This window comes from Streptosporangium sp. NPDC049078, from assembly GCF_040648855.1.
In the GTDB taxonomy this organism is placed as follows: domain Bacteria; phylum Actinomycetota; class Actinomycetes; order Streptosporangiales; family Streptosporangiaceae; genus Streptosporangium.
In genome coordinates, this window is the sequence record NZ_JBEZEL010000018.1 from 172072 (window position 1) to 216242 (window position 44171).

The 44171-nt window shown below is 70.0% G+C and carries 42 protein-coding genes and 1 riboswitch (1 of these 43 running past the window's edge); of the genes, 27 read left to right on the plus strand and 15 right to left on the minus strand.

Annotated features, from left to right (window positions below; genetic code table 11):
• Positions 1 to 519, plus strand: the 3' portion of a protein-coding gene (locus tag AB0B90_RS29360) for a maleylpyruvate isomerase family mycothiol-dependent enzyme (protein ID WP_350947462.1). It extends 234 nt beyond the left edge of the window; the window shows 519 of its 753 coding nt (coding positions 235-753); its start codon lies beyond the left edge, outside the window; its stop codon occupies positions 517 to 519.
• Between the two features lie 134 nt (positions 520 to 653).
• Positions 654 to 1379: an SIMPL domain-containing protein gene (locus AB0B90_RS29365; RefSeq protein WP_350947463.1), complete on the plus strand. Its 726-nt coding sequence runs from the start codon at positions 654 to 656 to the stop codon at positions 1377 to 1379.
• A gap of 210 nt (positions 1380 to 1589) precedes the next feature.
• On the opposite strand, the gene nadA is transcribed toward AB0B90_RS29365, so the two are convergent.
• The gene (nadA, locus tag AB0B90_RS29370; protein WP_350947464.1) at positions 1590 to 2753 is read right to left on the minus strand and encodes a quinolinate synthase NadA; all 1164 of its coding nucleotides are present in this window, start codon (positions 2751 to 2753) and stop codon (positions 1590 to 1592) included.
• A 211-nt stretch (positions 2754 to 2964) separates the two neighbouring features.
• Between nadA and AB0B90_RS29375 the strand changes: the two genes are divergently transcribed.
• Entirely contained in the window at positions 2965 to 3318 is a 354-nt protein-coding gene (locus AB0B90_RS29375) for an iron-sulfur cluster assembly accessory protein (protein WP_030910261.1), read from the plus strand.
• Between the two features lie 210 nt (positions 3319 to 3528).
• The gene (locus AB0B90_RS29380; protein ID WP_350947465.1) at positions 3529 to 4515 is read left to right on the plus strand and encodes a carbohydrate kinase family protein; all 987 of its coding nucleotides are present in this window, start codon (positions 3529 to 3531) and stop codon (positions 4513 to 4515) included.
• Positions 4516 to 4826: 311 nt separating this feature from the next.
• On the opposite strand, the gene AB0B90_RS29385 is transcribed toward AB0B90_RS29380, so the two are convergent.
• From AB0B90_RS29385 to AB0B90_RS29395, 3 genes are all read right to left on the minus strand, one after another.
• Positions 4827 to 5249, minus strand: a complete 423-nt coding sequence (locus AB0B90_RS29385) for a CBS domain-containing protein (protein ID WP_350947466.1) — start codon at positions 5247 to 5249, stop codon at positions 4827 to 4829.
• Between the two features lie 61 nt (positions 5250 to 5310).
• Positions 5311 to 5580: a sulfurtransferase TusA family protein gene (locus AB0B90_RS29390; RefSeq protein ID WP_362925826.1), complete on the minus strand. Its 270-nt coding sequence runs from the start codon at positions 5578 to 5580 to the stop codon at positions 5311 to 5313.
• A 25-nt stretch (positions 5581 to 5605) separates the two neighbouring features.
• Complete coding sequence (locus AB0B90_RS29395) at positions 5606 to 6742, minus strand: aminotransferase class V-fold PLP-dependent enzyme (RefSeq protein ID WP_350947468.1); 1137 nt, start codon at positions 6740 to 6742, stop codon at positions 5606 to 5608.
• A 295-nt stretch (positions 6743 to 7037) separates the two neighbouring features.
• On the opposite strand from AB0B90_RS29395, the gene coxB reads away from it, so the two are divergent.
• From coxB to AB0B90_RS29415, 4 genes are all read left to right on the plus strand, one after another.
• A complete protein-coding gene (coxB, locus tag AB0B90_RS29400) occupies positions 7038 to 7709 on the plus strand; it encodes a cytochrome c oxidase subunit II (RefSeq protein WP_362925827.1) in 672 nt (223 codons plus the stop codon).
• Positions 7706 to 9367 carry a cytochrome c oxidase subunit I gene (gene ctaD / locus AB0B90_RS29405; protein ID WP_362925828.1) on the plus strand — a complete coding sequence of 554 codons (1662 nt, stop codon included), beginning with the start codon at positions 7706 to 7708 and terminating at the stop codon, positions 9365 to 9367. Before coxB ends, ctaD begins: the two co-directional genes overlap by 4 nt.
• On the plus strand, positions 9364 to 9759 hold the full coding sequence (locus AB0B90_RS29410) for a cytochrome c oxidase subunit 4 (protein WP_350947470.1): 396 nt from the start codon (positions 9364 to 9366) through the stop codon (positions 9757 to 9759). The genes ctaD and AB0B90_RS29410 overlap by 4 nt, the downstream gene beginning before the upstream one ends.
• A 159-nt stretch (positions 9760 to 9918) precedes the next feature.
• Positions 9919 to 11148 (plus strand): Ig-like domain-containing protein, encoded by a 1230-nt coding sequence (locus AB0B90_RS29415; RefSeq protein WP_350947471.1) that lies wholly within the window; start codon positions 9919 to 9921, stop codon positions 11146 to 11148.
• Between the two features lie 453 nt (positions 11149 to 11601).
• On the opposite strand, the gene AB0B90_RS29420 is transcribed toward AB0B90_RS29415, so the two are convergent.
• Genes AB0B90_RS29420 through AB0B90_RS29435 form a run of 4 tightly spaced genes read right to left on the minus strand, consistent with a single transcriptional unit; the run spans position 11602 to position 15848 of the window.
• A complete protein-coding gene (locus AB0B90_RS29420; protein WP_350947472.1) occupies positions 11602 to 13290 on the minus strand; it encodes a ubiquinol-cytochrome c reductase cytochrome b subunit in 1689 nt (562 codons plus the stop codon).
• Positions 13290 to 14402, minus strand: a complete 1113-nt coding sequence (locus tag AB0B90_RS29425; RefSeq protein WP_362925829.1) for a Rieske 2Fe-2S domain-containing protein — start codon at positions 14400 to 14402, stop codon at positions 13290 to 13292. Before AB0B90_RS29425 ends, AB0B90_RS29420 begins: the two co-directional genes overlap by 1 nt.
• Complete coding sequence (locus AB0B90_RS29430; RefSeq protein ID WP_350947474.1) at positions 14399 to 15214, minus strand: c-type cytochrome; 816 nt, start codon at positions 15212 to 15214, stop codon at positions 14399 to 14401. Before AB0B90_RS29430 ends, AB0B90_RS29425 begins: the two co-directional genes overlap by 4 nt.
• A 16-nt stretch (positions 15215 to 15230) precedes the next feature.
• Complete coding sequence (locus tag AB0B90_RS29435) at positions 15231 to 15848, minus strand: heme-copper oxidase subunit III (protein ID WP_350947475.1); 618 nt, start codon at positions 15846 to 15848, stop codon at positions 15231 to 15233.
• 195 nt (positions 15849 to 16043) lie between these two features.
• On the opposite strand from AB0B90_RS29435, the gene AB0B90_RS29440 reads away from it, so the two are divergent.
• The 3 genes from AB0B90_RS29440 to AB0B90_RS29450 all read left to right on the plus strand — a co-directional run bounded on the left by AB0B90_RS29440 (position 16044) and on the right by AB0B90_RS29450 (position 18580).
• On the plus strand, positions 16044 to 16442 hold the full coding sequence (locus AB0B90_RS29440) for a hypothetical protein (protein ID WP_350947507.1): 399 nt from the start codon (positions 16044 to 16046) through the stop codon (positions 16440 to 16442).
• A 30-nt stretch (positions 16443 to 16472) separates the two neighbouring features.
• The gene (gene trpD, locus AB0B90_RS29445; RefSeq protein WP_362925830.1) at positions 16473 to 17537 is read left to right on the plus strand and encodes an anthranilate phosphoribosyltransferase; all 1065 of its coding nucleotides are present in this window, start codon (positions 16473 to 16475) and stop codon (positions 17535 to 17537) included.
• Between the two features lie 92 nt (positions 17538 to 17629).
• Positions 17630 to 18580, plus strand: a complete 951-nt coding sequence (locus tag AB0B90_RS29450) for a histidine kinase (RefSeq protein WP_350947477.1) — start codon at positions 17630 to 17632, stop codon at positions 18578 to 18580.
• Between the two features lie 75 nt (positions 18581 to 18655).
• Here AB0B90_RS29450 and AB0B90_RS29455 read toward each other — a convergent pair whose 3' ends face one another.
• The 3 genes from AB0B90_RS29455 to AB0B90_RS29465 form a co-directional block, all read right to left on the minus strand.
• Positions 18656 to 18943 carry an Lrp/AsnC ligand binding domain-containing protein gene (locus tag AB0B90_RS29455; protein ID WP_350947478.1) on the minus strand — a complete coding sequence of 96 codons (288 nt, stop codon included), beginning with the start codon at positions 18941 to 18943 and terminating at the stop codon, positions 18656 to 18658.
• Positions 18944 to 18998: 55 nt separating this feature from the next.
• A complete protein-coding gene (locus tag AB0B90_RS29460; RefSeq protein ID WP_350947479.1) occupies positions 18999 to 20723 on the minus strand; it encodes a DEDD exonuclease domain-containing protein in 1725 nt (574 codons plus the stop codon).
• A gap of 202 nt (positions 20724 to 20925) precedes the next feature.
• On the minus strand, positions 20926 to 22065 hold the full coding sequence (locus AB0B90_RS29465) for a phosphotransferase family protein (protein ID WP_362925831.1): 1140 nt from the start codon (positions 22063 to 22065) through the stop codon (positions 20926 to 20928).
• A gap of 177 nt (positions 22066 to 22242) precedes the next feature.
• On the opposite strand from AB0B90_RS29465, the gene AB0B90_RS29470 reads away from it, so the two are divergent.
• The 8 genes from AB0B90_RS29470 (at position 22243) to AB0B90_RS29505 (ending at position 31173) form a co-directional block, all read left to right on the plus strand.
• On the plus strand, positions 22243 to 23565 hold the full coding sequence (locus AB0B90_RS29470; protein ID WP_350947481.1) for an NYN domain-containing protein: 1323 nt from the start codon (positions 22243 to 22245) through the stop codon (positions 23563 to 23565).
• Between the two features lie 100 nt (positions 23566 to 23665).
• Positions 23666 to 24298 carry a hypothetical protein gene (locus tag AB0B90_RS29475; protein ID WP_362925832.1) on the plus strand — a complete coding sequence of 211 codons (633 nt, stop codon included), beginning with the start codon at positions 23666 to 23668 and terminating at the stop codon, positions 24296 to 24298.
• A gap of 310 nt (positions 24299 to 24608) precedes the next feature.
• Complete coding sequence (locus tag AB0B90_RS29480; protein WP_350947483.1) at positions 24609 to 25559, plus strand: NlpC/P60 family protein; 951 nt, start codon at positions 24609 to 24611, stop codon at positions 25557 to 25559.
• Between the two features lie 234 nt (positions 25560 to 25793).
• Positions 25794 to 26492, plus strand: a complete 699-nt coding sequence (locus AB0B90_RS29485) for a class I SAM-dependent methyltransferase (RefSeq protein ID WP_350947484.1) — start codon at positions 25794 to 25796, stop codon at positions 26490 to 26492.
• Between the two features lie 339 nt (positions 26493 to 26831).
• Positions 26832 to 26991, plus strand: a riboswitch (cyclic di-AMP (ydaO/yuaA leader).
• Between the two features lie 82 nt (positions 26992 to 27073).
• The gene (locus AB0B90_RS29490; RefSeq protein WP_362925833.1) at positions 27074 to 27646 is read left to right on the plus strand and encodes a C40 family peptidase; all 573 of its coding nucleotides are present in this window, start codon (positions 27074 to 27076) and stop codon (positions 27644 to 27646) included.
• A gap of 283 nt (positions 27647 to 27929) precedes the next feature.
• Positions 27930 to 28778 (plus strand): hypothetical protein, encoded by an 849-nt coding sequence (locus tag AB0B90_RS29495; protein ID WP_350947486.1) that lies wholly within the window; start codon positions 27930 to 27932, stop codon positions 28776 to 28778.
• Positions 28775 to 30052, plus strand: coding sequence for a M48 family metallopeptidase (locus AB0B90_RS29500; protein ID WP_362925834.1), 1278 nt, complete (start codon positions 28775 to 28777; stop codon positions 30050 to 30052). Before AB0B90_RS29495 ends, AB0B90_RS29500 begins: the two co-directional genes overlap by 4 nt.
• Entirely contained in the window at positions 30049 to 31173 is a 1125-nt protein-coding gene (locus AB0B90_RS29505; protein ID WP_350947488.1) for a glycosyltransferase family 4 protein, read from the plus strand. Before AB0B90_RS29500 ends, AB0B90_RS29505 begins: the two co-directional genes overlap by 4 nt.
• Before the next feature lie 230 nt (positions 31174 to 31403).
• Here AB0B90_RS29505 and AB0B90_RS29510 read toward each other — a convergent pair whose 3' ends face one another.
• Entirely contained in the window at positions 31404 to 33197 is a 1794-nt protein-coding gene (locus tag AB0B90_RS29510) for a long-chain fatty acid--CoA ligase (protein WP_350947489.1), read from the minus strand.
• A 220-nt stretch (positions 33198 to 33417) separates the two neighbouring features.
• Between AB0B90_RS29510 and AB0B90_RS29515 the strand changes: the two genes are divergently transcribed.
• From AB0B90_RS29515 to AB0B90_RS29545, 7 genes are all read left to right on the plus strand, one after another.
• Positions 33418 to 34185, plus strand: coding sequence for a metallophosphoesterase (locus tag AB0B90_RS29515; protein WP_350947490.1), 768 nt, complete (start codon positions 33418 to 33420; stop codon positions 34183 to 34185).
• Between the two features lie 159 nt (positions 34186 to 34344).
• Complete coding sequence (locus AB0B90_RS29520) at positions 34345 to 34782, plus strand: SRPBCC family protein (protein WP_350947491.1); 438 nt, start codon at positions 34345 to 34347, stop codon at positions 34780 to 34782.
• A gap of 61 nt (positions 34783 to 34843) precedes the next feature.
• On the plus strand, positions 34844 to 36016 hold the full coding sequence (locus AB0B90_RS29525) for an ArsA family ATPase (protein ID WP_350947492.1): 1173 nt from the start codon (positions 34844 to 34846) through the stop codon (positions 36014 to 36016).
• Complete coding sequence (locus AB0B90_RS29530; RefSeq protein WP_362925835.1) at positions 36006 to 37148, plus strand: hypothetical protein; 1143 nt, start codon at positions 36006 to 36008, stop codon at positions 37146 to 37148. Before AB0B90_RS29525 ends, AB0B90_RS29530 begins: the two co-directional genes overlap by 11 nt.
• A 26-nt stretch (positions 37149 to 37174) precedes the next feature.
• A complete protein-coding gene (locus AB0B90_RS29535) occupies positions 37175 to 38119 on the plus strand; it encodes an ROK family glucokinase (protein WP_362925836.1) in 945 nt (314 codons plus the stop codon).
• 32 nt (positions 38120 to 38151) lie between these two features.
• On the plus strand, positions 38152 to 39105 hold the full coding sequence (locus AB0B90_RS29540) for an endonuclease/exonuclease/phosphatase family protein (RefSeq protein WP_350947495.1): 954 nt from the start codon (positions 38152 to 38154) through the stop codon (positions 39103 to 39105).
• Positions 39106 to 39224: 119 nt separating this feature from the next.
• Positions 39225 to 40367 carry a hypothetical protein gene (locus tag AB0B90_RS29545; protein WP_350947496.1) on the plus strand — a complete coding sequence of 381 codons (1143 nt, stop codon included), beginning with the start codon at positions 39225 to 39227 and terminating at the stop codon, positions 40365 to 40367.
• A gap of 70 nt (positions 40368 to 40437) precedes the next feature.
• Here the strand turns inward: AB0B90_RS29545 and AB0B90_RS29550 are convergent, their stop codons facing one another.
• Together AB0B90_RS29550 and AB0B90_RS29555 are read right to left on the minus strand one after the other, a co-directional pair.
• Positions 40438 to 40914 carry a hypothetical protein gene (locus AB0B90_RS29550; protein ID WP_362925837.1) on the minus strand — a complete coding sequence of 159 codons (477 nt, stop codon included), beginning with the start codon at positions 40912 to 40914 and terminating at the stop codon, positions 40438 to 40440.
• A 66-nt stretch (positions 40915 to 40980) separates the two neighbouring features.
• On the minus strand, positions 40981 to 41745 hold the full coding sequence (locus AB0B90_RS29555; protein WP_350947498.1) for an alpha/beta fold hydrolase: 765 nt from the start codon (positions 41743 to 41745) through the stop codon (positions 40981 to 40983).
• A gap of 149 nt (positions 41746 to 41894) precedes the next feature.
• Here AB0B90_RS29555 and AB0B90_RS29560 point away from each other — a divergent pair, with 149 nt between their 5' ends.
• Complete coding sequence (locus AB0B90_RS29560) at positions 41895 to 42635, plus strand: lysophospholipid acyltransferase family protein (RefSeq protein ID WP_350947499.1); 741 nt, start codon at positions 41895 to 41897, stop codon at positions 42633 to 42635.
• Positions 42636 to 42755: 120 nt separating this feature from the next.
• Here AB0B90_RS29560 and AB0B90_RS29565 read toward each other — a convergent pair whose 3' ends face one another.
• Positions 42756 to 43763: a LacI family DNA-binding transcriptional regulator gene (locus AB0B90_RS29565; protein WP_362925838.1), complete on the minus strand. Its 1008-nt coding sequence runs from the start codon at positions 43761 to 43763 to the stop codon at positions 42756 to 42758.
• Positions 43764 to 44171: the final 408 nt, after the last annotated feature.

Below are 44171 nucleotides of genomic sequence, written 5' to 3' on the forward strand. Positions count from 1 at the left end.
GACCCGGCCGGATATGCCGCCTGGCTCGGCGAGGGCGCCTCCTTCCTGCCCGAGGCGCTGCTGTCGCGGGATCCACAGGCGCCGATGTGGTCCTGGGGAGGGGAGCGGCGGGTGCGGTTCTGGTCGAGGCGGATGCTGTACGAGACCCTGGTGCACCGGGTGGACGCCGAGCTCGCGCTGGGCGTCCCGGTCGCGATCGACGAGCACGTGGCGGCCGGCGGGGTCGAGGAGTTTCTCGACATCCTGCCGCATGTGAAGTGGAACCCGGACGTGGCCGAGATCAGGGGCGGCGGTGAGACGATCTCGCTGCAGGCCGACACCGGAGCCGGGTGGGTGATCACTCTCGACCCCGACCGCTTCCACTACCAGCGGTCCCTGCGACCGGGCACCGTGACCGTGCTCGCCGCCACGTCGGCCGACCTGCTCCAGGTCGTGTGGGGACGCCGCAGCCCCGACGACTACGCGATCGAGGGGGACGGCGGGCTGCTGGGCTGGTGGCGGGGGCTCGCCCGGATCTAGGCCCGCCCGGCTTCCCCAGCAGGTCCCCGACCCGTGGGGCGAAGGCAAAACAGCCGTCCGAGGTTCGGCCAAGACACGACAGGGAGCGCGCGGGGCTCGCCGCCGCGATCACGGTCCCGTGGTGTCATGACTCCATGATCAAGATGTCTCAGGCGATCACCTCGGCGGTGCTCGTCGCCACGGGACTGTTCTTCGCCGGTCTGTCCGGCGGCACCGCGCTCGCGGATTCCGATTCCTCCGTGGCGACCGTGGAGGGCGGCCGCCCTCACATCACGGTCGTGGGAGAGGGCAGCGTGTCCACCACCCCCGACATCATGCGACTGGACACCGGCGTCGAGGTGCGCCGTCCCACCCCCGGTGAGGCGTTCACCGCGGCCCGTGCCGCCGCCGCCGACCTGACGCAGGCACTGCTCGCGGCCGGGGTCGCGCCGAAGGACCTGCGGACCGACGAGCTCACCCTCGCCCCCGAGTACAAGGACTACCCCACGATCTCCGGATACCGGGCCACGCAGGGCATCGAGGCGATAGTGCGCGACCTTGACAAGGCGGACGACGTGGTGGACGCGGCGGCCGCCGCCGGAGAGGCGGTCCGGTTCAACGGTGTCACCTTCGAGGTGTCCGACAACCGGGTGCCGCTCAGGCTGGCGCGCGATATCGCGTTCAGGGACGCGAAGAGCCGTGCCACGCAGTACGCCAGGCTCGCGGGCCGAGGACTCGGCCGCGTCATGGAGATCACCGAGCAGAACGTCACCCCGCCGACGCCGTTCGTCGGCTTCGCCGCGGCGGTCGACAGGGCGTCGATCAGCCCCGGCACCAAGAACGTGTCCGTCAGCGTCAGGGTGGTCTACGAGCTCGAATAGGCCCCGCTCACGCGGTGCTCCCCCGACCCCGGGTACGCGACAGGTCCCCGGCACGCGACGGGCCCCGGCGGGTCACCACCCGCCGGGGCCCGTCCACTTGAGGTCCCTGAGGTCCCTGAGGTCCCTGAGGTCCGGGGTGGAGCCGCAGGGACCCCGAGCCCGGCAGGATCAGGGATCGAGACCTTCCCCGGCCGGGGCCTGGCCATGAGGTCAGGGCAGGGCGAGCATCCGGTCCAGGGCGACCCCGGCCCAGTGGGCGGTGTCGGCGTCCACGGTGATCTGGTTGACGACCTGACCGGAGGCGAGCGACTCCAGCGCCCACACCAGGTGCGGAAGGTCGATCCGGTTCATCGTCGAGCAGTAGCAGACCGTCCGGTCCAGGAACGTCACGTTCTTGTCGGGGAACATGGCGCCGAGCCGCTTGACCAGGTTCAGCTCGGTGCCCACCGCCCAGGAGGATCCGGCCGGAGCCTCCTCGATCTTCTTGATGATGTACTCGGTCGAACCGACGTGGTCGGCCTTGGTGACCACCTCGTGCCTGCACTCGGGGTGGACCAGCACGTTGACGCCGGGGATGCGGGCGCGGACGTCGTCCACGCACTCGGGGCTGAAGCGGCCGTGCACCGAGCAGTGCCCCTTCCACAGGATCATCTTGGCGTTCTCGAGCTGCTCGGCGGTGAGGCCGCCGTTCGGCCGGTGCGGGTTGTAGACGACGCAGTCCTCCAGCGACAGGCCCATCTCCAGCACCGCGGTGTTGCGGCCCAGGTGCTGGTCGGGGAGGAAGAGCACCTTCTCCCCGCGGGAGAAGGCCCACTCCAGGGCGCGCCTGGCGTTGGAGGAGGTGCACACGGCGCCGCCGTTGCGCCCGCAGAACGCCTTGATGTCGGCGCTGGAGTTCATGTAGGTGACGGGGACTGTGCCCCCGGCGACCCCGGCGATCCCCGCGTCCTCCAGGGCCTCCCAGCACTCCTCGACCTGGTCGAAGGTGGCCATGTCGGCCATCGAGCATCCCGCCGCGAGGTCGGGCAGCACGACCTTCTGGGAGTCCGAGGTGAGGATGTCGGCGGATTCGGCCATGAAGTGCACACCGCAGAAGACGATGTACTCGGCGCCGGGCCGGGCCGCGGCCTCCTTCGCGAGTTTGAACGAGTCGCCGGTCACGTCGGCGAACTGGATGACCTCGTCACGCTGGTAGTGGTGGCCCAGCACGAAGACCCTGTCGCCGAGTGCCGCCTTCGCCCTCCTGGCGCGCTCGACGAGCGCCGGATCGGAAGCGGACGGCAGCTCACCGGGACAGTCGACGCCGCGCTCGCTGTGCGGGTCGACCCCCCTGCCGAGGACGAAGAGCGGAAGCCCGGTCTCGGTGGTCGTCATGGCCACACCCCCTTATCGTCTAAGTGACGACTAATGATGACACACAGGATTGGGGCTTTATTCCGGGGGAGGGGTCTTTGTCCAAAGGTGGATGGTTCTGGCGGCTGAGGAATGTGTGCCGGGGGACGGGTGTTGGTAGCGTCTGAGAAGGACGTCAAAAACAGACAGCCGTTCCCGGGGAGCGGCCGACGCAGACGCGGGAGTCACCAATATGTCGGTTGAGAGCAGCGAGACCACGGCGCAGGGCCTGATCCTCAGTTCCGCGGCCGCGGCGAAGGTCAAGAGCCTGCTGGAGCAGCAGGGCGAGGAAGGTCTCCAGCTGCGCGTGGCCGTGCAGCCCGGCGGCTGTTCCGGCCTGCGCTACCAGCTCTTCTTCGACGACCGTTCGATGGACGGCGACGTCGTCTCCGACTTCGACGGCGTGAGCGTGGTCACCGACCGGATGAGCGCCCCCTACCTCGTGGGCGCCACCGTCGACTTCGTCGACACGATCGAGAAGCAGGGCTTCACGATCGACAACCCCAACGCCACCGGCTCGTGCGCCTGCGGCGACTCGTTCAACTAGGCGAGTTCTCCGCGAGGCGGGCGAGCGAGAACGCCCGGCCCCGCGGGGGTGACATCGGTCACCCTCGCGGGGCTTTCGCATGCGCGGCCGCGGTAGCACGCTGACACGAGCGGGACGCAAGCAAGGTCGCGTATTCTTGCGTGGCTCATCTTCCCGCGTGGACCAACCGCCCGCGTTTCCAGAGATGCTGACAACGAGGAGAAGAACCCCGTGCGCATCGCCGTCACCGGCTCAATCGCGACCGACCAACTGATGACCTTTCCCGGCCGCTTCAGTGACCAGCTCATCGCCGATCAGCTCCACCGGGTCTCCCTGTCGTTCCTCGTGGACGACCTGCAGGTCCGCCGCGGCGGCTGCGCGGCCAACATCGCGTTCGGAATGGGCTGCCTGGGCCTCAGGCCCGTCCTGGTCGGCGCGGTCGGCTCCGACTTCGCCGACTACCGCTCCTGGCTGGAGCGCCATGGCGTCGACTGCGACTCCATCCACGTCTCCGAGACGCACCACACCGCGCGCTTCCTGTGTACGACCGACGAGGATCACAACCAGATCGCCTCGTTCTACACCGGCGCGATGGCCGAGGCCCGCCTCATCGAGCTCGGTCCGGTGGCCCAGCGGATCGGTGGCCTGGACCTGGTGCTGATCAGCCCCAACGACCCCGAGGCGATGCTCAGGCACACCGCCGAGGCGCGCCAGCGCGCGATCCCGTTCGCGGCCGATCCCTCCCAGCAGCTCGCCCGTATGCCCGGGGAGCAGATCCGTGAGCTGGTCGACGGCGCCGCCTACCTGTTCGGCAACGACTACGAGAAGGGCATGATCGAGCAGAAGACCGGCTGGAGCGACGAGGAGATCCTCGGCCGGGTCGGCGTCCGCGTCACCACGCTCGGTCCCAAGGGCGTCGTCATCGACCGCGAGGGCGAGCCGTCCCTGCACGTCCCCTCGGCGCCCGAGCTCGGCAAGGTCGACCCCACCGGCGTGGGCGACGCCTTCCGTTCCGGCTTCCTCGCCGCCCTGGCCTGGGGGCTGTCCCTGGAGCGCTGCGGCCAGGTCGGCAACCTCACCGCCACCCACGTCCTGGAGCGTGTCGGCGGCCAGGAGTACGAGCTCGGCCAGAAGGTCTTCCTGGAGCGCCTCGCCGACGCCTACGGTGCCGACGCCGCGGCCGAGGTGGCCGCCTTCGTGAAGTGCCACCACGCCTGAGCCCACGCCTGAGCCAGCGAGCCTGACCACCGGGCCTGAGCCACCGCGCCTGACCACCGGGCCTGTGACGCTCCTCCCGAGTCGCCACGGCCGTGACGGTCATCCCTGAGCCATCACGGCCGCGACGCCTCAGCTGAGCCGTTGCGCCACGGCGTCTCTTCGGACCCCATGTCTTTCCCGGGCACCGTGTTCGAGCCGCCGATCAGAGCACCGGCCGGGCCGTCGCCCGGCGGTGGCCCCGGCCGGTGCCGCCGGTACGGCGGCCACCGTCAGGCACCTGTGTCGGCCGGGTGCCGGTCAGGTGGCGGGTGTCAGAGATTCGCGTAGACGCGATGCACGAACTCGGCCATCTTGTCGTCGGGCAGCTTCCTCGCCAGATCGGCCTCGGTGATCATGCCGACGATGCGGCCGTCCTCGATCACCGGCAGCCTCCGGATCTGGTTCTCCTCCATCTTGGCGAGCGCCTCCTCGACGCTCGCGTCCGACGACACCCAGACCAGGCCGGTGGCGAGGTCTCCCGCGGTCGTCGTGGAGGGGTCGAGGCCGTGCGCCACGCACTTGACCACGATGTCGCGGTCGGTGATGATCCCCTTCAGCCGGTCGTCGCTGCCGCAGATGGGCAGGGCGCCCACGTTCATGTCCCGCATCATCTGCGCCGCCCGGTCGAGCGTCTCGTGCGCCTCGACGCACCTGACCCCGGTGTGCATCAGGTCTCTCGCCGTCTCACCGCTCATGTCGTCCCCCCGAACTGTTTGGGCGTGTTTTCGGGAGGGTCATACCCAATTTCGGGACATGTCAGTAATTGCGGCGCACGTGGATGGCCCAGCCGCCCTCGGGGAGTTCGTGGCTGCCCACGTGGTGGTGCGACTTCAACCGGCACCAGGCCGGGATGTCGGTGACGGCGGCCGGGTCGTCGGCGAGGACCGCGACGATCCCCTCGCGCGGCACGTCGTTGATCTGGGCCGCGAGCATGATGATCGGGATCGGGCACTTCTTGCCCAGCGCGTCGATCGTGAGGGCCACCGGCTGCGCCGATCCCGCCGGGGTGGCCTGGCTGGAGGTCATCGCGTCTTCACTCCCCGAATGTTGATCAAAGCTTGACCCCCGCCTCCTCGCGGATCCTGCGCACCATGCCCGGCAGGACGGAGAGGAAGCGGTCGACATCCGCCGTCAAGGTGCCCCGGGGCAGCGAAACGCGGACGTTCCCGTGCGTGAGCACGCCCATGGCCTCCAAAACATGCGACGGACGAAGCGTACTCGCCGTGCAGGAACTGCCGGACGACACCGAGAACCCGGCCTTGTCCAGCTCGGTGAGCAATGCCTCACCTTCCACGTAAAGACACGAAAAGGTGACGATATGCGGTGCCCGAGCGACCGGATCACCGATGACCTCGACGTCGGGGACGAGCCGGGGCACCTCGGCCCTGACGCGATCCACCAGCGCCGAGAGCCTGGCCGACTCCACGACCGACTCGGCCACCATGGCGCGCAGCGCGGCGGCCGCCGCGACGATCGCGGGGACGTTCTCGAACCCGGGGACCCGGCGGCGCTCGCGGTCGTCCTCGGGCAGCGGGGTGCGCCACCGGGTGCCCTTGCGGACCACCAGCACGCCGACCCCGGCGGGCCCGCCCCACTTGTGCGCGCCGGCGGCGAGCACCGACCAGCCGGGGGGCGGCGGCATCCTGCCCACCGTCTGGGAGGCGTCCACCAGCAGGGGCACCCCCACCTCCGCGCACGCCGCCGCCGCCTCGGCGACCGGCTGGAGCGTGCCGACCTCGTGGTTGGCGCTCTGCAGGCAGGCCAGCGCCGTGCCCTCGGCGCGGACCGCCTCGCCGAAGGCGTCGGGGTCGACCGCGCCGGTGATGCCGACGCCGACCGTCTCGACCGAGCCGCCGTCGCGCTCGTGGACGCCCGCCGCGTGCAGCACGCTGGAGTGCTCCACGGCCGAGGTGACCAGGCGGCGGCCCGTCCTGCGGCGTCCGTGCAGGGTGCCGAGGACGCCCAGGTGCACCGCCTGGGTGCCGGAGGTGGTGAAGGAGACCTCGTCGGGCCTGGCGCCCAGCGCCTCGGCCACCTCGACACGCGCCTGTTCCAGTAACATCCTTGCCCGGCGGGCGGCACCGTACAGTCTCGCGGGGTCGGCCCAGCCGACGTCGAGGGCCGCGATCAGAGCCTCGCGAGCCTGGGGGTGCAGCGGCTCCGTGGAGGCCGCGTCGAAGTACGCCACCTCTCAATCGTCGCACCACGCGCGGTGCGTGCGGGGGCTGCGGGGGAGGGCGAGGGTGGTCCGCGCTAATGTGTCCCCCAGCGTGAAGCTGTGAACTACGAAATCTTGAACGTGAACAAACGACCGCCCAGGAGCGACTCCTGGGCTTCATCTGTGGGGTAGGCGATCCGTGAGTCCGACCCGCCGTTCTGCACGGCGTCCGTTGGCCCGCCGCCGGGTGCCGCGCGCTGCCGCTCTGGCACTGCTGCTGGTTTCCCTGACGGCGTGCAGTGCCGAAGACTGGTCCCGAGCCGGCTTGCCCGAGGGCGTCACCAAGCAGTCCGAAGCCGTCCAGAGTCTGTGGAACGGATCGTGGATCGCGGCCCTCGCCACCGGTGTGGTCGTGTGGGGCCTGATCCTGTGGTCCGTCGCCTTCCACCGTAAGAAGAAGAACTCCAAGGACGAGCTGCCGCCTCAGGTGCGGTACAACCTCCCGATCGAGATCCTCTACACGGTGGTGCCGATCATCATGGTCGGCGTCTTCTTCTTCTTCACCGCGCGCGACCAGAACTACATCACCAGCATGTCCGAGAAGCCCGACGTGACGGTCAAGGTCGAGGGCTTCCAGTGGAGCTGGCGCTTCACCACGGAGTACAACGGCAAGACCGCCCAGGTGGTCGGCCAGCCCGCCCTCGACTACACCAAGGGCCCCGAGCTGGTGCTGCCGACCGGTAGTAAGGTCAGGTTCGATCTTCACTCGCCGGACGTCATCCACTCCTTCTGGGTCCCGGCGTTCCACTTCAAGCTCGACGTGATCCCCGGGGTGAACAACAAGTTCGAGATCGACACCCTGGACAAGCCCGGCGTCTACGCCGGACGCTGCGCCGAGCTCTGCGGCGTCGACCACAGCCGGATGCTCTTCTCGGTGAAACTCGTGCCCCCGGCCGAGTTCGACCAGTACATCGCTAGCCAGGCGGGTGCCCAGTGACCGCACTTAACGAACCCCTCGTCCACTCCCCGGTGCCGCCGACCCGCAAGGGGTCGATCATCACGAAGTGGGCGTCGTCCACCGATCACAAGATCATCGGACACCTCTACCTGATCAGCTCGTTCATCTTCTTCATCATCGGCGGCGTGATGGCGCTGATCATGAGGGCGGAGCTGGCGCAGCCGGGTCTGCAGTTCACCAGCAACGAGCAGTTCAACCAGCTGTTCACCATGCACGGCACGATCATGCTGCTGATGTTCGCGACCCCGCTGTTCGCGGGCTTCGCCAACGAGCTCATGCCCCTGCAGATCGGCGCCCCCGACGTCGCGTTCCCGCGGCTGAACATGGTGAGCTACTGGCTCTTCACCTTCGGCAGCCTCATCGCCCTGTCGGGCTTCATCACCCCGGGCGGCGCGGCGAGCTTCGGCTGGTTCGCCTACACCCCGCTGTCGAACGCGATCAGCTCTCCCGGGATCGGCGGAGACCTGTGGATCGTGGGCCTCACCATCAGCGGTCTGGGCACGATCCTCGGCTCGGTGAACTTCATCACCACGATCATCTGCATGCGCGCGCCCGGCATGACGATGTTCCGCCTGCCGATGTTCACCTGGAACGTCCTGCTCACCTCGATCCTGGTGCTGATGGCCTTCCCGGTGCTGGCCGCCGCGCTGCTCGCGCTGGAGGCCGACCGCAAGCTCGGCACGCACATCTTCGCCCCCGAGACCGGCGGCGCGCTGCTCTGGCAGCACCTGTTCTGGTTCTTCGGGCATCCCGAGGTCTACATCATCGCGTTGCCGTTCTTCGGCATCGTGACCGAGATCCTGCCGGTCTTCAGCCGCAAGCCGCTGTTCGGCTACATCGGCCTGGTCGGTGCGACGATCGCGATCGCGGGTCTGTCGATCACCGTGTGGGCGCACCACATGTTCCCCACAGGGCAGGTGCTGCTGCCGTTCTTCTCGTTCATGACGTTCCTCATCGCGGTGCCCACCGGGGTGAAGTTCTTCAACTGGATCGGCACCATGTGGCGCGGCCATCTGTCGTTCGAGTCGCCGATGCTGTTCTCGGTCGGCTTCCTGGTGACGTTCCTGTTCGGTGGCCTGACCGGCGTCATCCTCGCCTCCCCGCCGCTGGACTTCCAGGTCTCCGACTCCTACTTCGTGGTCGCGCACTTCCACTACGTGGTCTTCGGCACCGTGGTGTTCGCGATGTTCGCGGGCTTCTACTTCTGGTGGCCCAAGTTCACCGGCAAGATGCTGAACGACACGATGGGCAAGATCCACTTCTGGACGCTGTTCATCGGTTTCCACACCACCTTCCTGGTGCAGCACTGGCTCGGCGCGCAGGGCTTCCCGCGCCGCTACGCCGACTACAGCCCGATCGACGGGTTCACCGATCTCAACATGATCTCGTCGGTGGGCGCGTTCCTGCTGGGCGCCTCCACACTGCCGTTCCTGTACAACGTGTGGAAGACCCACAAGACCGCGCCGAAGGTCACCGTGGACGACCCGTGGGGTTACGGCAACTCCCTCGAATGGGCGACGTCCTGCCCGCCGCCGAGGCACAACTTCACCTCGCTGCCCCGTATCCGGTCCGAGCGCCCGGCGTTCGACCTCAAGCACCCGCACATCCCGGCCCGTGAGCTGGAGGAGAGCCGATGAAGGTCCAGGGCTGGCTGTTCATCCTCTGCGGCGTCTTCTTCGCCGCCGTGGACGTCGTCTACTGGTACTGGTCGAAGGAGCCGGTCGGCACGACCGCGATGGCCATCTCGGTGGGCTTCGCGTTCATGATCGGTTACTACCTCATGTACACGGCCCGCCGCATCGGCGACCAGCCGGAGGACGACAAGCAGGGCGAGATCAGCGACGGCGCGGGGGAGCTCGGCTTCTTCAGCCCGCACAGCTGGTGGCCGCTCTTCGTCTGCCTCGCCGTCGCGCTCAGCGGGGTCGGCCTGGTCATCGGCTGGTGGCTGTTCCTGATCGGCGTCTTCGCGATCGTGATGAGCATGATCGGTTTCGTCTTCGAGTACTACCGGGGCAACTTCTCGCACTGACCCCGCGCTTCTCACCACAAACCGGGCGGGCCACGGAAAAACTTCCGTGGCCCGCTTTTTGGCGTTTATTGGACGCTCCAGGCGGTCGTCTTATGTGGCGAACCGCTTACTCCGGGTAATAACTGACTCAGTGGTTCAGTCCGGGACAGGGGAGTTCATGTGGGGCACGCGATCCGTGGTCGGAGCCAGGGAGCGGGACTGCTTGCCCTCGCACTGGTGACGGCCTCCTGCTCGGGAAACACCGCCGTACAGGGCGAGAAGGCGCCGCAGGCGTCACAGAACCCGGCCGCCGCGGCCGCGGCCGTCACCGTGGCCCCCCTCGACAGGGCCACGGGGGTCGCCACGGACACGCCCGTCCTGGTCGCGGCGCAGGGCGGCACCCTCAAGCAGGTCGCCGTGAAGGCCGTGAAGGGCGCCAAGGGCTCCCTGCCGGGCGTTCTCAGCGCCGACGGCACACAGTGGCGCAGCAGCGGCCTGGCGGCTCCTGGAGCCTCCTACGAGGTCTCCGTGACGGCCGTCAACCCGGAGGGCGCCGTCACCACCAAGACCTCCTCCTTCTCCACGGTGAAGGGGAACGAGACCTTCACGATCGAGAGCTTCATGCCGGGCAGGGACTCGACCGGCCTCACCGTCGGCGTCGGCATGCCGGTGATGATCACCTTCGACCGGGACGTCACCGACCGCGTCTCCGTCGAGCGCAACCTTCTCGTCCGCACCTCCAGGCCGGTCCTGGGCGCGTGGCACTGGTTCGACAACCGGAACGTGCACTTCCGCCCGAAGAACTTCTGGCCCTCGGGCACCAAGGTCAGGGTCGAGGCCCGCCTCGCGGGGGTGCGCGGCGGCGACGGCCTGTACGGGGCCGCGAACAAGGTCGTCAATTTCAAGATCGGCCGCTCGCAGATCACCCGGGGCACCATCCAGTCGCACAACCTCACGGTGAAACGCAACGGCAAGGTCGTCCGCGAGATGCCGATGAGCGCCGGGCAGGGCGGCGACTGGAAGTACCACACGACCAGCGGGGTGCATCTCGCCATGTCCAGGGAGAACGTCACCGTGATGACCTCCCCGGGCATCGGCCCCGGTTCCCCCGGCTACTACCAGCTGACCGTCTACGACACCGTCCGCATCTCCAACAGCGGCGAGTACATCCACAGCGCCCCGTGGTCGGTCGGCTCCCAGGGCAACTCCAACGTCAGCCACGGATGTGTCAACGTCAGCCCGAGCAACGCCAAGTGGTTCCTCGACAACACCCTGATCGGGGACCCGATCATCATCACCGGCTCGCCCCGCGTCCTGGAGCCCACCAACGGGTGGGGCCACTGGCAGGAGAGCTGGAAGGAATGGCTCAAGTGGAGCAGCCTCAAGCACTTCACCACCGACGACGTCTGACGGTCCCGGTGCGAGGACGCGGTTGAGCGCCTCGGGGCGGGGACGGCCACCGGCCGCGGCGCCCTGAAATCCGCCGAGGGCGGGAGACGCGGCTTGAGCGCCCCCGACTCCTGGTCTGGTACACGAAAGCCCCCGAGAAGCCCTCTGAGGGCCTTCCGGGGGCATCATGGCAGCTCAGGACGTCTCCGTCCGAGGTGTCGCCGTGCTCCCGGCGGCGCGGAGACGCCCTCCCGCGCCGTGACGGGTGCTGCCGCGTGAGCCCGCGCGGCCTCGGTGTTCCCGGCGGTTCACCGGCATCGCCTTCGTGGTGTCGAGAGGGGCCGGCGGTTCGTGGACATCATCCCGTGAACGACCCGCGAACGACCCCACGAACGACCCCACGAACGACGAGGGGCCCGGACACCGTGTGGTGTCCGGGCCCCTCGGGTGGCCGGTGGTGCAGGCCGTGACGGATCAGCGGGTCAGGGACTTGTCCTCGCCGCCCTGGCCGACCGTCGCGTGCTCCTCGTGGCTCCCGTCGCCGATGGCGCCGTGGCCCTCGCCGTGGCCGTGGCCGTCGTCCAGCGGGATCTTCTCGCCGCCGTACGCCGCGCTCATCTTGGCGCGGAGCCGGCCGAGCGGGCCGCGCATCCCCTTGGAGGGGATGTCGTCGCGACCCTTCGGACCCGCGCCGTCTCCGGAGACGATCGGGACCGCCTCCTTGCCCCGCATGTGGGCCTCGATCGCCTCGTTCGGCGGTACGTGGACCTCGATGTACTCGCCGTGGGGCAGCCGCTTGATCACACCGGACTCGACACCGTGGCCGATGATCGCCGCGTCGCTGCGCTGCAGGCCGAGGCAGATCCGGTAGGTGACGATGTAGGCGATCACGGGACCCGCGATGACCAGGAACCGGCCCGCGTAGGTCGTCCAGTTCAGCGAGATGTGGAAGAACGCGGAGATCTCGTCGTTGGCGCCCAGCAGCCACAGCACGCCGTAGAACGTGACCGCCGACATGCCGATCGCGGTGCGGTGCGGGTTGTTGCGGGGACGCTCCACGACGTGGTGCTCGCGGCGGTCCCCGGTGACCCACTGCTCGATGAACGGATACAGCGCCAGGCCCGTCATCACGATGCCCATCGGCACCAGGGCCGGGATGAGCACGCTCATCGCGATCGTGCCGCCCCCGGTGCCGAAGAGGTTGAGCTCCCAGGCGGGCATGAGGCGCAGCGAGCCTTCGAGGAAGCCCATGTAGAAGTCGGGCTGCGAGCCCGCCGAGATGTCGGCGGGGCTGTAGGGACCGTACAGCCAGATCGGGTTGATCTGGGCGAAGGTGCCCAGCAGCGCGATGACCCCGAAGGTGAACATGAAGTAGGCGCCGGCCTTGATCATGAAGGCCGGGTAGAACGGCGCGCCCACCACGTTCTCGTTGGTGCGGCCCTTGCCCGGCATCTGCGTGTGCTTCTGGACCCACATCAGGATCATGTGGGCCGAGATGAGCGCCAGCAGGACGGCCGGGATGAGCAGGATGTGGATCGAGTAGAAGCGCGCGACGATGTCCTCGCCGGGATACTCGCCGCCGAAGAGGAAGAACGTGAGCCAGGTGCCGATCAGCGGCAGCGAGATCGCCACGCCCTCGGTGATCCGCAGACCGGCGCCGGAGAGCAGGTCGTCGGGGAGGGAGTAACCGGTCAGGCCCGCGAGCAGCGCCAGCGTGAGCAGCAGCACGCCGATCAGCCAGTTGAACTCACGGGGCTTGCGGTAGGCGCCGGTGAAGAACACCCGCAGCATGTGGACCATCATGCCGGCGATGAACAGCAGGGCCGCCCAGTGGTGCATCTGCCGCATCAGCAGGCCGCCACGCACGTCGAAGCTGATGCTCAGCGCCGAGGCGTACGCCTCGGACATGACGACGCCCTGCAGCGGACCGTAGGACCCGGTGTACTCGACGTGGCCCATGCCGGGCTTGAAGAAGAACGTCAGGAACGTGCCGGTCAGCAGCACGACGATGAACGAGTAGAGGGCGATCTCACCCAGCAGGAACGACCAGTGGTCGGGGAAGATCTTCCGGAGGTTGCGCCGGAGGAAGTTTCCCGCGCCGATACGGTCGTCGACGTAGGTGCTCGCGCCCTCGATGGGCTTGGGAACGGTCTCCATGCTCATTACTGTTGGGCTCCGTTCTCACGGACCTCGGCCTCGGCGTCGCCGCGCTCCCAGAAGCTGGGGCCGACGGGGACCGGGAAGTCCGCCGTTGCGACGAGGTATCCCTCATTATCGACGGCGATCGGCAGCTGAGGCAGGGGCCGGGCGGCCGGACCGAAGATGACCTTGGCGCCGTCGGCGGCGTCGAAGGTCGACTGGTGACACGGGCACAGGATGTGGTGGGTGGTCTGCTCGTACAGGGCCGCGGGGCAGCCGACGTGCGTGCAGATCTTGGAGTACGCCACGATCCCGTCGTGTGTCCAGTTCAGGTTAGTTCCTGATTTGAGCTCCTCGGGACGGAACTTGATCAGGATCAGTGTGGCCTTGGCCAGCGCGTTCAGGTCGTGCTCGTATCCCTCGGGCACCACGGAGAGGATGCCGCCGGGGGAGTTGAAGTCGGCGGCCCTGATGGGGGAGCCGCTTCCCTCGACGATGAGCTTGCGCTGCTTGCCGTCCTTGGTCTTCTCTCCCCAGACGGTGTGCCGGAGCTTGGCGGGGAAGTCCGAGTAGCTCGGGCCGAGGTCGCGCAGCAGGACCAGCGGGGCGAGACCGAGGGGGGCGGCGGCGAGGAGCAGGGTGCGGCGCAGCAGCGGGCGCTTGAGGATGCCGCTCTCGTTCGCGCCCTGCACGAAGGTCGTGCCCACGTAGGACCTGGTCGCGGGGTCGGAGGCCATCGGGTGGCGCTCCTGGACCAGGTTGTACTTGGGCATGACCATGCGGGCCCAGGTCGTCATGCCCGCGGCCAGCCCGAGCAGCGCGAGCGTGAGCGAGGCGCCCAGCGCGAGGTTGGAGACCTGGGTGGTCTCGAGGTCGCCGACCTGGAAGACCACGTACGACACCACGAAGCCGATGCCGCCCAGGAAGGCGACGAGGAAGCACAGGGCGGCGTATCGCTCGCCCTTCCTCGCGGTCGCCTCGTCCTGCGGGGTCACACCGGGAACCTGGACGGACTCAGCCCTCCTCGGCTCCTCATGGCCGAGAAGGGAGGTGCTCGCCGCCGGGGAGGGGGTGCCGATCACGCGCTTGGGCGCGCGCTCCTCCGGCTGCTCGATGTCGTGATTGTTGTCAGTCATTTGGCCTGTCGCCTCTTCGCGGTGATCCAGATGGCGGCCAGGGAGAGGAGGCTGAGGCCGACGATCCAGGCCACCAGACCCTCCGTGACCGGGCCGATGCGGCCGAGACCGGCGCCACCCGGGTTGGGCTCCTCACGCACGCCCACGATGTAGGCGATCATGTCCCGCTTCTGCTCGGGGGTGATGATGCTGTCGTTGAACACCGGCATCGCCTGCGGGCCGGTGATCATCGCCTCGTAGATCTGCCTCTCGGTGGCCTCGTGCAGCGGCGGTGCGTACTTGCCCTGGGTCAGGGCGCCGCCGGAGCCGACGAAGTTGTGGCACTGGATGCAGTTCGCGCGAAACAGCTCGCCACCCCTGGCCTTGTCGCCCTTGGAGGCGTCGACCTGCTCGTCGGTCGGGATGGTCGGGCCACCGCCGAGTGACTGCACGTAGGCGGCGAGCTGCCGGACGGTGTCCTCGTTGACCCAGGGCGCCGGGGGCTTGCGCGGTGCCTGCGCGCCGGGGTTGGCCAGGGGCATGCGGCCGCTGCTGACCTGGAAGTCCACGGAGGCGGCGCCGACGCCGATCAGGGTCGGACCCTGGGCGGTGCCCTCGGCGTTGAGACCGTGGCAGCTGGAGCAGCTCTGCTCGAAGAGCTTCTTGCCCTCCGCCACGTCGTCGGCCCTGCCGGAAGCGATGGCGGCGTCGGCCTGCCGGCTCGGAGAGATCGAGAGCACGACGGTGTAGACACCGCCTATCAGGCCCAGGGCCAGGAGCAGGACGGCGTATCTCGCGAGGGGATGCCGCCGCCCAGCGGTGATCCTATTCACAGAGATCCCCGATTCCTTAGTGAATGCCATAGATGGTTACGAAAAGCCCGATCCAGACCACATCGACGAAGTGCCAGTAGTAGGACACGACGATCGCGCTGGTCGCCTGCTCACGGGTGAAGCGCTTCGCGGCGTACGTGCGTCCCAGCATGAACAGGAACGCGATCAGTCCACCCGTCACGTGCAGGCCGTGGAAGCCGGTGGTGAGGTAGAACACGGAGTCGTACGCGGAGTGCGACAGCGTGTGCCCCTCGTGGACCAGCTCGCTGTACTCGTACAGCTGGCCGGCCACGAACACGGAGCCCAGCACGAAGCTGACGATGTACCAGAAGCGCAGCTTGGCGACCTGGCCCTTCTCGGCCGCCCACACGCCCAGCTGGCAGGTCACACTGGACAGGACCAGGATGATCGTGTTGCCCAGGGCGAACGGGATGTTCAGGTGGGCCTCGGGCCAGGGAAGTCCCTGGCCGATGCTCACCGACCGGATGGTGAAGTACATCGCGAACAGCGCCGCGAAGAACATGAGCTCGGAGGACAGCCAGACGATCGTCCCGACGCTGACCAGATCGGGCCGGCGGGACGAGTGTGCTGTCGTCGTCGTTGAAATTGCGGATGCTGTCGCCACGGGCAGCATTATTGCGGCTCTCCTGCTCGGGTCGCCGCACGACCCCCCGTTAGGGGGTGCATACGCCCCCTCAAAGTGGACGTATAGGGCAATTTTCTCGGCGCTGGCTCCGGCCTGGGTCTCCGGAGCGGCTGACCGGTAGCATCCCAGGTGACCATACATCGACGAGGGATAGTGAGCGCGACCGTGAGCACCGACGACAAGATGAGGGTTCTCGTCTACAGCGACGACGCGAGCACCCGCGAGAAGGTGCGGCAGGCGATCGGCCGCCGCCCCGCCGGAGACGTGCCCCTCGTGGAGATCGTGGAGTGCGCCACCCACGCCAAGGTCGTCCAGCACTTCGACTCCGGGGAGATCGACGTCGCAGTGCTCGACGCCGAGGCCCAGCCGGCCGGAGGCATGGGCGTGGCCCGCCAGGCCAAGGACGAGGTCCACGACTGCCCGCCGATCTGCCTGCTGATCGCCCGTCGCGACGACCGCTGGCTCGCCGAGTGGTCGCGCGCCGAGGCCGTCGTGCCGCAGCCGATCGACCCGGTCGTCCTCGCCGAGACCGTCGCCGACCTGATGCGCCGCCGCTCCTCCACCCGCCTGTCCGCCCGCTAGCCCCTCGGAACCCCCCTGGAGAGACCTCTGATGGACGCGCGCACCACCTGGCCCGCGCTGTTGTCCGCCCTGCTCGCGGGCGAGCACCTGACGGCCGACGAGACCGCCTGGGCGATGAACCAGATCATGTCGGGCTCCGCCACACCCGCCCAGATCGCGGGCTTCGCGGTGGCGCTGAGGGCGAAGGGCGAGACGGTCGCGGAGGTGACCGGCCTGGCGCGCACGATGCTGGAGCGGGCCACCCCGCTCTCGGTCACCGGTCCCGTCGTCGACGTGGTCGGCACCGGCGGCGACCGGGCACACACCGTCAACGTCTCGACCATGGCCGCGATCGTGGCCGCCGCGGCGGGGGCGAGGGTCGTCAAGCACGGCAACCGGGCCGCCTCCTCCTCCTGCGGGGCCGCCGACGTCCTGGAACACCTCGGGATCGTGCTCGACCTCGCCCCGGCAGACACCGCGAGGGTCGCCGTGGAGGCCGGGATCGCCTTCTGCTTCGCGCCGGTCTACCACCCGGCGCTGCGCTTCGCGGGCCCGCCGCGCAAGGAGCTCGGCATCCCCACGGTCTTCAACTTCCTCGGCCCGCTGACCAACCCGGCCAGGCCCGCGGCCCAGGCGATCGGCATCTTCGACGAGGGCATGCTCCCCGTCGTCGCGGGCGTCTTCGCCGAGCGCGGGGTCTCCGCCCTGGTCTTCAGGGGTGACGACGGGCTGGACGAGCTCACCATCGCGACGACCTCCACGGTCTGGGTGGTGCGCCAGGGCGCGATGGAGAAGGTGGTCTTCGACCCGGCCGCCCTCGACATCCCCAGGGCGGCGCCCGACGCGCTGCGCGGGGGGGATGTGGAGTTCAACGCCCAGGCCGTCCGCGACCTGGTCGGCGGCAAGACGGGACCGGTCCGTGACGCGGTGCTGCTGAACGCCGCCGCCGCGCTGGTCGCCCTCGACGGCACGGGCGAGGGCGCGGGCGCAGGTGACGACCTGAACGCCGCGCTGGCCGCGGGCTACCAGCGCGCGACGCGGGCCGTCGACTCCGGCGCCGCCGCCGAGACCCTCGATCGCTGGGTCGAGGTCAGCCGGGCGCTCGCGCCGTCCTGACCCTCGATCGGCAGGTCCTCCCCTCTTGGGCGGATGGAAGATCCGCCCAAGAGAGGATGTGTCGCCGAGGGGAGCCGTTCTAGATTGCGGCCATGTGGCGTGTTGACCCCCTGGACGAGCAGGTGCTCCCCATCGTGCTGTCGTGCGCGGCGCTCGCACTGGGCGTGGCCGTGGCGAGCCTGGTGTGGGAGCGCAGGCTCCTGCTGCTGAGGCTCAGGTCCTGGGAGGCCAGGTTCGCCGACCAGGGGGAGGCCCTGGCCGGTGCCCGGCTCGCGCAGCGGCGGGCACGCATCGCCCGCGAGCTGCACGACGTCGTCGCCCACGGGATCAGCATGATGACCCTCGGGGTGGGCGCCGGACGGATGATCATGGACAAGGATCCCGAGCGGGCCAGGCAGACCCTGCGGGTGGCCGAGGAGACGGGACGCCAGGCACTCGTCGAGCTCCAGCGCACCCTCTCGCTGCTCGACCTCGACGGCCCCTCGACCGGCAGGACGCCACAGCCCAGACTGTCCGACCTTCGCGACCTGCTCGCCGAGGTCGGGGAGAAGGGCCTGCGGGTGGACATGGTCGAGGACGGCAGGCCCGCCGAGGTCGGGCTCGCCCTCGAACTGGTGGCCTACCGCATCGTCCAGGAGGCGCTCGCCAACACCCTGAGGCACGCCGGTGCTCGTTCGGCCCGCGTCACCCTGCGCTGGCGGCCGGGTTTCCTCGACGTCCTGGTACGGGACGACGGCAGGACCGTCCCCTCGGCCGCCGCGGGGCACGGCCTGCTCGGCATGCGCGAGCGGGCCACCCTGTTCGGCGGGACGCTGGCGGCGGGGACCCTGCCCGGCGGTGGGTTCGAGGTGCGGGCGAGATTGCCCACCGCGGGCGAGGTGGGAGGCCGCACGGGTGGGGCGGACGAGGGGGACGTCACCGTCGTCGGGCCGCTCCGGGGATTCGCCGGGGTCGGCGAGGCGGACGAGGACGACACGGTCCCGGTCTCGCGCCCCGCCTCGGCCCGTACGGGGGAGGATGCCTCAAGCCCCGGCACGGGGTGAGGATGCCGGGCCTGCGCTCCGGCTCGGCCCGTGCGGGCCGAGGTCATACCCCGGTGCTCGCCTACGTCGTCTCCGTCAGTCGGACTCGCCGAGGCCGATCGAGAAGGCGGCGTCCAGGTCGTGCCGCGAGTAGGCGCGGAAGGCGACGTGGGTCTCGGTGTGCAGCACCCCGTCGACCTTGTTGATCCGGCCGGGGACGACCTCGGCGATCTCCTCGTAGGAGGTGACGCGGACCATGGCCATCAGGTCGTACTCCCCGGTTATGGAGTAGACCTCGCTCACCCCGTCGATCTCGGCGACCGTCTGGGCGACTTCGGGGATCCGGTCCACCTCGGCGTTGATGTGAACGATCGCGGTGACCACGAGCTTCCTCCTCGTTGAGTGCGGCTTGCCGCCTCAGAAGCTATCAGCGCGGCCGTCAGCGCAGCGGGCGGCCCTCACGTGCCCTGCGCGGCTCGGCCGTCCGGTAGGCGCGGTCGATGCGGGCCTTGAGCCGGCCCGCGCCGGAGACGGGCAGGCTCCAGGTGCCCTCCACCTGCACCAGCCGCACCCCCGGCGACTCCAGCCAGCGCAGGACGCACTCCGTCTCCTCCGCGCTGGCGGCGTGGACCGGCCCGGGCCCTCGCGCCACCGTCTCCGCGGTGGCGGTCAGCGCCTCGACGAACGGGGTGGGGTGGGCGCCCCTCGGCATCACCCCGGCCGAGGCGAGCCGCCCGTAGCGGACGACGTGGATCTCCCAGGCGCCGTCGGGCAGGGGGGCGGCGGCGACCATCTGGGAGATCGTGGTCAGCGATCGCAGCCGTTGCATGCGGGCCGAGGTGCGGACGTAGGAGGCGAGCCGGTCGCGGTCGGCCGCGGCCTCCTCGTAGCGCTGGTCCAGGGCGAGGCGCTCCATCCTGGCCTCGATCGCGGAGAAGACCGGGGCCGCGTCCAGCTCCATGGCCCGGCGGGCCGCCACGACGTGCACGGCGTACTCTTCCGGGCTCTGGCGGCCCTCGCACGGCGCCCCGCACCTCCCGATCTCGGCGAGGGCGCAGGCGGAACGCCTGGTGCGCGGGGTGATCCGTTCGGTGCACTGCCGCAGCGGGACCGTCTCGTGCAGGGCCGTGCGGGCGTCCTCGGCGGCGCGGACGCTGTTGAACGGGCCCAGGTAGGAGGCCGCGTCGTCCTTGACCTCGCGGACGACCGACAGGCGGGGGAACGGCTCGTCGGTCAGCTTGAGCCAGAACATCTTCTCGGGGAAGCGCGACCTGCGGTTGTAGCGGGGCTTGGCCGAGCCGATCAGCCGCAGCTCCCTCACCTCGGCCTCCAGTGAGGTCGCACAACCGATGGTCCGCACCCTCGCGGCGATGCCGATCATCTCGCGGACGCGGGGCCTGGTCTCGCTCGCGGTGAAGTAACCGCGCACGCGGTTGCGCAGGTTGGTGCTCTTGCCGACGTAGAGCGGGTCACCGCCCTCGTCCTCGAACACGTAGACGCCGGGACCCGCGGGAACCGCGTCGGCCAGGTGCCGCTTGCGACGCTGCTCGGGAGTGGGAGCGCGGACGAAGCCCTTGAGCTCCTCCAGCGTCCGCACCCCGAAGGAGCCCGCCCGCTCCAGCAGGGCGTGCAGCACGTCGACGGTGGCCTGCGCGTCGGCGAGCGCCCGGTGGCAGGGCTCGGTGCCGCTGAAGATCCTGGCCAGGGTGGCCAGCTTGCAGTTGGGCGCCTCGTCGCGGGTGAGCAGCTTGCGGGCGAGATCGACGGTGTCGACGACCTGGTGGGCCGGCGGGGGATACCCGTGCGCGGCGCAGGCCGCCTTGAGGAATCCGAGGTCGAACCCCGCGTTGTGCGCCACGAGGGTGGAACCCGTGGCGAACTCCAGGAAGGACGGCAGCACCGACTCGATCCTCGGCGCGGCCACCACCATGCTGTCGGTGATGCCCGTCAGCACCGAGATGAACGGCGGGATCGGCGAGCCGGGGTCGACCAGGGTGGCGAACTCGCCGAGCACCTCGCCGCCCCTGACCTTGACGGCGCCGATCTCGGTGATCGCGTGCTCGCCCGCGGAGACGCCGGTGGTCTCCAGGTCGAACACGACGAAGGTGACCTGGCTGAGCGGGGTGCCCAGCTCGTCGAGTGTTCCCTGTACGGCGTAGTCCACGATTCACGACCATAGAAGCCTCGACCGACATTTACCGCACCGGGCCCTTCCGCGCCCGGTGCGCGCCGGGCGCGGGGAGAGCCCGCGGCCTCCACGGATCCGCGAGGGCCTCCGACGGGCCTTCGATCGGGCCTCCGACGGGCTTTCGCGTGCCTTCACGAGTGCCTTCAGGGGGACTTTCACGGGTGTTCTCTCCGGGGCCTCAGCCCCAGTGGCTTCCGTCCAGCATCCGTTCGAGGGCGGCCCGGTGCATCACCAGGTCGTCGGGATCGCCCGGCATGACCCGCTCGCCGAAGTGGATCCTGCGGTGCTCGACGCGGGCCATGATGATGCCGTGCCTGAGGGCGGCGTACGTCTCGTAGAACTCCATGTCCCGAGGCTTGTATCCCGTTATTTCGTAGTACGTCTGGCAGACATCCTCGCGCCGCATGAAGTCCGGCATCCCCGGCAGCTCCATGAACTCGGTGATCTCCTGGAAGAAGGCGTGCAGGAAGATCATCCAGGAGATGTCCAGCTCACGGGGGCCGATCGCGGCCATCTCCCAGTCGAGCACCGCAACGGGGGTGAAGTCCTGGTACATCACGTTGCCGATACGGGCGTCACCCCAGGTCAGCACGTCGGGTCCGGGATCCGCCGGCCAGTGCTCCTCCAGCCAGGCGAACGCCCGCTCCAGCAGCGGCACGGGCATGGAGCCGTGCGCCCACTCGTAGTAGGCCCGCTGTTCCTCGACGTGCCTGCGCAACGCCGTTTCGCCCGTCCCCGGGCTCCGCAGGGGGCGTAGCTCCTCCGCGGTGAAGCGGGCGTCGTGCAGCGTGGCCAGGATCTCGACGCTGCCGCGCTGCAGCCGGTCGCGGTCGGCGGGGGAGGCGTCCAGCAGCCGGCTCCCGAAGGTGTAGGGCATCACGTCCGGCGGTATGTCGCCGGTGAGCCGCTCCATCACGAAGAACGGGGCGCCCAGCGGGCCGGGGTCGGGCTCGTACCACAGGGTCCGGGGCGCGAGCACGCCCGCGCGCTCCCTCGCCAGCCGCATGACCTCGTACTGCCTGCCGAGGTCGTAGCCGGGGAAGACCGGGACGGCCTCGTCCGCCGGGGCCATCCTGGCGACGCACGGAAGGTCGTACCCGCCCTCGGCCGAGGTCCAGGAGGCGTCGAAGAACAGGGTCTCGCTGGACATGCCGTTGTTCAGGGGACGGGAAAGCGGAGAGATCGTGGCCGGGCCTCCCACCCTCAGGGAGAGCCACGACCTCATCCGCTCGCGTAACTCCCCGAGGTCGCGGGTCGAGGTCCGTATCTTCTCGATCTTCTCGCTCCGCCGGTCGTGCTCGTTCGTCGGCTCATGCATCGCGCTCTCCCGGGTGGCGTACGTCACAAGGTGATCCGCCAGTCGTAACCCAGCAGCAAGCGCTTGTCCATAAAGCGTTCACGGCCTCGTCGATCACCGGCCCACGTACGGTCAGGTCGGGGTCACGGTGCGGTAGCCGTACCCTTGACGTGAAGACCGATCCGAGTAGGGGCCGTGATGAGTTCAGCCGGAGAGGGCCTGTCTCGTCCGTTACCCGAGCAGGTTCGCTTACACGTCGTGGAGCTGGCCGCCCAGATCCTCGGTTCGATGCCCGCGGCCTCGGTGCCACTTCCGCTGAAGGGGATCGCCAGGTTCGATCCCCGCAAGCGGGCCAGGCTGGGCGGCGCCCCGATCGCCGCGCAGCTGGAGGTCGACAAGAAGTTCCGTGAGCTGGTCGCGGAGACGCTGACCGCGGGCTGGCCCGAGCTGGTCGCGAGCCTGGCCGAGGGCACGGTCCCGCCGGCGGCCGAGCCCGTCATGGTGGCCGCCGCCGCATACCTGACCAGGCCGCCGGGCTGGGCGGACATGGTGGAGGCGGCCCGCGCCGAGCTGGAGAGGTCGGCCGTCGCGGCCGAGGGCTCCGCCCAGGAGCAGACGGTCTCCCGGCTGCGCGAGCAGCTGGCCGCCCAGAAGACCGCGGCCAAGGAGGAGTCCGAGCGGCTGCGCGAGCAGCTCAAGACCTCACGTTCGGAGGTCTCCGACCTGCGCCGCAGGCTGCACGAGGCCCGCGAGCGGACCAAGGCGGCCGAGGCGCGTGCCGCCGCGGCCCAGGAGGTGGCCGACGAGGCCAAGGCCGCCGCGCTCTCGGCGGGCAGCACCGTGGAGAGCGAGCTGCGCCGCCTGCGCGAGCGGCTCGCCGACGCCGAGCGGCAGCTGGAGTCGACGCGCAGGGCCGCGCGCGAGGGCCGCAGCGTGGAGGACACCAAGGTCCGGATGCTGCTCGACGCCCTGCAGGACGCCGCCGCCGGGCTGCGCAGGGAGCTCGCCCTGCCCTCGGGCATCCACCGTCCCGCCGACTCGGTCGCCTCGGTGGCGCCGGGCAGGCAGGGGGTCCAGGCGGTTCCCGCGCGGGCGCTCGCCGACGACGATCCCGCCCTGCTCGACCAGTTGCTCGCGCTGCCACAGATCCATCTGATCGTCGACGGCTACAACGTGACCAAGGCCGGTTACGGAACGTTCACCCTGGCCGACCAGCGAAGCCGCCTTCTCACCGGTCTCGGCGCGCTCTACGCGCAGACCCGCACCGAGCTGACCTGCGTCTTCGACGGCGCCGAGCTGAACGGGCCGGTCCCGGTGTCGGCACCCAGGGGGGTGCGCGTGCTGTTCAGCGCCCCGAACCAGATCGCCGACGACCTGATCCGCCAGCTCGTCCGCGCCGAGCCCGCGGGGCGCGCGATCGCGGTGGTCTCCTCGGATCGCGAGGTGGCCGAGTCGGTGCGCAGGATGGGCGCGAGGCCGGTGCCCTCGGTGCTTCTTCTCAGACGTCTGGGCCGCGCGTAAACCTTTTCAGGTCGTGGGGCATCGGATCACCCAGGAGGCTCGATTCGTTGACTTTCTCCCCACGGCTGAAGGCGGGGGTCTCCGTGCTGAAAGGGTCCAGATGAAGAAGATCATAACGCTCGCCCTCGCCGTCCTGGCCGCAGGGGCGACCGTCACCACCCCCGCGACGGCCGAGGCGGCCGCCATTCCCAGAGGTTTCCTGCTGTACGAGAAGGACGCCGCCAAGAAGGACAACGATCCCGAGACCAACTGGACGGTCGGCAACTCGGCGAAGGCCAGGCTCGCCGTCAACCCGTGCGACAGGCGCACACTGGCCGCGACCGGCCGCGTGGCCGCCCGGACGGTGACCTTCACCGGCGTGCCGGACTTCATGAAGGTCGAGCAGGTGATCCTGTACGGCTCACGGGCCTCGGCCGCCTCGGCCGTCGCCCAGGTGCGTGCCGCCCTGGTCAAGTGCGCGGCCAGGACCGACTCCGGCGCGAGTTACCGCTACGCCTCCTCGCGCCTGACCGGGCTCGGCGACGAGGCGCTGAGGATCTCCGGCCAGGTCCACTACGGCAGGAAGGCCGGGGTGGGCGGTGACCGGAGCGTGCTGGTCAGGAAGGGCAACGCCGTCCTGGTCTATCTCTGGGCGGGGGAGTACGACAAGCCGGCGAAGGGCGACTGGAGCGTCCAGCTGCGCGACGCCAGGAGGATGACCGCCAAGATCTGCGACATCGCCGCCTGCGGGTAGTGCGACCGGAGTACCGGCGGGAGTGCTTTCCGAGGCCGGGACACCACCCGTTCCCAGGGGGCGCTTCCCACGGTGCCCCCCTGCGTCCGAGGTACCGCTCCTGACAGGGCCGTCTCCCGCGGCCGACGACGCCCTCCGGGGAGAAAGCCGTCGGCCGCGGGTAAAGCGGTCACCTGCGAACAAGGAGCAAACCCGGTGAAAAGGTGAGTCAACCATTACTTCTTCTGTACTATTCGCCGCAGGTCTGGTGCAGTCGGGAGGCGTTGACGTGGCCGTGGCGGGTTTGCCGGTTGGACTGATTCGGATACCGGTGGCGGTAGGGCTCGCTCTCGCGCTGTTGACGATGCCGGTGAGCGGAGCGTCCGCCCAGCTGAGGCCGACCCCCGCCGAGGCGAAGAAGAAGCTGGAGAAGCTCAACGAGCAGGCCGACCAGATCGTCGAGAAGTACAACCAGGCCTCGGAGAAGTGGAAGCGGGCCAGGAAGAAGTACGGCGATCTGAACGCCGATCTGACCCGCCAGAACAAGCAGGTCGCCGGGCTGCGCAAGGAGCTCGTCTCGATGGCCGTCAGCAGCTACCAGGTCGGGTCGATCAACGGCTGGGAAGGCATGATCTACCAGTCCGACCCCGGTGCCCTGCTGAGCGGCCTGGCGGCCGCCGACCAGATGTCCACCTCCCGCGCCCAGTCGCTGAACGCCTTCGACGAGGCCACCAAGGCGCTGCGGATCGGCCGGGACGAGGCGAAGAAGGCCCTGGTCGACGCCGACAAGACGCGGGACGAGCTGGCCGAGGAGAAGGCCAAGGCCGAAAAGATGGTGAGGGCACAGACGAAGCTCCTGCGCGAGCTCAACGCCTTCAAGGTGGGCAACCCGCAGAGCACCGGGGTCCAGTACACCGGCTCAGCCTCGGGCAACGCCCGCGCCGCCCTGCAGTTCGCCTTCGCCCAGATCGGCAAGCCCTACCGGTACGGCGGCACGGGCCCGGCAGGCTGGGACTGCTCCGGCCTGGTCCAGGGCGCCTGGCGCAACGGGGGAGTCTCCCTTCCCCGGACGACCTGGGAGCAGTGGAGCTGGGGTGCGAGCCGCAAGGTCTCCCTGAGCGACCTCCAGCCCGGCGACCTCATCTTCAGCGAGGGCCTCGGCCACGTCAGCATGTACGCGGGCAACGGCCAGATCGTGCACGCCCCGCAGACGGGCGACGTCGTCAAGACCGTCCCGCTGTCGTCCTACGGCCGTCGTATCGTCGGAGCCGTCCGCCCCTGAGCGTTGCCCCGCGGCGTTGTCAGTGGCCGTCAGTGGCCGTCAGTGGCCGCCATGACCCCCGGTGGCGCCCGGTGCCCCAGGCGGTTCCCCGGTGCTCCCCTGTGGCTCAGCGGCCCCACGGCGGCTCCGTCCGCAGTGGCCTGCGAGGCGACGGCGAGGCTCCCGCGCCGGGTGGGGTGGGGCGCCGGAAAAAACCGGATGTGCCGGGCGCGGTGCTGCTGCGAGCATCGGAACATGATCAAACCATGGATACCCGACGAGCTCGCGTACGCCGGACCTGAGCACCTCGACGCCGCGTTCGTCGCCGGGTTCGACCGGAAGCAGGGCAGGCCCGACCCCGAAGAGGACCTCGCCGTGCTCGCGAGGCACGGCGTGGGGGAGAGCGCGACGGTGGTGGAGTTCGGCGCGGGGACCGGACAGTTCGCCCTGGCCGCGGCGCGGCGGTTCTCGCGGGTGGTGGCGGTGGACGTCTCCCCGGCGATGCACGACTTCCTGGCCGCCCGTGCCGCCGAGAACAGGCTCTCCGCGGTCGAGTGCGTGCGGGCGGGCTTCCTGTCCTACGAGCACACCGGGCCGCCCGCCGACGCGGTCTACACCCGCCACGCACTCCATCAGCTCCCCGACCTCTGGAAGGCCGTCGCGCTCGACCGCGTCGCGCGGATCGTACGGCCGGGGGGCGTCCTGCGCCTGCGTGACCTGATCTTCGACTTCCGGCCGGACGAGGCCGACGCCGTGTTCGGCCGCTGGCTCGACGGCGCGGCGGACGACCCCGCGCTCGGCTACACGCGCGAGGACTACGCCGAGCATCTGCGCACCGAGTACAGCACCTTCAGATGGCTGCTCGAACCAATGCTGGACGCCGTCGGCTTCGAGATCGTCGAGGCGGACTTCCAGCAGTCGATCTACGGGGCCTACACCTGTGTCAGGCGCTGAGAGCGTCCGGCCGACCGTCCGGGAACGGTCCATCATCGGTGGATCACGATGAGTGTGACGAACATTACGAAACCGTGATTTGCCGGGCGTGATGCGAAGGATGTGACGAGGGTCATATCTCATTAGCATAAATGGCCATTAAGCAGGGATAACAGTAAGATCAAGAAGGGGGCCGGCCCTCCCGGATTTGGGGAATGCTTTGCCGAACGTTGGGGATCGGGGTAACTTCTGGCGTCGCGACGTGCAAGCCACGCCGTCGCGGTGAATGTCGGTCTTCGGGCCGGTTCCCTTATAAGAATCCAGCCGGCCGCCGTGCCCCCACCCGGGGGCGGAGATCATTGCGGCGGCCCGCCGAATCCATGCAGCCAGGAGGCATGGAACCGGGGACCCAAAAGGCCCAGCACGCTGCGGCCAGGGGTGAATCGGCATGTTTATGCCGTAGGGCATCTTCCAAGCCCGAATCCGTCAGCTAACCCGGTAGGCATCAGTGGAAGCCCCAAGGAGAAATCCTGTCCAGCACCCTGCACAACCCTCGTCTGTCGCGCCTTTTCCGCCTTTCCCTCGGCGGTATCGCCCTCACGTTGACCGCCTCAGCCGGAGCGGTCACCCTCGGGCCCACGGCGGCGCAGGCGGCGGACGGTCCCCCCGAGATCCTGGTCAACAGCGCGGCCGGCGTCTCTGAGAAGACCGAAAGCACCACCAAGACCGTCACTCAGGCCTCGGCCACAGCCACGGCGAAGGCCAAGGTGAAGGCCAAGGCCAAGGCCAAGATGAGCAAGGCGGCACGACAGAAGGTACGGGCCGGTAAGGCGGTCTCGACGGCCAAGAAGCAGATCGGCACCCCTTACCGCTGGGGAGCCTCCGGGCCCGGAGCGTTCGACTGCTCGGGGCTCGTCCGGTACGCCTGGAAGAAGGCGGGTGTGTCCCTCCCCAGGGTCACCCACAGCCAGTACAGGGCGATCAAGAAGAAGGTCTCGTGGAGCAAACTGCGCCCCGGTGACCTGATGTTCTTCAGCGGGAAGGGCCACGTCGGCATGTACGTCGGCAAGGGCAGGATGGTCCACTCGCCGAGCAGTGGCAAGACGGTTCGTGTCGTGAAGCTGGCGGGCTACTACAAGTCCTCCTTCGCCGGAGCGGCACGACCCGGAGCCTGAGCCCGGGTGGGGGACCCGGGACCGCGTCGAGCGCGGCTCCCGAACTCCGAACCCGGGTGCCGGACCCGAGCACGGCGCCCGAGCGCCGGACCCGGGCACGGTGCCTGAGCACCGCGCCCGAGTACGGGAGCCCGAGCCCGCGTCCGGGCACACGCCGGAGGCGCGTCGAAAGCACGTGCCGAAAGCACACGCCCGAGCACGGAAAAGCGGCCCCGGCCCTCCACCAGGAGGGCCGGGGCCGCTCCATGCCGGTCGAGATGCCGGTCAAGTACCATCGGCTCGTATGTCCGTCCCGAAAGGGCGCCGCGCCGTGCTCGCCGGGATGCTGGCGCTGATGAGCGCCGGTCCGTTCGCCGGGACGGGCCCCCTCCTGGCCGGAGCCGCACCGCTCCTCCCGCACGGCCCGTACGACGCCCGGCGCCTCCTCCGGGACCCGGGCGACCTCCGCGACCTGTGGCCGGGTGCCGCCGTCACCGTCAGGGGCGAGCACTCCCTCGTGATCGGCCACGGCGTCCCCGACGCCGTCCTGCGGGATCTGGCGGCGAGGGCCGACCGCGCCCGCGCGACGATCGCGGAGATCTGGGGGCCGGTTCCCGCGGTGATCCTCTTTCCCGCCGGCGACGCCGAGGCCGCGACGCTCGCCGGAGCCGGCAGCACCCGCGGCCTGGCCGCGATGGCGACCGCGGACCGGGTGATCGTCCTGCCCTCGGGATACGCCAGGCTCACCGAGACCGGCAGGGACGTGGTGATCACCCACGAGCTCGCCCACGTGGCCACCGGCGCGACCCGTGGTGGCCGGGTGCCGATGTGGCTGTCGGAGGGCTTCGCCGACTACGTGGGCTACCGCGACGCCGGGATCGCGGTGCGTACGGCCGCCGCCGAGCTGGCCACCGAGGTGCGCGCGGGCGTCCTGCCCGAGCGTCTGCCGGGACCGGCCGACTTCGCCCCCGGGGCGCCGAGGCTCGCGCAGGCGTACGAGGAGGCGTGGCTCGCCTGCCGGTTCGTCGCGGAGCGCTTCGGGGAGAAGGCGCTGGTGAGGCTCTACGGTAGCGATGTCGGGAGCGCGCTCGGCCTGTCGCCGGCCGAGTTCACCGCATCCTGGCGCGACTACCTCGGGAAGGAACTCACGTGACGCTGAGCACGAAGGACGCGCCCTCGGGCGTGCGGTCGGCGGGATGGGCGACGGCCGGCCTGGGGGCGGTCACGCTGGCGGTCGTGGCGTTCACCACGCCCTGGAGCGTGCTGCCCGACGGAGCTCCGCCCGTCACCCCCGATCCGGCCCGCGACTTCACCGCCGAGCAGATCGCCAGGGCCGAGACGTTCGACGCGCTGGTCAGCCTTCCCGGCTACCTGTCGCTCGGCCTGACGCTGGTCGTGGCGGGGGTGCTGATCGCCACCCCGCTGGGCGCGCGGCTCGTCGACCGGCTGCCGGGGCCGTGGTGGCTGCGGACGTTGCTCGGCGTGCTGGCGCTGTCGGTGGCCGTGGCGATCCTGCGCTGGCCCCTGGGGATGTGGTCGGAGGGCTACCTGCGCGACTTCGGGCTGTCCACCCAGGCCTGGCCCGCGTGGGCGGCGGACCGGGCCAAGAGCACCGGCATCGGCGCCGGGCTGACCGCGATCATGGTGGTGGCGGTGATCGGCCTGGCGCGACGCTACCGGCGCTGGTGGATCCCCGCGGCGGCCGGGGCGTTCGTCCTGACCGTCGCGGCCTCTTTCGCCTACCCGGTGCTCATCGAACCGGTCTTCAACGACTTCAGGCCGCTGGAGGCCGGGCCACTGCGCGACGACCTGCTCGCGATGGCCGACAGGGACGGCGTGCCGGTCGAGAACGTGCTCGTCGCCGACGCCTCCCGGCGGACCACCGCGCTCAACGCGTACGTCTCCGGATTCGGCGCGACCCGCAGGATCGTGGTCTACGACACGCTGCTGCGCGCGCCCGCCGACGAGGTCGAGCTGGTGGTCGCGCACGAGCTGGGCCACGCCAAGGCGGACGACGTGCTGTGGGGCACCCTCGTCGGCGGCCTGGGCGCGGCGTTCGGGGCGTGCCTGCTGTACGTGGTGACCTCGGCGGGAGGCGTGCGGCGCAGGGCCGGGGTCACCTCAATCGGCGACCCGAGGGCGGTGGGGCTGGTGATGGGGGTGCTGAGCCTGGCCACGGTCCTGTCGGGGCCGGCCCAGAACCTGGTGAGCAGGCATATCGAGGCCCGCGCGGATCTGCACGCGCTCGACCTGACGAGGGATCCCGCGACGTTCGTGGCCATGCAGAAACGGCTGGCATTAACCAATATTTCGGATTTATCGCCCGATTTCGTTGAGTATGTACTTTATGTATCGCATCCCACGGCACCGCAGCGCATCGCCATGGCACGCTCCTGGGCCGGGCTGAACGGCCTCCCCGAGCCGTGAGCCGCACGCTGGTCGTCACGAACGACTTCCCGCCCCGCGCCGGAGGGATCCAGTCGTTCGTGTACGGCCTCGTCGCCCGACGCCCGCCCGGCTCGGTCGTCGTCTACGCGCCCCGGTGGACCGGCAGCGCGGCCTTCGACCTGCGCCAGCCGTACCCCGTCGTACGACACCCCACCTCGCTGATGCTGCCCACGCCCGCCGTCGCCCGCCGGGCCGCCGAGCTGGTCGCCGAGTTCGGGTGCGACACCGTGGTCTTCGGGGCGGCGGCGCCGCTCGGGCTGATCGCGCCCAGGATGCGCGAGGCCGGGGCCCACCGCGTCGTCATGGTCACCCACGGCCACGAGGCGGGCTGGACCGGGATCCCGGTCGGACGCCAGGTGCTCGCCAGGATCGGGGCGAGCGCGGACGTGGTCACCTATCTGGGGGAGTACACCCGGCGCAGGCTGGCCGGGGTGATAGCCGAGGACAAGCTGGTCCGGCTCGCTCCCGGCGTCGACACCGAGGTCTTCCACCCGGGGGCCGGGGGAGGGCGGGTGCGCGCGAGACTCGGACTGGGAGAGCGGCCGGTGGTGGTCTGCCTGTCCAGGCTGGTGCCGCGCAAGGGGCAGGACACGCTCCTGCGGGCCTGGCCCGGCGTGCTCAGGGACGTGCCCGGCGCGGTGCTCCTCATCGTCGGCGGGGGCCCGTACCGCAGGACCCTGGAGCGGCTGGCCCGGCCGCTGGGCGGCTCGGTCAGGATGACCGGCCCCGTGTCCGAGGCCGAGCTGCCCGGCTACCTCGCCGCGGGCGACGTGTTCGCGATGCCGTGCCGCACCCGACTGGGCGGCGTCGACGTGGAAGGGCTCGGCATCGTCTACCTGGAGGCCTCCGCGAGCGGCCTGCCCGTGGTGGCCGGCTCCTCGGGCGGCGCCCCCGACGCCGTACTGCGCGGGGAGACGGGCCTGGTCGTCGACGGCACCCGCCCGCGGGAGGTCGAGGCGGCCCTGATCGGCCTGCTCAAGGACGGGGCCGGGGCGCGTGCCATGGGGGAACGCGGGCGCGAGTGGGTGGCGCGCGAGTGGAGCTGGGACCTCGCGGCCTCCCGCTTCGCGCGCCTCCTGGAACCGGCGGAGACCCCCTGACGGGAGGACCTGCCTCCTGGCCGTGCAGGGGCCGCTGAGACCTCTGGCGGTGGAGAGACACGCGGTCCTGGGGTCGTGAAGGGATCCCGCTGAGACTCCTCGCGAGAGGTCTCAGATGGGCACCCGGCCGTAAGCGGGGCCGCGCGGACCTCTCAGCCGTGGAGGGATTCGACGGGGACCTCTCGTGAGAGGCCCCAGCGGGCATCCGGTTGTAAGCGGGGCCGTGAAGATCAGCCGTAGAGGGATTCGACCTGCTTGGCGAAGTCGCGCATCACGATATTGCGCTTGATCTTCAGGGTCGGAGTGAGGTGCCCGCTCTCCTCGTTGATGTCGAGGTCGAGGATGACGAACTTCTTGATCTGCTCGGCCTTGGAGACGGACCTGTTGGCGCCGTCCACCGCCTTCTGCACCTCGGCGACGATCGCCGGATCGGAGCTGAGGGTGGCGAGGTCAGCGCCGGTCCTGTCGTTGGCGGCCTTCCACTGCTCCAGGGCCTCGACGTCGAGCGTGATGAGCGCCGCGACGAACGGCCTGTCGTCGCCGACCACCATCGCCTGGCTGATCAGCGGGTGGGCCCGGATGTGGTCCTCCATCGGGGCCGGGGCGACGTTCTTGCCCGCGGCGGTGACGATGATCTCCTTCTTCCTGCCGGTGATGCGGAGATAGCCGTCCTTGTCGAGCTCGCCGATGTCGCCGGTGTGGAACCAGCCGTCCGCGTCGATCGCCTCCGCGGTGGCCGCCTCGTTGTTCCAGTAGCCCTTGAAGACGTGGCGGCCCTTGACGAGCACCTCGCCGTCGTCGCCGATGCCGATGGTGACGCCGGGGAACGGCTTGCCGACGGTGCCGATCTTGTTGGCTCCCGGCATGTTGACCGAGGACGGCGCGGAGGTCTCGGTGAGGCCCCAGCCCTCCAGGGTCTCGATGCCCACGCCGCGGAAGAAGTGGCCGAGCCGCTCGCCGAGGGCGGAGCCGCCGGACACCGCCGTCGTCAGCCTGCCTCCGGTCGCGGCGCGGATCTTGCCGTAGACGAGCTTGTCGAACAGGGTGTGCTTGAGCCGAAGGCCCAGCCCCGCGCCACCCGCCGACTCGGCCCTGCTCCAGGCGACGGCGGTGTCGGCCGCGGCGTGGAAGATCTTCCCCTTGCCCTCGGCGGTCGCCTTCTGCTCGGCGCCGTTGTAGACCTTCTCGAACACACGGGGCACGCCCAGCAGGAACGTGGGTTTGAAGGCCTGCAGGTCGGGGGCGACGTTCTTCATGTTGGGGGTGTGCGCGAGGATCGTGGCCGTCTCGATCAGCACGATCTCGATGATGCGGGCGAAGACGTGCGCGAGCGGCAGGAAGAGCAGCGCCGCCCTCTCCTCCACGACGAACAGCCGCTCCAGCGGGCCTTTCGCGACGTTCCTCGCGGTGAACAGCAGGTTGTCGTGGGTGAGGCTGCAGCCCTTGGGCCTGCCGGTGGTCCCCGAGGTGTAGACGATGGTCGCCAGGTCGGCGATGCCGCGACTCGACCTGCGCTCCGCGAGCGTCTCGTCGGAGACCTCGGCGCCGAGCGCGGTGAGCTCCTCCAGGGCACCGCCCTCGATGCGCCAGACGTTCTTGAGGCCGGGCAGGCCGGACGCGTCCTCGCGGATCGTCTCCTCGTGCGACTCCAACTCGGCGAACACGGCCTTCGCGCCGCTGTCGGAGATGATCCAGGCGACCTGGTCGGCGGAGGAGGACTCGTAGATCGGCACGCCCACCGCGCCCGCGGTCCAGATCGCGTAGTCGATCACGGTCCACTCGTAGCGGGTGCGCGACATCAGGGCCACCCGGTCGCCGGGCTCCACCCCGGCCGCGATCAGGCCCTTGGCCACCCCGGCGACCTGGTCGCGGAACTCACGGGCGGTGACGGCGATCCAGTCGTCGCCCACCTTGCGCCGCAGGGCGACGACGTCGGGCTCCTCCTTCGCGCGGCGGAACACGGTGTCGGTGAGGTTGGCGGAGGCGGGGACATCCACCAGCACGGGGACGCTGTACTCGCGCACGGGTCACTCCTGGAGACGCACGATCGATGGGCTGTCTGGAAGTTATCGCGATAAGTTACGTGTGGGTAAATTCGTCACCCAGGCGTTATGAAGACTGATTTCACCGTAGCAAGTACCGTCACAGCGGACCGTCGGCCGCGCCGTACGCCTGCACGCCGGGCTCGCGCCCTGCGAGATTCGTCCCATATGGCCCTACTCGTTGGTGGTGAGGATGCCTGACATGCGGGTTCACGTCGTCAGTGACGTACACGGAAGAGCCGACGCGCTGGCCCGCGCGGGAGACGGCGCCGACGCGCTCATCTGCCTGGGCGACCTCATCCTGTTCGTCGACTACGAGGACCACTCCCAGGGCATCTTCGCCGAGCTCTTCGGGGCCGAGCGGGCGGGGGAGTTCATCGCGCTGCGTACGGCCAAGCGGTTCGAGGAGGCACGGGCCATGTCCTCCGCGCTGTGGGCCTCGCTGGAGGGCGACCCGCGCGACCACATCGAGCGCTCCGTCCGGCGGCAGTACGGCGAGATCTTCGCCGCGATGCCGACCCCCGCGTACATCACCTACGGCAACGTGGACCTGCCGGTCTACTGGCCGGAGTACGTCAGGGAGGGGCACCGGGTGCTCGACGGCGAGACCGTGGAGATCGGGGGGCTGCGGTTCGGCTTCGTGGGGGGCGGGCTGCGCACCCAGTACCGGACCCCGTACGAGATCGACGACGAGGAGTTCGCCCGCAAGGTCGAGGCCGTCGGCGAGGTCGACGTGCTCTGCTGCCACATCCCTCCCGCGATCCCCGAACTGCTCTACGACGTGGTCGCCCGGCGCTTCGAGCGGGGCAGCGAGGCCACCCTGGAGCTGATCAGACGGACCCAGCCGCGCTACGCCCTGTTCGGCCACGTCCACCAGCCCCTGGCCGCCCGCACCCGGATCGGCAGGACCGAATGCCTCAACGTGGGGCACTTCAGAAACAAAGGCGTCCCCTACGTGCTGGAGCTTTAGCCGATCCGGCGCCGGACGGGCGCCTCGGGGGCACGGCTTCCCGTCGTCGGGTTCCCGTCACCGGCCCGTCACCGTCCACCGCCGTCGTGGTGTCCCCGCCTGGCCACGCCCGGCCCCGCCGGGCGTACATCGGCGATCGTGAGGCAGTACGGTTGCCCCATGGCTGATCGCACCACCTCCAGCATCAAGATCGGCGCGGACCGGTCGACCGTCATGACGGTCATCGCCGACTTCCCCTCGTACCCGGAGTGGGCCGGTCAGGTGAAGGCCGCGCGCGTCCTGTCCACGGGGGAGGACGGCCGGCCCGCCACGGTCCGGTTCGTCCTCGACGCGGGTGTGATCAGCGACGAGTACACCCTCCGCTACACCTGGCACGGTGAGGAGTCCGTCGACTGGAGCATCGCCGAGGCCGGAAAGATGGTCTCCGGGCTCACCGGGAGCTATCGTCTTGCCGACGCGGGCAACGGCACCGAGGTGACGTACGAGCTCGCCGTGGATCTCAAGGTCCCGATGATCGGCATGATCAAGCGGAAGGCGGAGAAGGTCATCATCGACACCGCCCTGAAGGGGCTGAAGAAGCGCGTCGAGACCCCATGAGGGTGGGGGAGGCGCGGCACGGCGCGGAGCGCGGCTCCACGTCCTTCCGCCGGGAGGTGGCGTGAGCAGGGTCCTGCTCTTCACCGGCAAGGGCGGCGTCGGCAAGACGACCGCCGCCGCCGCGACGGCCACACTCGCCGCCCGGTCCGGGCTCAAGACCCTGGTGGTCTCCACCGACACCGCCCACTCGCTCGCCGACGCCCTCGGCGTGCGCGCGGGCGGGGAGCCCACGGAGATCGCGCCCGGTCTCTCCCTCTACCAGGTCGACACCCAGAAGGTGCTGGAACGCCAGTGGGGCGAGCTGCGCGACTACGCCAGGGGCGTCTTCGCCGAGCTCGGCCTCGACGAGGTGACCGCCGAGGAGATCACGGTGCTGCCCGGCGCCGAGGAGATCATCGCGCTCCTCGAACTGCGCGAGCAGGCGCGCACCGGCCTGTGGGACGTCATCGTCATCGACTGCGCCCCGACCGCCGAGACACTCCGGCTGCTCGCCCTGCCCGAGGCCCTCGACTGGCACGTGAACCGGCTGCTGCCCGTCGGCAGGCGGCTGCTCGGCGCCCTCTCCCCGCTGGTCCGCCGCCTGGCGCAGGTCAGCATGCCGGAAGACCACGTGATCGGCGCGGGCGAGCGGCTCCACCGGGGCCTGCTGGAGGTTCGCGAACTGCTCACCGGACCCGACGCGAGCGTCCGGCTGGTGCTCACCCCCGAGGCCGTCGTGCTCGCCGAGGCCCGGCGCACGCTGACCTCCCTCAGCCTGTACGGCTACCGGGTGGACGCGGTGGTCGCGAACCGTGTCTTCCCCGCGGAGGGCGCCGACCCGTGGCGGGAGAGATGGGTGCGAGCCCAGGCCCGCCACCTGGCCGAGGTCGAGGAGTCGTTCGCGCCGCTGCCCGTGCACATCGTGCCGTACCTGGAGGCCGAGCCCGTCGGCCTCGACGCCCTCATCACCGTCGCCGAGGCCATGTACGGCGAGAGCGACCCCTTCGCGCCGCCCTCCGTCGACCCGCCGCTGCGGATCACCGCCGACGGCGAGCTGTTCCTCGCCCTGCCGCTCGCGGACAAGGACGAGGTGGATCTGGCGCGCAAGGGCGACGAGCTGATCGTCAACGCCGGTTCCTACCGCCGTGTCCTGGCCCTGCCCGCCGCACTGGCCCGCAGGCCGGTGCGGGACGCCGCGCTCCGAGATGGGTTTCTCCGGGTACGGTTCGAATCGGGAGGGCCTGATGACCGATAACACGAATGACGCTGAGAAGACCCCGAAGCCGCGTGCGCCGAGGAAGCCGCGGAAGAGTGCCGCCGCGAAGCCGCCGCCCGAGGTCGGAGACATCGGGGGCGCCGGGGGCGCCGAGAGCACCGAGAGCACAGGAAACGTCGAGGCCGCCGGGGGCGCGGGGGCCGCGGGCAAGGCTCAGAGGAGCCGCCGACCGGCGAAGACGACGGCCAGGAAGAGCCGGCCCGTGGAGCCGGCCGGGGAGTCCCCGCGGGGAGGACCTGCCGGGTCGCCTGAGCCCGTCGAGCCCGTCGAGCCCGTTGTGCGGGCTGAGCCGGTGGAGGCCGTCGAGCGACAGCAGGACGCGGGGGAGCCCGTGCGGGCCGAGCGTGTCGAGAAGGTCGCGCGCCTGGAGGTGGTCGAGGTGGAGACCGTGGCCGAGGCCGCGCCCTCCGAGCGGCCCCCGGGCTCCGGCCAGGCTCCGGGTTCCGAGCAGGTCTCGCCCGCCGAGCAGGCCGAGCGCGACGCGCGCGCCGAGTGGTTCGAGCGCGCCGACCGGGCCAGGCGTGAGGAGCGGGCGGCCGGATGGACCCCTTGGTCCCGGCCGGGCGACCGCGCCGAGGCCACGAGCCGGGAGAAGGACACCGCCGCCGAAGAACGAGCGCGTGAGGAGCGGGCACGTGAGGAACGTGCGCGCGACGAGCGGGCGCGTGAGGAGCGGCGGGTACGGGAGGAGCGGTCCCAGGGGGGCAAGGACCCGCTGGGCACCGCCGCCGAGGAGGCGTTCAAGCTCTTCGACACCCTGCAGCAGAAAGCCACCAGGGAACTGCGCAAGAATCTGATCAAGGGCACGATGACCGGGGTCGGCAGCGCGCTTTCCGGTGGCGGGCGCGGAAGAAGAGAGCGGGACGTGTGGGAGGAGGCGGTCTCGGAGCATGAGGAGTACATCTGCCGGGCCTGCCCCGTCTGCCGCGCGATGGCCGCGCAGCGTGAGTCGGGCGGCGGCGCCGTCACCGACCACCTCATGCAGGCGGGCACCGAGCTGTTCGCCGCCTTCAAGTCGGCCGTCGACGGACTCGGCAAGCCCGCGCCCGCACAGCGGGAGCGCGAGCGCGAGCGAGGAGACACCCCCGTGGAGCACATCGACCTGGGGTGAGCCCAGGGGGAGAGGATGAATGGACAATGGCGCTGACCATCGGTGTGGACATCGGCGGTACGAAGGTCGCGGCGGGAGTCGTCGACGAGGACGGCCTGATCATCGAGCATGCTCTGCGGCCCACCCCGGCGGAGAATCCGGACCAGGTGGCCAACACGATCGGTGACGTGATCCTGGAGCTCTCCAAGGACCGGGAGATCGAGGCCGTCGGACTCGGCGCGGCCGGGTTCGTCGACGAGACCAGGTCCATTGTCCGCTTCGCCCCCAACCTCGCCTGGCGCGAGGAGGCGCTGCAGAAGAAGGTCTCCGACATGGTCGGCCTTCCGGTCGTGGTGGAGAACGACGCCAACGCGATGGCGTGGGGCGAGGCGAGGTTCGGCGCGGGACGCGGCGAGACCCACCTGGTGTGCGTGACCGTCGGCACCGGCATCGGCGGAGGCATCGTCTTCGACGGCTCCCTGTACCGGGGGCGCTGGGGCATGGGCGCCGAACTCGGCCACATGCAGGTGGTCCCCGACGGGCGCCTGTGCGGGTGCGGCAACCTCGGCTGCTGGGAGCGGTACGCGAGCGGCAGCGCCCTCGTGATGGAGGCCAAGCTGATCGCCGAGGCCGAGCCGGACCGGGCCGTCAAGCTCCTGGAGATCGCCGGAGGAACGCCCGGCCAGATCGAGGGCCAGGAGGTCACCGAGGCGGCCAGGCAGGGCGACCCGGCCGCGCTCGCCGCGTTCTCCTCGATGGCCCGCTGGATCGGCCAGGGCCTGGCCGACCTCGCCGCCGTCCTCGACCCGGGCTGCTTCGTCCTCGGCGGCGGCGTCTCGCGCGCCGCGGACCTGTGGATCGACGAGACCCGCGAGTTCTTCAACACCCACCTGAGCGGACGGGGGCACCGCCCGCTGGCCGAGGTCCGCTGCGCCGAACTCGGCCCCTCGGCGGGCCTGGTGGGCGCCGCGGACCTCGCCCGCAGGCGCTGACGGCCTCCTCGCCATCCGTACCGGTCGCCCGCATGCCAATCGGAGCGGGCGACTGGTATGCCCTGCGGCGCGCGGTTATCCTCGCGGCACGCGTCGCGAATCGAGGTGGCCGGGTGCTCAGGATCGCCAGCTACAACGTGCGCTCCATGAAGGACGACGTCCCGGCGCTGGGACGGGTGGTCGCCGCGCTCCGCGCCGACGTGCTCTGCGTGCAGGAGGCGCCCCGTTTCCTGTTCTGGCGTCGCAGGAGAAGGCGGCTCGCCTCATTCGGCGGGCTCGCCGTGGCCGCGGGCCGCCGCAGGGGCGGGGTCGCGGTGCTGACCGGCCCCGGGGTGCGGCTGCTGCACGGGGAGGGCCGTCTCCTGGAGTCCTTCTTTCCCCTGGAGCGGCGCGCCATCGCGATCGCCGTGGTGGAGTCGGGGGGACGGCGGGTCGCCGTCGGCTCCGTCCATCTGGATCTCGACGAGACCGCCCGGCGCCGCCACGCGGACGAGGCGGTGAGGTTGCTGAGGGCGGTGGCCGACCGGTTCGACGCGCTGCCGGTGCTGGCGGGAGACATCAACGAGCAGTCCGGTCAGCCGAGCTGGCGTCACCTCACCGAGCGGCTCACCGACTGCTACCCGGTCTCGCCGCGCGGCGACGGCTTTACCTTTCCCGCCAAAGGCCCGCACAAGCGGATCGACGCGATCTTCGCGGTGGAGGGCCTCTCGGTGGTCTCCTGCGGCGGGGCCGACGCGGACCCCGCCGACCTGGTGGCCGCCACCGACCACCTGCCGGTGATCGCCGAGCTTGACCACTCGCGCCCCGGGACCGGCCAACCGGATCCGGCCACGGGTACCGGCTCCGGTACGGGCCCGGTGAGGTCACCCGATGTGGGCGGGCCGCGGGGCGCCACGCGGGACGACCCCGATACGGGCCTTTCCGGGGAGCCGGACGCGGGTCTTCCCGGGGAGCCGGACGTGGGTCTTATGAGGGAGCCCGGATGACGAGCGGTTCCGTGCCAGGGAAAATTTCCGTGACGGGGAAAGGACGTCTTTCCAGATAGCGCCCGTCAAGTGAGGAGACCGGCACGCGGGGAGTGGATGAGCCCCGTACCATTTGAAACATGACCCGTCGCCTTCCGCGGCGTGCGCTGGTTCTCTGCGCGGGAGGCCTGCTCCTGCTGTCCTCGCAAGCGTTCCCAGCCCATGCCGACCCTGTCAGCCCGCCCGCGATCGAGGCGTGGCAGGCTCCGGTGAGCGCGGGCCTGAGCAGTGACGGGTCGCTGTCCGACGTGGTGGGGGTCTCGGCCACGAGCGTGTGGGCGGTCGGCCAGCAGAGTGTCTGGGACGTCTGGCAGAGCCGGGGCGCGATCACCCACTGGGACGGCTCCTCGTGGAGCGAGGTCGGCATCCGCAACGACCCGACCGGCGCCGGGCCGCTGCGCTCGGTCGCGGCGGCCTCACCGACCGAGCTGTGGGCCGTCGGCGAGGGGCACGACGGCCTCCCCTACCTGGCGAGGGGAGACGGGGCGTCCTTCGACAGGGTCATCGTCGACAAGCTGCACGCCGGCGACTGGCTGGGCGGGGTGGCGGCCGTTCCGGGCCGGGTGGTCGCCGTCGGGCGGCGCGACAAGGTGCCCATGGTCGTGACCGGCACCGGCTCGAAGTGGAAGCTCACCCAGCTTCCCGACAAGGGCGCGCTGTACGGGGTGGCGCTGTCGGGCAAGAGCGACGGGTGGGCGGTGGGCGACACCGGCGGCAAGCCGTTGATCATGAAGCAGTCCGGTGGGCGCTGGAAGACCTACAAGACCCCCCGGATTCCGGGCGGCTACCTGCGTGACGTCCACCTCGACGGCCCCAAGCGGGCCCTCGCCGTCGGCGGCGTCTACCGGGAGAACGGGGGGATCGTCCCGCTCGCCCTGTCGTGGAACGGCAAGAAGTGGTCTCGGGTCTCCCTCCCCGAGGGAGACGTCCGGCTGTACGGGGTGACGGGCGACCGCAAGGGCCGCTACTGGATCTCCGGGGTCGATCTGGATCGACCGGGGGAGGCCTTCCTGCTCCGGTACGACGGGCGCAAGGTCAAGACGCTGCGCGGCCCTGAGACCGCCGCTCCCCGGACGGTGCGGCTCCAGTCGGTGGCCTACCTGCCGGGCACCGACACCGTGTGGACCGTCGGCCACGTGGTCGACGCCTCCGGCAAGTACACCGACGTGATCGAGCGCTTCGGCGACTCGGCGCGTGCCGGATCGGCGCGCACCAAGCAGTAGCGGACTCGGGGCGCACCGACTCAGGGCGCCAAGCAATGGCGGACTCGGGGCGCACCGAGCAGCAGGCCGCTCAGATGACCGCGCCGTCGTCCCAGCCGGAGTCGTTGGGCGGGCCGTCACCCATGCGGACCACCAGCGCCACGAAGCCGCCGATGAACGCCGCGACCGCGGTGAAGAGCATCCATCCCTGCAGGTTCCAGCCGAGCGCGGCGCTGAGCAGCAGGTAGGCGGGGCCGCCGAACAGCGCGAGCCATGCGATCTTGGTGGTGGCGTCGGTCTTGGGCAGCGGGGGTGGGGGCGGAGGCACGTAGTGCCCCTCCTCGTCCTCGCTGCCGGACTGTTCCGTGCCGGTTTCGGCCTCGTCGGCGGGATCGTCCTCACGCAGGAGGTCTTCCTCGTCCGATTGCTTGATCACCCGTCGCGGAGGCTCGGCCGGGAGGTTCTCGCTGTCCGGCCACGGCTGATCTGCCGAGTCGCGCTCGGCGGTGTCGTTGAAGGACGCGACGATCTGACGCCAGACCTCGTCCTCATCGCTTTGAGGTGTCACCTAGTTGGGCTCGTTGCTCATCGGTCGATCACTTTCTCCCGAAGACCGCGCATCCCCCGCTCGCGATCAGTCTCTCTGCAAGGGTACAGACGCGTTCGAGGTGATGAACTCCAGGCTCCCCGCGAAGATCCGTTCAGCGTCGTTGTCAAGCGTCGCGACATGGTAGCTGTCGGCGAGCTCCACCACATTCAGATTCCCCTTGGTCAGCCTCTCCCGCAGAATACGCACACTCATCGGTTTCACAACATGATCCTGCGGACTATGGAAAACCAGGACGGGCTGGGTGATTTTACCCAGCTCCGACCGGGTCAGCGACCACAGCCGCAGGAGGGTGGCCGCGGCCTTGACCGGCGTACGCGTGTAGCCGAGCTCGGCCGCCCCCTCCTTCTTGATGTCCCCGGCCACGCCCGGCACCGACGCGACCACGAACTTGAGCAGGGGAGCCAGTCTGAGCAGTGGCACGTCGTTGACGATCGACGGGTTGACGACCACCACTCCCTTGATTCCGTCGCCGTGCACCTCGGCGAGCCGCAGCGCCATGCACCCGCCCAGTGAAAGGCCCATCACGAAGACCTCGGCGCAGTTGCCGCGCAGGTCCGCCAGGGCCTTGTCCAGCTCGGCGTACCAGTCCTCCCAGCCGGTGCGGGCCATCTCCCGCCAGGTGGTGCCGTGGCCGGGCAGCCTCGGCAGCGCCACCGTCAGGCCCGCCGCCGCCAGGTATTCGCCCCAGGGGCGCAACGACTGCGGCGATCCGGTGAATCCGTGGCAGAGCAGGACGCCGATCTGTCCTCCCGCATGGTGGTACGCCTCCGCACCGGGCATGACTGGCATCGCGGCTCCTAGTAAGGTTCGCCTGATCGTCGCACGACTGGGACATGTTTTGCGAGAGGTCGATTTGGGTGGTTCGGTGGGGTAGGTGGCCGGGATCTGAAGTGGGAGGATAACTCCAGATTCTCGGCTGTCAATCGAAGGAGCATCGAGTGTTCTACTGGGTGGTGAAGGCCATCCTCTCGCCCTTACTTCATCTGATTTTCCGCCCCTGGGTGGAGGGTGTGGGGAACGTGCCGAAGCAAGGGCCGGTGATCCTGGCCGGAAACCACCTGTCGTTCGCCGACCACTTCTTCGGGGCGCTGTTCCTGCGGCGCAAGGTGATCTCTCTCGGCAAGTCCGACTATTTCACCGGCCGAGGTCTCAAGGGGCGGTTGAGCAAGGCCTTCTTCAGCGGCGTCGGCACCGTGCCCATCGACCGCTCCGGCGGCAAGGCGAGCGAGGCGGCGTTGCGCACCGGCAAGCGCATCCTCGGCGAGGGGAACGTGCTCGCCATCTATCCCGAGGGTACGCGTTCCCATGACGGCCGCCTCTACAAGGGCAAGACCGGGGTGGCCCGCCTCGCGCTGGAGGCGCGGGTGCCGGTCGTCCCGTGGGCGATGGTCAACACCTTCGAGATGATGCCCCCGGGCAGCGTCCTTCCCAAGCTGGGCATCCGCCCGGGGGTGAAGTTCGGCAAGCCGCTCGACTTCAGCCGCTACTACGGGATGGAGGAGGACCGCCTCGTCCTGCGCGCCGTCACCGACGAGATCATGTACGCGCTGATGGAGCTCTCCGGCCAGGAGTACGTCGACAAATACGCCGCGAGTGCCAAGGTCGAGGCCGCCCGCGCCGCCAAGGAGGCGAAGGAGGCCGCCAGGCAGGCCGCGAAGGAGGCGCGCAAGCGCTCCTGACCGGGCCGCGTCGTCACCGGTGCGGCGGGATCAAAGGGCGGTGAAGCCGATCCGAGGGCTGGGCGGAGTGGCCGGCGAATCAGGATCAAAAGGGTGAGGCAGGGTGACCGGTGAGGTGGGTCAGCGGGTCGACTCGCGGATCACCAGCTCGGGTTGGAACATGATCTGCTGATGGGCGTGCGAGCCGGGGTTGTCGCACTCGTCCAGCAGCAGCTCGGTGGCGACCCGGCCCAGCCGGTGGGTCGGCTGCCGGATGGAGCTGAGCGAGACCGTCGACGCCGAGGCGAAGTCGATGTCGTCGTAACCGATGAGGGAGACGTCCTGGGGGACCCGTACGCCCGCCTGGAGCAGCCCGCGCAACATGCCCAGGGCGAGCAGGTCGTTCGCGCAGAACACGGCGTCGGGCAGCCGCCCCTCGGAGATCAGCTTCTCCGCCGCCTGCTGCCCCGACCTGGTGTTCATCGCGCTCATCGCGATCTCCTGCAGTGCCTCCCCGGGGTCGCGGCCGGCGGCGGTCAGCGCCCGCTCCGCGCCGATCAGGCGGTCGGCGCCTTGGCGGATGGTGTGCGGGCCGCTGACGTAGGCGATCCGCTCGGCTCCGGTGGAGAGCAGGTGGGAGACCGCGAGCGAGCCGCCGGCGATGTCGTTGACCGCGACCGAGCACTGGTCGGCGTGTTCGGCGGGGTGGCTCACCAGGACCACGCTGATGCCACGCTTCTTGAGCTGGTCGATTTTGGTCAAATTCGCCCCGGCGGGCGTGATGAGCACCCCGCGGACCCGCTGTTCGGCGAAGACCAGGAGGTTGCGCTCCTCCTTGAGGAACTCGCCCGAGGAGTTGCCCAGGATCACCGCGTACCCGCGCTCGCTGGCCACATCCTCGACCCCCGCCGCCACGTCGGTGAAGAAGGGGTTGCCGATGTCGATGACCGACAGGCCGAGGGTGCGGCTGTGCCCGGCGCGCAGGCTGGAGGCCGAACCGTGCCGGACGAACCCCAGGTCGCGGATGGCCTCCTCAACCCGGGCGCGGGTGGACTCGGCGACCTTGTCCGGCCAGTTGAGCACGTTGGATACCGTTCCTGGGGAGACCCCGGCGCGTGTCGCGACTTCCTTAATGCTCACCGAGCTCATGTGCACTGATTAAAACGTAACAACCTTCGGTTCGCTAGTGAGTTTAGACACTTTCGTCCTACTTGACTGGTTTCGTCCCTCGGTCCGACGCGGTGATGTTGACGGTGCCCGTGGGTGGCACGCGGCGTTTTCGCCGTCGTTGAAACGTTTTCAAGAAGCGCTCGGATCTTGCGCGACGGTTTTCCCGGCGTCCGAGGGAGGATCGTCCGGCCTGTTCACGCTCTCGCCGACAGGCCGGACCGTTACTGATTCCATAGTCGGATATCAGCAATCCGGGCGTTACCGCCCGGAAGGTCCGTCACGGTGTCACCGAAGCGCGGGCTGCGCTTCGGTGTCCTGAGTACGGTCTCGCGTTTCTTCCCGCTGGTGCGGGGTTGCGCCACCTGCCCGCCCCGGCCCGGCCTCGCG

Excerpts from the sequence above, each read along its gene's own strand:
- AB0B90_RS29365 (WP_350947463.1), top strand. The coding sequence starts at position 654 with ATGATCAAGATGTCTCAGGCGATCACCTCGGCGGTGCTCGTCGCCACG.
- nadA (WP_350947464.1), bottom strand. The coding sequence starts at position 2,753 with ATGACGACCACCGAGACCGGGCTTCCGCTCTTCGTCCTCGGCAGGGGG.
- AB0B90_RS29375 (WP_030910261.1), top strand. The coding sequence starts at position 2,965 with ATGTCGGTTGAGAGCAGCGAGACCACGGCGCAGGGCCTGATCCTCAGT.
- AB0B90_RS29385 (WP_350947466.1), bottom strand. The coding sequence starts at position 5,249 with ATGAGCGGTGAGACGGCGAGAGACCTGATGCACACCGGGGTCAGGTGC.
- AB0B90_RS29390 (WP_362925826.1), bottom strand. The coding sequence starts at position 5,580 with ATGACCTCCAGCCAGGCCACCCCGGCGGGATCGGCGCAGCCGGTGGCC.
- AB0B90_RS29410 (WP_350947470.1), top strand. The coding sequence starts at position 9,364 with ATGAAGGTCCAGGGCTGGCTGTTCATCCTCTGCGGCGTCTTCTTCGCC.
- AB0B90_RS29420 (WP_350947472.1), bottom strand. The coding sequence starts at position 13,290 with ATGAGCATGGAGACCGTTCCCAAGCCCATCGAGGGCGCGAGCACCTAC.
- AB0B90_RS29425 (WP_362925829.1), bottom strand. The coding sequence starts at position 14,402 with ATGACTGACAACAATCACGACATCGAGCAGCCGGAGGAGCGCGCGCCC.
- AB0B90_RS29435 (WP_350947475.1), bottom strand. The coding sequence starts at position 15,848 with ATGCTGCCCGTGGCGACAGCATCCGCAATTTCAACGACGACGACAGCA.
- AB0B90_RS29440 (WP_350947507.1), top strand. The coding sequence starts at position 16,044 with ATGAGGGTTCTCGTCTACAGCGACGACGCGAGCACCCGCGAGAAGGTG.
- trpD (WP_362925830.1), top strand. The coding sequence starts at position 16,473 with ATGGACGCGCGCACCACCTGGCCCGCGCTGTTGTCCGCCCTGCTCGCG.
- AB0B90_RS29450 (WP_350947477.1), top strand. The coding sequence starts at position 17,630 with ATGTGGCGTGTTGACCCCCTGGACGAGCAGGTGCTCCCCATCGTGCTG.
- AB0B90_RS29465 (WP_362925831.1), bottom strand. The coding sequence starts at position 22,065 with ATGCATGAGCCGACGAACGAGCACGACCGGCGGAGCGAGAAGATCGAG.
- AB0B90_RS29470 (WP_350947481.1), top strand. The coding sequence starts at position 22,243 with ATGAGTTCAGCCGGAGAGGGCCTGTCTCGTCCGTTACCCGAGCAGGTT.
- AB0B90_RS29475 (WP_362925832.1), top strand. The coding sequence starts at position 23,666 with ATGAAGAAGATCATAACGCTCGCCCTCGCCGTCCTGGCCGCAGGGGCG.
- AB0B90_RS29485 (WP_350947484.1), top strand. The coding sequence starts at position 25,794 with ATGATCAAACCATGGATACCCGACGAGCTCGCGTACGCCGGACCTGAG.
- AB0B90_RS29495 (WP_350947486.1), top strand. The coding sequence starts at position 27,930 with ATGTCCGTCCCGAAAGGGCGCCGCGCCGTGCTCGCCGGGATGCTGGCG.
- AB0B90_RS29515 (WP_350947490.1), top strand. The coding sequence starts at position 33,418 with ATGCGGGTTCACGTCGTCAGTGACGTACACGGAAGAGCCGACGCGCTG.
- AB0B90_RS29520 (WP_350947491.1), top strand. The coding sequence starts at position 34,345 with ATGGCTGATCGCACCACCTCCAGCATCAAGATCGGCGCGGACCGGTCG.
- AB0B90_RS29530 (WP_362925835.1), top strand. The coding sequence starts at position 36,006 with ATGACCGATAACACGAATGACGCTGAGAAGACCCCGAAGCCGCGTGCG.
- AB0B90_RS29535 (WP_362925836.1), top strand. The coding sequence starts at position 37,175 with ATGGCGCTGACCATCGGTGTGGACATCGGCGGTACGAAGGTCGCGGCG.
- AB0B90_RS29540 (WP_350947495.1), top strand. The coding sequence starts at position 38,152 with ATGCCAATCGGAGCGGGCGACTGGTATGCCCTGCGGCGCGCGGTTATC.
- AB0B90_RS29545 (WP_350947496.1), top strand. The coding sequence starts at position 39,225 with ATGACCCGTCGCCTTCCGCGGCGTGCGCTGGTTCTCTGCGCGGGAGGC.
- AB0B90_RS29555 (WP_350947498.1), bottom strand. The coding sequence starts at position 41,745 with ATGCCAGTCATGCCCGGTGCGGAGGCGTACCACCATGCGGGAGGACAG.
- AB0B90_RS29565 (WP_362925838.1), bottom strand. The coding sequence starts at position 43,763 with ATGAGCTCGGTGAGCATTAAGGAAGTCGCGACACGCGCCGGGGTCTCC.